We start from the raw sequence: 40,636 nt of genomic DNA, 5'->3' as shown, positions 1-40,636 counted from the left end.
CTTATATTAACCACTTCAAACTACATTCGTTATGTATATAGAAGAGTTATACTCGAAGGCTAGTGAAAATAAATTAATGATACTACCTCTTATTTTACATGAAGTTTTCTAGTCATTCACTCTTTTCCTATTTCCAATCCAAAAAGAAAAAGCATCCTTTTTCAAGGATGCTTTTTCAATCACATATAATTAAGACTCAAATTGATAAAGTGGTGTACTTAAATAACGTTCACCGTTACTTGGGATAATAACAAGTACCTTTTTCCCTTTACCTAACTTTTTCGCAACTTCTGTCGCTGCATAAATAACTGCTCCTGAAGAGATACCAACTAAAATACCTTCCTCTTTAGCCACTCTTCTTGCGTATTCGAACGCTTGCTCTGTTTTCACTTGAATGATTTCATCATATACTTCTACATCCAATGTTTCTGGAACAAATCCAGCCCCAATTCCTTGGATTTTATGTGGACCCGGTTTTCCACCAGATAACACTGGTGAATCCGCAGGTTCTACTGCATAAATTTTAATATCTTTATATGCTTCCTTCAGCACTTCACCAGCACCAGTAATCGTTCCACCCGTACCAATACCTGCAATAAACGCATCTAATTGGTCGCCCATTTGTTCAACAATTTCTGGACCTGTTGTTAAACGGTGAATTTCTGGATTCGATTGGTTTTTGAACTGTTGTGGTATAAAGTAACCATTCTCTTTTGCTAATTCAGTCGCTTTACGAATTGCTCCACCCATTCCTTCAGGCCCTGGAGTCAATACTAATTCAGCGCCATAAGCACGTAATAAATTGCGACGCTCAACGCTCATTGTTTCTGGCATTACTAAAATTGCCTTATATCCTTTAGCAGCTGCTACCATCGCTAAACCAATTCCTGTGTTACCACTTGTCGGCTCAATGATTGTATCGCCTTCTTTTAATAATCCTTTTTTCTCAGCATCTTCAATCATAGCTAATGCGATACGATCTTTAACGCTGCTCCCCGGATTCATAAATTCTAATTTTAAGTATATATCTGCGCTGTCTGATTCTACGATGCGGTTCAACTTAACGATCGGCGTTTTCCCGATTAATTCTGAAACTGATTGTGCCACTCGCATTCCTGTCACTCCTAACACCGAGTATTTTTATTGGTTTTGTCTATATTTAGATTTTGTCAGAAAATTCCCTGTTTGTCAATGTATTTAGAGGGTAAATTCCCTTATTACAAATTCTCAATTAAATTTGTAATATCTTCTTTAGAGAACTTGTATCGCTCATTACAGAAGTGACAATGAACTTCTGTTTCTTCTTCTTCTTCACGAACTTGCTCTAACTCCGTTTTACCTAAACTAATTAACACACTCTCGATACGTTCGCGTGAGCATGTGCAATTAAATTGAACATCCATCGTTTCTAATACTTTTACCTTATCTTCTCCAAGGACTGCATACAGTAACTCTTCTGGAGAAAGCCCTTGTTCGATCAATGTTGATACAGGAGGAATCTTCTGCAAACGCTCTTCAATGAATGAAATTGTCTCTTCCTGTGCACCCGGCATAATTTGAAGGATAAATCCACCTGCCGCTAATATGCTATCGTCTCCATTTACAAGGACACCAACACCTACAGAAGAAGGCGTCTGCTCAGAAACTGCAAAATAATACGTGAAGTCTTCTCCTAATTCTCCTGAAACAATTGGAGATTGACCAATAAACGGCTCACGCATACCAATATCTTTAATTACCGTTACAAATCCTTCAGTACCTACCGCTTGATATACACGTAATTTCCCTTGTTCTGTTCCTTCAAAGTCAACATGTGGATTCGTTACATAACCACGTACATCTCCATTTGCATGAGCATCTACTAAGATAGGACCAATCGGACCATTTCCTTCTACCTTAATTGTTAGCTTTTGGTCACCTTTTAACATTGCCCCCATCATTGTACCTGCAGTTAAAGAACGACCAAGTGCCGCTGAAGCTGTTCTCCATGTATCATGACGTCTTTGCGCCTCGCTTACCGTGTTTGTAGTACGTACACTATACGCACGCACTTCCCCATCAAATGCTAACGCTTTTACTAAATAATCTTTCATACTTATTTATTCACCTTTCTCATGCTGTAAATTTGCATTACGCTCGTATAACATATACAAACCTTTTAATGTTAAGAATGGATCTACAACATCAATTACATTCGATTCTTCTGAAATTAATTTCGCTAATCCACCTGTTGCAATAACTTTTGGTTCTTGTTTAGCTTCCTCTTTCATGCGCTTAACAATACCTTCCACTTGTCCAACATAACCATAAAGAATACCGGATTGCATCGCACTTACCGTATTCTTCCCAACTACACTGCTTGGTTTTGTAATTTCAATACGAGGAAGTTTTGCCGCTCTACTATATAAAGCCTCTGCTGAAATCATAATTCCTGGTGTAATAACTCCACCCATATAATGCTTTTCTTCGTTAATATAACAATATGTAGTAGCCGTACCAAAATCGACAATAATAAGCGGACTTCCATATAAGTGGATTCCTGCTACTGCATTTACGATTCGATCCGCACCTACTTCACGTGGATTTTCATATTTAATATTTAGCCCCGTTTTTATTCCAGGACCTACTACAAGCGGCTTAATTTTAAAATACTTTTCACACATGCGCTCTAAAGCAAACATAATTGGTGGTACGACTGAAGACACGATAATACCTTTCACATCTTCAAACGAAAGACCCTCATGCTCAAGCAACTGTTTTACAAGCATTCCATATTCATCTTCTGTCTTATGACGATCTGTTTCCATGCGCCAATGTTGACGAAGTTCCCCCTCTTCAAACACGCCCAGTACAGCATTTGTGTTCCCTACATCCAATACAAAAATCATATTCTCACCACTTATCTTATTTAATCTATATTTGTGCAGTATGTATAAAACTTATAAAAACATCATATCACACATACTTATATAATCAGCTTTTCTATCCTCATCATTTTACAAAAAGATTACTCCCTATTTCAATTTTTAGTACCAGATTTATTTAAATTCTTTTTCTACTTAGTTCCCTTCTACAAATAAAAAAGGAGTGACTATCGTCACTCCTTCATCTCTTCTTACTTATCTTCTGATTCTTCATCGTCCTTCTTCATGTTGATGTTTACTTTCACATCAGCTGAAGATGTTGGACGTTCTGGCAATCTGCCATAGTCACATAAATGATTGATTTGCTCTGCATCTAACGTTTCTACTTCAAGTAACGTTTTCGCAATAAGATCTAGTTTATCACGATTGTCAGTAAGAATTTGTTTTGCACGAGCATAACATTCTTTCATAATCGTTTGCATTTCCATATCGATTTCGTGTGCAATCGCATCACTATAGTTTTGTTCTGAATGGAAGTCTCTTCCTAAGAACACTTGACCACCTTGTGAGCTACCAAATTGCATTGGTCCAAGCTTATCACTCATACCAAATTCCGTTACCATACGTCTTGCAATACCAGTCGCACGTTGGAAGTCATTATGAGCACCTGTACTTACTTCACCAAATACAATCTCTTCAGCTACTCGACCACCAAGTAAACCAGTGATTTTATCAAGTAACTCTGGTTTTGTCATGAAGTAACGATCTTCTTTTGGAAGCATTACTGCATATCCACCAGCTTGACCACGAGGGACAATTGTTACTTTATGAACGACATCAGCTTCATCAAGGACAACACCAATTACAGTGTGGCCCGCTTCATGGAAAGCAACGATATTACGTTCTTTTTCAGAGATAACACGACTTTTCTTAGCCGGACCTGCAATAACACGATCCGTCGCTTCATCAATGTCACTCATATCAATTTTCTTCTTATCTTGACGCGCAGCTACTAAAGCAGCTTCGTTTAATAAGTTTTCAAGATCGGCACCAGAGAATCCTGGTGTACGAGTTGCAATTGCTCTTAAGTTGATATTCTCATCAAGCGGTTTATTACGAGCATGCACTTTCAGTACAGCTTCACGGCCATTTACATCTGGACGATCTACTGTAATTTGACGGTCAAAACGACCTGGACGTAATAATGCTGGGTCAAGAATATCAGGACGGTTTGTCGCAGCGATGATAATAATACCTTCGTTGGCACCGAATCCATCCATTTCAACAAGCAATTGGTTTAACGTTTGTTCACGCTCATCATGGCCACCACCAAGACCAGCGCCACGTTGACGTCCTACCGCATCAATTTCATCAATGAAAATGATGCAAGGAGCATTTTTCTTTGCGTTTTCGAATAAATCACGTACACGTGATGCACCGACACCGACGAACATCTCTACGAAATCAGAACCACTGATAGAGAAGAACGGAACGCCTGCCTCACCCGCAACGGCACGTGCTAGTAAAGTTTTACCTGTACCTGGAGGTCCCACTAATAGAACACCCTTCGGAATACGGGCACCAACTTCAGCAAACTTACGAGGATCTTTCAAGAATTCAACTACCTCAACAAGCTCTTGTTTCTCTTCATCTGCTCCAGCAACATCTCTGAAACGAACTTTTTTCTTTTCGTCATTATATAACTTCGCCTTACTTTTCCCGAAGTTCATAACACGGCTACCGCCGCCCTGAGCTTGGTTTAATAAGAAGAAGAATAAAATGAAGATAATGACAAACGGGATGATAGAAGTAAAGAAGGTTACCCAAGCACTTGTTTCTTCTGCTGGTTGATACTTAACTTCAGCACCTTGCGCTTTATCATTAATTTTCTTTTGTAATTCCTCAGTATTTGGTGCATAAGTAACAAATTGTTCTCCCTGGCTAGAGTTATTAAATTGTCCTTTTACTTCAAACACACCATTTTTCGGTTGAAGCTGCACATTACGCACTTCACCTTTTTCTAGTTTAGTAATGAATTTATCGTAGCTAACTGATGTCGTTTTTTGTGTCGAACCATTAAAATAGCTCACGATTCCAATTACTACTAGGAATATCAGTAAATAAAAGATGGTATTACGGAAGATACGATTCATTCCTAACCTCCTCTCACGGCATAAACACTATAGTAAATCGTAACATAGAAAAACTTTCCTATACAATTGTGACGCCTGTATTTAATTAATTTGAGTAAACGCTTGGTTTTAATACTCCTACATAAGGAAGATTACGGTACTGCTCTTTATAATCTAATCCATATCCTACAACAAATTCATGCGGTACAGTAAACCCAACATAATCCGCTTTCAAATCTACCTTACGGCCTGTTGGTTTATCTAATAACGTAACGATTTTTACAGACTTCGCTTTACGATATTTAAATAGGTCTACTAAGTAACTTAGCGTAAGACCGCTATCAATAATATCTTCAACGATTAAAATATCGCGACCTTCTACAGAAGTATCAAGGTCTTTTAAAATTTTCACTTCGCCTGTTGAAACAGTTGAGTGACCGTAACTAGATACAGCCATAAAATCCATTTCAAGATATGTATCTGTTCTCTTTAATAAATCTGCCATGAATGGCATTGCACCCTTTAGTACACCAATCGCAAGAGGTACTGTGTTTTTATAATCCTCTGCAATAATTGCGCCTAATTCGAGCACCTTTTCTTGTATTTGCTCTTCAGAAATTAATACTTTTTCGATATCTTGATTCATCATTTCATTATCCTCCCGGAAGACTCCTTGCTTTTGTAGTGAATAATCATATATTTATCCTTCTTTGCTGTCTCTTTTGAGATAGCAAATGCAGATCGCTTCAACAAGGGTAACCAAATAACATTCCCACTTGCATCACAAACGACCGGCCATTCTTCTCTTTTTTCTCTTGGTACTTTTGCTTCGATAAAAATAGCTTTTATCTTTTTAGTGCCATTCATACCTTGTATTGACATGCGATCTCCATTTTCTCTAGACCGAATACGAAGTGGATATGATATATCATTATACTTAGCAACAAATACTGTTTCATTCATGTCACTTGGTATATCTTCGCTCACCTCTGTTACAAGTTTATCCCCGTTCGATAGCGTAATTGTCCCAGGAACTGATAAATCTTGTAAGAAAGGAGAAACAATTTCTTGTTTAAATCCAAAGCTACACTCCTCATATGCGCGAACAATTTTCAAATCACCTGGGAAATCAAGTGAACCCGAAGGTTGTGTCCGCTTAAAAAACTCAATCACTTTGTCAATATGTATAGAGGAAAGAGAAGATGGAATCTTATATTCATAAAGATAGTTTAATATTAGTTGAATCCCTCTTCTTTGTAAAGGCATAGACATGGATTCAAAGGCAGGAATTGATAAGCTAATTTGTTTATCACTTTTTTTTGTAATTACTTTATTCATTTTCTCAAAAGCTAATTCCTGCAAATACGCCTCATCCTCTTGCATCTGCATGCTAAATTTTTGGAATTTCTCATGCACTTGTGGGTTTTCTTCTTTCAAATGAGGAAGAACATATTTACGTAATCGATTCCTTGTATATACTTCCTTTTTATTACTTGGATCTATACGAGGAATTATTTTCAGCTTATTACAGTAATCAACAATTTCTTCCTTTGTTACTCCAAGTAACGGCCTAATTAAATATCCATTATGAAAAGGACGCTTCACTGCAATTCCTGCATATCCTTTCGGAGTACTCCCTCGTACAAGACGCATTAAAATCGTCTCTACTTGGTCATCACCATGATGTCCAAGGGCTACATATCTCGCATCATATTTCTTCATTATTCTTTCCAAAAATGCATATCTGCATTCTCTAGCAGCAACCTGTGCATTCATCCCGTATTGCTGTTGATATTGCGACACATTAATTCTTATCGTTTCGCAAATAACTCCCAGTCCTTTACAAAGGTCCTGCACAAACTGTAGGTCCTCATGAGATTCATCACCTCTAAACATGTGATCCACATGCGCCACTACAATTTCAAACTGTTTTGCCGCTCTTTTTTCTAACAAATAATATAGAAGAGCCAAAGAGTCAGGACCACCAGAAACCCCTACAACAATTGTTGAGCGTTCCTTTAATACATCATGCTGCTTTACAAAGTCATCTACCTTTTCAACAAATGTATCTTTCAACTTCGTAATCACCTTTCATTAAACAAGAACAGCAACGTTAGTTACCTTGTTTATAATGGTACAACTTTTACAAACATTGTGCAAAAAAAAGATATACAAAAATTACATTTTTATCTTACATCATCCGTATATATTCACAAAAATAATAACATTATCTTTTAAAGCAAAAAAACCTAGGTATTCACCTAGGTTTTTAGAAAGAAACATTACACTTCAAGTTTCACTTTATTGCGCTTGCATTCCTACAATTGGAATGGTAGCCCACTTCGGCATATTTTTCTTCACTTTCGCTACTACAATAGTCATATCATCATTTATATAACCATCGCCAGATCGAATCACCTCTTCCATAATGATATCAGCAATTTCTTGCGGATCTTCAGTTTGTAACTCTTTAATTTTCCGCTTCATCCATAACTCGTGATTCTCCACATGCTGCGCGCCCTCAAAAATCCCATCACTCATCATAATAAGAATATCACCTGTTTTTAATTGCTCACCCACTACATCAACTTCAACATCCTCGATAATTCCCATTGGTAAATTACTTGCTTCAATTTTCAAAATATTATTTGCGCGTTTAACAAAACTCGGCGTCGATCCAATCTTTAAAAACTTCGCACTCGCATCCCGTAAATCTACCATAGCTAAATCTAACGTCGTAAACATCTCTTCTGTTGTTCTTAAAGAAAGAATAGAGTTAATAGACTTAATCGCTATTTCTTCATCAATACCTGATTGAAGTATTTTTTGTAATAATTTCACCGTTTCTTTACTCTCCATATGAGCTCTTTGCCCATTTCCCATACCATCACTAATTGCAAGGGCATATTTCCCAACACTTAAATCCATCATCGCATAAGAATCACCCGAAACAAACCCACCGCCTTTCGCGGCTGTGGCCAAGCCGGTATCAAGGGAATACGTTTTTGCTGAACCAAATGATATTAAACTGTGCCCATTCGGATAAGAAGATTTTTCTTCATGTTTCACAACTATGTTTTCCTTCAGGATATCAGAAAGCATTGGTGCAACTAATTTTTCACACTCTCCATGTTCATTAGATGCAACTGGAATCAACATTTCAATATCAATACTTCCTCTATCTAAACAATAAATATCAACATGCTCTATTTCTACACCAAAATCACGAAACGCTTGCAGAATCTGTTCTTCCTGTACTTGATGATTTTCCCTTTCTCTTTGTATCTCCTTAGCAAAATCCTCCATAACTTTTGATACACCTAACAATTGCTCCGCTACTATTCTACGATTTTCTTTCATTTGTTTTCGTAATTTTTGTCCCTCATAGAAGTGATCTAATTCACCCGCTACTAAATCCGTCACTTTCTTGCCTCTTACGCAATGCTTGTCCCATTCACGAACTAACTTCCGATTATGCTGCAGAGTTCCTTCTTCCGTTTCACTCATTATTTGTTTCATATAATCATACGTTTTATCGAAATTAACTACCCAGCATTGGTCCTTTTTAAAGCATGTTTGACATGTTTTTGCAGTAATTGTACTTAAGAACAAATCTGCCTCCGTCTCTTTATCTTCCTCCTCCACATATCCATATACAGAAAAGCTATTAGATAAAGCAGCAAATACATTGGCAAATTGATTGATTTTATTCGCTGTAACATCACGCATTCTTCTTAAATACTGTTGTTGATCTTGCGAATGCTCCTGTGTGCCTGGCATAAATTTAGCAATACGATCCATAACAAGTTTCGGTGTTAATAAAAAGAAAGCAATCGCCACACCAGATTCAATTAAAGTTGTCACAATGTTTGTTTGCTTGTCTACATATAGCGTAATCAAGCTTGTCCCAATTAATAAACCTAAACTAACACCTAAGCGTTTCCCTTCTTTTAACAAACCACCAAGCAATCCAGAAAAGGCAAGCAGACTAAGTTGGGACAAACTAGAGACATTTGCTAAGCTTAATATTAACCCAGTGACGACCCCTACTGTAGATCCTGTAGCCGCTCCTGCGATAAACGCAAACACAAGCACTAAATACCTAGTAAAAATATGTTGAATAGAAGCGTCATATATGAACCAATCTGTTGTACCAGTTAAAACAGATGCTAGTAATATAATTAAACAAACAATTTCTTCTGTCTCTAACGCTTGTTGTTTCCCTTTTCTTTCTACTAAAAGCGGGACACTTTGTAAAAATATCATAGTTAATACGAAGCTAAGCCCTGCCTCAATCGTACTAACGAGTAAATCGTACATGGTAACAGTTTGTTGTGCAAAATATACGACAACTAAATGTGCAGTTAATGCGGAGATAAATACTTGGAATGGTACAAGTCCAACAGTTTTACGTGTAAACCGACTAAAGAAGATATTATAAATGAAGAAAGTAAAAATAGATGCAAAGGTAAAGAATAAATTATCTATCGAAACTGAAAGTGCGCCCCCCATTAGGGCCAAGAATGCGAGCGGCATTTTATCCCGCTTCATAACATAAACAGCAGCAAAAAACGGTAGTGCAAACGGTAAAATGTTTGTTAATATATATGCTCGTCCCAAAAGAAAACCAATAACAACAATAATGAATCCCCATCTAAAGAAAACTTGCTCAAACTTCATTCGCAACTTACTCGTCCACTTTACTCCTCCAAGCTGACCTTCATTCATTGCCAATGCACTTGTATTCATAGTATTCCTTCCTGCTTTAGGCATATTTTTAACACCACCTGCATAGTTTAGTTACTGTCATTATAAAAGATGATTATTGGGATTTTTGTCAAAACAACAGTTTTCACTTTTATAATCGTTCGACTTTTTATTCGAAATAACTCTACATATATACACAGTATGTATTTTATTTTTAATATTTTAATCGAACATTCAGAAAATATAGGGTGATTTTGTAGAAGTGTTGTATGTCTTAATTTATTTAACAAAAAAAGATCATGCGCATTTGCATGATCTTTTTAGATGACCCGTACGGGATTCGAACCCGTGTTACCGCCGTGAAAGGGCGGTGTCTTAACCACTTGACCAACGGGCCGTTAAATTAAATATAGCGGCGGAGGGGATCGAACCCCCGACCTCACGGGTATGAACCGTACGCTCTAGCCAGCTGAGCTACACCGCCATGTCGTCTTATTTAACGGACAATTAGTATCTTACCTCAGATATAATTTAAAGTCAACACATCTTGAAAACTTTTTTAAAAATATATTTTCACATATAAAAAAGCACCCTGAGCAATCGCCCTGGGCACCTCTCTATATTCTAAGAATTAAACGTTCTTATTATCCGCGACGTGCGCCACGGCCACCACGTTTAGATTCAGTGTTACGCTTTAAAGAAGTTAAACGATCTTCGCTATCCTTTAAGAAACGTGCCATCTTTTGCTCGAATGTTTCTTTTGGAGCACGGTCGTTACCGCCACCACGGTTATCTCTGTTGAAAGAACGATTACGTTGTGGACGTCCAGAACGTTGTTGATCACCACCGCGTTGGTATTCACCACGTGGACGATCTCCTTCTGTTTTTTCACGCTCTTTCGCTTTTTTAATAGATAGACCAATCTTACCATCTTTTTCAACGTTAATAACTTTTACTTCTACTTGGTCGCCCACTTTTAAGTGATCGTTAATATCTTTCACATAATTATCAGCAACTTCACTAATATGAACAAGACCCGTTAAGCCTTCTGGCAGCTCCACAAAAGCCCCAAAATTTGTAATACCTGTTACTTTACCCTGTAACTTGCTGCCTACCTCGATTGACATAAAAAAAATGCTCCTCCTTAGTGGTTAAAAAGTCAAATTTTACTTTATTATATATAATCCTAAAATATAGTGTCAATAAGACATACTCTACTTAGAAACAGGAAAAATTATCTCCCCTTTTCCAGAGAAGAAATAATCCCTTCTAGCAATCTTTAATACGTACTCTTCATCATTTAACTTTTGAACTTCGTCTTTTAGACTCTTTTCTTTGTTCGTTAATGAATCCAGTTCTTTTTTCATGTCCTTAACTTTTGCTTCTTTTGCTTTAATGGAACTGTTTTGTTGATAAAACGTTACACTAATACTCGCAATAATTGTAAAAGCAAAGACAAGAAAAACCGCTAAACGGCGATAAAGTCGCTTCCTGTTCTCATCCGTTTGTATTATATGCTCTTTAACAGGATTTGGACTCTGTTTTTCGATTGTTCTTTGTCTCAGTTCCCTCATTTCCGAGGTCCCCCTAACTTCTTTTTTATACGCTCCCATAATTGGAAGATATGTCCCTTCAATTTTGCTATATATTGCAGGAACCCTACATGCTTCATTATAAAAAGTTTAACACGATTAGGGAGAAGTTTCCATATGAGCGAAGCAATAAATCGAACAGGCCAGAAAAAAACTTTCCATATGAAAAGTAATATCCAAATCACCATTTTCCATAACACATGTCCAATTGAAAGCAGTATACGAAATAAGAATAATATAAATGCAATAAATAGCTGCGCTATAATAATAACAGGTTTTATCATGAGTAGCTGTATAATTTGAACAAAAAAGTGTGTTGTTTGCACAAAAATATAGATGAGAAAATTTAACAGTCTCATGTATATTGCTTTCAACATGCTTTGATATGCCGCAAAACCACATAATAATGCTAAAAATACATATATACGTAGTTCAGCTTCATTTACAAGAAGTAATACGTAAAAAACGAATAATGCTTGGACAATCCAAAATAGTATATCATGTATAAATACAATCCAACGCTTACGTTCTTGACGTTTTAAAAATCGTTGGTATGTATCTAAAGACGCTCCAATCCAAGCACCCATTCCGATCATTGAGAGCATCGTATACAACTGAATTGTTAGACTCATTTAAACAACTTACTAAAGAAGCCTTTAGTTTTCTCCCCTTGATTCTCATCAATATACAGCATTTCATGAACTTTCCCTTTAATCGATACAACACCTTTTTCTACATCTAAATTTTTCATTTGCAAATTTTGACCGCGAATTGTTAAAAAGCCCATTACAGTCTCAAGTAAAAACTCTTCGCTATCAAAACTCTCTACCTGCTTTACACCGGTAATATCAATTACACGTCTGCCACGCATAATAATATCATGCTCTACAGAAACATTTTGTTGATTAGAAGACATAGGTGAGTAACCATTATTCACGTAAATCCCCCCATACATTTATACTAGCTAATAGTAATGTATGAAGGGATAATCAATTTTAGAACAAGCCTTCTTCGGCCTTTACTTTTTCTTCACGAACTAAGCTATACATATTTGCTGCATCTTCTTTTTTAGTCGTTTCTTTCAATTCATTTATTTTTACAGTTACTATTTTTTGACCAAAACGAATTGTTAATTCATCAGCTACTTTTACATCTGAACTTGCTTTTGCCACTTGACCATTAATGGATATTCTTCCTTGATCAGCTACTTCTTTCGCCAATGTTCTTCTTTTAATTAAACGTGATACTTTTAAAAACTTATCTAGACGCATATTAAATCCCCCTATTAACGCTCTGTTTGTTTTGCCTCTTCCCAGAAAATATCTAACTGCTCTAATGATAAATCTTGCATCTCTTTCTTCATTTCAGCTACCTTTGCTTCCATGTATAAAAAACGACTGACGAATTTCTCATTTGTTGAACGTAACGCTTCTTCTGGATCTATTTTATAATGACGAGCTATATTAACAAACGCAAATAGTAAATCGCCAAATTCACTTAACATCTTCGCCTCATCCATGTTTGTAACTTCTTGTTGGAACTCTTGCCATTCTTCTAAGGCTTTCTCTATCATCGGCTGTACATCAACCCAATCGAAACCAACCTTACCAGCTTTTTTCTGGATTTCATAAGCGCGTAGTAACTGCGGCAAACTTTTTGGAACCCCATTTAAAACAGATTCTTTTACAAACCCTTTTTCTTGTTTTTTAATTTCTTCCCAATTGGCAATTACTTCATCGGCATTATTTACATCCGTATTCCCAAATACATGCGGATGACGACGAACCATTTTCTCAGATAAAGTTCGAATAATATCATCTATAGAGAACCAACCTTCGTCCTCTCCGATTTGGGCATGAAGCATAACTTGTAATAATACATCACCCAGTTCTTCTACTAAGTGATCATCATCCTCTTCATCAATTGCTTCTAGCACTTCATAAGCTTCCTCAATTAAATACTTCTTTAAAGATTGATGTGTTTGCTTTTTATCCCATGGGCAACCATTCGGTCCACGAAGGTCTGCAATAATTTCTCTAAGCACATCAAACTGTTGATACAAGGACGCACGTTCCTGAACTGGCGGTACGTACACACTCGTTAAATTATTCAACTCCGTTTCATGATCTAACATGTACAACGGCACCTTTTTCACTTGCTCAAATGAAGTCCCTGCAGCTGTTACGATATACACTTCATAATCATCTGGCAGCATCTCCATTAATGTTAATTTCACATCTGATGCAACGAATGCGTCATATACCTGGCAAAAGATTAAGTGTTGACGTAATTCTAATTGTCCTCTTTCAAATGATGTAGCGTCAATTAATTGGAATCCTTCAATCGGATCAATCTTAAGACTTGCAAACATAGGATCAAGGAAACTTTGCCCACCTTCAATTCGCACTTCAATATTCGCTACTTCACTTTTTTCCAATAGTAGCTGAACCGTTCTTTCCGCTACAAGTGGATGCCCTGGAACAGCATAGATGATTTCTGCACCTTCAGCTTGTTTTAGCAATGTATTCGCAATTGTTTCATATACAATTTCAAATGTATCATGTGCTTCATATACATTGTCAAAAGCAGTATATCGTATACCTTCTTTCTCTAACTCTTCTATAACGGGATGTTCCTTCGTTCTAACAAACATGTGATCTGCTTCTTTTATTTTTCTATATACACCCATCGTTAACTGATCTAATTCACCAGCACCTAATCCTAAAATAGTAATGATTCCACTCACAACCTGTCACCTCTATCCACTCTTCTTCAATGAACCTTCTTTTTTCTCTTTTTTCATAACAGTTCCTATTTCTGTTTTTGTAAATACACGTAATTTTAAAATGAAAAACATATATGCCAATCCGCCGATGGCTACACCTAACAACGCCTCAAGTGTTGCAACACCTCTATGACTTGTATCCATTACTAATCCAGACATTTGCAATACACGCATAAACATTATTAGTACAAATCCCATACCGATACCACTAATAACTATACCTAACATATTCCGTTTGTCGATAAGCGATTCGGATACAGCTCGCATAAGTAATACACTATTTAGTATAGAAATTACAATTAACGCAACTAGCGTCGCAATTGCAGCTCCCTTCACACTAAAATATGGCATTAATATATAATTTAAAGCTAACTTTAAACAACCGCCAAATATAACGAATATTGCTGGTTTTAATGTTTGTCCTAACCCTTGCAAAATAGAAGCAGTTGTAATCGACAATGAACTAAATAAAATAGATAAAGATAAAATAGATAAAATATCTGACCCATCACTATTTTCAAACAACATAATATTCGTAGGTTGGATAATACAAGTTAATCCAATGGCTGCTGCAAATCCGATAACAAATGTTATTTTCATCGCTAACCTTACCTTTTCTCGAATAAAGGTAAGATCCCCTCTTTCCTTCGCTGCTGTAATAATTGGAATAAGCGACAACGAGAAGGAAGTTGTCACGACAGTACCCAATTGCATAAGCGGGATACTTCTGTCATAAACACCTTTTAACACCTTTGCACTTTCAACCGGCTCTCCCGCTCCAATAAGTAGAGAATAGAAAGAAATAGAATCAGCCATTTGTATAAAAATAAGTACTAAGTTACTAACACAAATCGCTAACCCCTGCCAAAACAGGATTTTTATAATCTTCTTTTTCCCTTTAATCCTCTTTACACTTTTGAAGAATATAGAACGAAAGTCATGACGCATATAAAGTATAAGTACGATAATCCCAATCAATCCACCTGCGATTGAACCGAGCATAGCACCTGCACCAACTGTATATAAATCAAATTCGTGAGCAATTAGGAATAGAGATAAAAATACAATAATAGAAACACGAATCGTTTGTTCTATCACTTGCGAAACAGCTGTTGGCATCATATTATTGAATCCCTGGAAATATCCTCTTGCTACAGATAAAAACGGCATCAATATGAATGAAAAGGAAATAACGCGTAATAGCTTATCTAAGTGTATATCGCCCATAGCTATCGCAATTGCTTCGGCACCAAAGAACAATGTAAAAAATCCTATGAAACCAATCCCTAATAAAAACCAAAAAGATACACAAATAATTTCCTCTGCTTCTTGTTTTTTCCCTCGCTCTAATCGTTCCGCAACCATTTTTGAAATTATAATAGGGAACCCATAAGTAGCTAAAATTAAACAAAATCCATAAAATGGATAAATTTGTTGGTAAATATAAAAACCAACGTCACCCGCTATATTTTGATATGGAATACGGTAAAAGGCGCTTAATACCTTTGTAACAAAACTTGCGATTGTTAATATAATAGCCCCACGCCAAAAGGCTTGATACTTCTTCGATTCCATGCAAGAAAACTCCTTTTTCTATTCTCACCCCTCGTATTATATCATAAAGAAAAGGACAAGCTTCCTTACCTACACAAGTAAGAATACGTTCGTGCAACGTTAGAAATATTCAATGAAAAAAGGTAGCAAAGCGCTACCTTCATTCAATATACATATATCTCCAAATAATTGATTTCTCAAGAAGAAATATCATAATTAGGAAAGATTGCTACTTCTAAAATCATACACCTTTACTGTTCCATTTGTTTCGCTAAGAAACTGGCAGCAGTATTGACCGCCTTGTGCTCTATTTCGCTTATAATCGCTTCTTTTGAAAAAATAATGACAGCCCCAATTGGGTCTCCATTTGCAACAATCGGCCCAACTGTATAAGAATGAACCTTTTCTGTTACACCATCAATAATGGAAATATCACTTTCGTCCGTCATAATAACAGACTTTCTTTCTTCCATCGTTTTTTCAATTAGATCGCCAACGCTTTTATTTAAGTATTCTTTTTTTGATACACCTGATACTGCGATAATAGAATCTCGATCACATACAAGCACATTATGTCCTAAGCTATCATATAAAGCATCTGCATATTCTTTTGCAAAATCACCTAGCTCGCTAATTGGAGAATATTTCTTTAAAATTACTTCTCCATCGCGATCTACAAATATTTCTAGTGGGTCCCCTTCTCGAATACGTAAAGTTCTACGAATTTCCTTCGGGATTACTACCCTACCTAAATCATCAATTCGACGTACGATTCCAGTTGCTTTCATTCTAATGCTGCCTCACTTTCTACTGATGATGAAAGTGGTGAATTTACCTGTTCATGTAAAAATCACCAACTGTTAGACATAGTATTTTACACATTAGTTCTTCTATGCACGTCGAATTGCATTTTTTTATCTAATATTAGGCATTTATGACTTCTTTTTTTACATCTGGCAAGCCTTTTAATAAATTTTCAGCAATTGTTAACCACTTCGATGTCTCTAAGCCATTTGTTTTCATGACGATTTTCAATTGTGATCCTTCCATTCCTAGACCGATCATTCGTCCAAAACTATTTCCGAGCATGAATAATTTTCCGCCATCAATGTTTTGACTCGCTTGTTCTGAGAACAGAATTGTTACTTCAAATTTATTTTGCTTAATTAATTCAATTTGTTCTTTCATTGCTAATACTTTAATATTTGCGATTTGCAATAAGTAACCAACTTCTTGCGGGTAATCACCAAATCTATCTATCATCTCTTCCTGCAACTCTTCAATATCCTCAATTGCAGAAACACCTCTAAACTGTTTATACATCATAATTTTTTGTTTACTATCAGAAATATAAGCATCCGGTAAATATGCATCTACTTCTAAATCAATTTCAACATTAACTGTATTTTCAACTCCGTCTGTTCCTCTACGCTGTTCAATTGCATCTTTTAACATTTGAGAATATAAATCAAATCCGACAGAATCAATAAATCCATGTTGTTCGGCTCCTAACAAGTTACCAGCACCACGAATTGATAAATCTCGCATCGCAATTTTGAAACCAGATCCAAGCTCTGTGAACTCCTTAATGGCTTGCAGGCGCTTCTCCGCAACTTCCGATAACACTTTATCCCGTTTGTATGCAAAGTAAGCATATGCAACACGATTAGAACGTCCAACACGCCCACGAAGCTGATACAACTGCGATAATCCCATACGATCTGCATCAAATACAATTAATGTATTTACATTTGGAATATCTACACCCGTCTCAATAATCGTTGTACTTACAAGAACATCATGCTGTCCTTCTAAAAACGATAGCATAACAGACTCTAATTCACTCTCGTTCATTTTCCCATGTGCATAAGTTACACGCGCATCTGGAACTAACATCGAAATTTCATCTGCTTTTCGTTCGATATCCTCTACACGATTATATAGGAAGTAAACTTGACCACCTCTTGCAAGCTCCCGTTCTATCGCTTCTCGCATTAATGCTGGATTATACTCTACTACATATGTTTGAACCGGGAAACGATTTTCCGGCGGCGTCTCAATAACAGATAAATCACGCACACCAAGCATAGACATATGGAGCGTACGCGGAATCGGAGTTGCCGTTAATGTTAATACGTCAACATTTGCTTTTAATTGTTTAATTTTTTCTTTATGCGTTACGCCAAATCTTTGTTCTTCATCAATAATGAGAAGACCTAAATCTTTATAAGTAACATCTTTAGATAAAATACGATGCGTTCCGATTACAATATCTACCGTGCCATCTTTTAAACCTTTAATGGTTTCATTTTGCTGCTTTCTCGTACGGAATCTACTTAATAACCCTATATTGATTGGATAATCTTGAAAACGCTCTCGAATTGTTTCATAGTGTTGTTGTGCAAGGATCGTTGTCGGCACTAAAATTGCAACTTGTTTTTCATCCATAATTGCTTTAAACGCCGCACGAATAGCTACTTCCGTCTTTCCATATCCTACATCACCACAAAGAAGCCTATCCATTGGACGTCCGCGTTCCATATCCTTTTTAATCTCTTCAATAGAACGCAATTGATCCTCTGTCTCTTGATACGGGAAAGACGACTCAAATTCTTGCTGTTCTGCTGTATCTGGTGTATATGCATAACCCTTTGAAGCTTCGCGCTCAGCATATAGTTTAATTAGGTCATCCGCAATGTCTTGTACAGATTTTTCAACTTTCGTTTTGACCTTCTTCCAATCATTTCCACCCAGTTTATAAACTTTCGGATCCTTACCTTCAGATCCTACATATTTTTGCACTTGGTCAATTTGTTCAATTGGAACGTATAACTTATCATTACCTTGATATTTAATGTTTAGATAATCTTTATGAACACCGTTAATCTCTAATGTCTCAATACCTAAGAATTTACCTATACCATGATTTACATGAACTACATAATCCCCAACTTTTAATTCCGAATAACTTTTAATACGTTCAGCATTCGATAACTTTTGCTTACGTTGTGATTTTTTAACTTTCTTATGAAAAAGCTCTTTTTCAGTAATGACAACAAGCTTTTGCATCGGCATTTCAAATCCTGCATGCAAATCACCTACAGCAATTTGTAACCTTCCAGGCAACAATATATCTGTGCCCTCTACAATATCTGCCTCAATATCATAATCACTTAAAATATGTTGTAGTTTTTTCACACGTTCATCATCTGTACCTAGCACAACAGTCGTAAAATGCCCTTCGTTCCATCTATCAATTTCAGTTTTCAACAACTGCATCTGCCCATGGAAATCTTGCATTGTTTTACATGTCACATTCACAATGTTTTGTGGATGTGTATGTGCTATATGACGTAAGAATAACGTTAAATATACAAAGCTTCTTTTTTTATGATGAAGAAATTCTTCAAACGAATGAGAGAAAGTTAAATCTTGAATAATTGTTCCCTCACCAAGAAGGGATATATACCATTCCGCCTCTTCTGTTTCAAGATGTGATGCTGTTTCTTGAATACGTGAAATCTCATCTAAAATCACAACACCATCTTCTGGTAAATAATCTATCAGACTAGCAGGTTCGTTATAGAAAATAGATAAATATTTAAACATCTGTTCTATACTTTGCCCGTTTTTTAACATCTCAATTTCATGACTTACCGTCTCAAGCACTGTAGTCTTCAACTTATCATCGGAAAGTTTTTGCATCGTCTTAGTCAGGCCTTCTTCAAGATGCTTAATTCCCGATTTCAATTCTTCCTGCGAAAATAAAAACTCTGTTGCTGGACCAAATCTAACACTTTCTTTTTTATCTTGAGAGCGCTGTTCATCCACATCAAATAATCGAATAGAATCAACTTCTGTATCGAAAAATTCAATACGAAATGGTAGCTCTTCAGTTAGTGGATAAATATCTAATATTCCCCCGCGTAAACTAAATTCTCCAGGAGCTTCTACCATAGACTTACGCTCATAGCCGATATGATGTAAAGTATGCAAGAATGTATCTAAATCAATCTCTTGCCCTAGATTGATTTCGATTTGCCTTTGCTTCCACAACTCTTTCATTGGTAAAAATCTGCGTAGTCCTGCAACTGGTGCTACAATAATCCCATGTTCTCCTGCAGCTAAGCGATTTAACACTTCAATACGTTGCGCCTTCAATTCTGGGCTTGCAACACCAAGTTCTGATGCTATCAATTCATTTACTGGATATAGCCATACATCCTTTTCACCAAGTAACGCCACTAAATCTTCATGTACTTTTTGTGCTTGATATAAATTATGCGTCACAATAAGTTGTGATTTTTTTGTTTTTTTATATAAGGCCGCCATTAATAACGAACGAGAAGAGGTTGCCATACCTGATACAAGTTGCTCTTTTAAACCATCTTCTAATCCATTAATGACCGATTGGATCTCTTCATTTTTATAAAATTGCTCTAATAAACCTATCATTTTCAAAACCCCTCTCAACATAAAGAGCAAGCCACTATATTTTATGCAAATATTTCGGAAAAAGAAAACAGAAAAATGCTTTGGACATGCCAAAGCGACAACATTTTATTGCAGAAATTTTTCATATTCATAATACTCAGGATAAGATGCGAGCGTTTCTTGACACAATTCACAAATCGTTTTTATATATATATTTCCATTCTCATGAAAATGAATCATTTCTACTACTTCTTGCTCTGTTAGTTGAAATAAAACGTCGCTATATACTTTTTCTGCGGTAACGGAGCCTACATTACTCCCGCAATGTCTGCAATAATAATACCCTTCCATACTAGCCTCCTAAAAATCCAATTACTGCTAGTATGGGTAAAAATAAAATAAAATATTCCCAATCGTACTCTTAACTATTGAAAGTATTCATAATTTGAAGAAAAGGTTTATTTAACCATTCTTCACATGCATCTGCTGCTTTTTCAATAGAATGATTTACATCAGGAATCTCTTCTGATGTAAAACGTCCTAATACGTAATCTACTACCTTCATTCCATTTTTCGGACGATCGATTCCCATGCGGATACGTTGAAACTCTTGTGTTCCTAAATGTGAAATTGTTGATTTCACACCATTATGTCCACCCGCACTGCCTTTCATACGAAGGCGTAATTTACCTACAGGGATGTCTAAATCATCGTACAGAACAACGAAGTCCTCTACATCAATTTTATAGTAATCCATTAACGGACGAATACTTTCCCCAGATAAATTCATATATGTAAGTGGCTTTAATAAGATTACTTTTTCTCCATTAACAAATCCTGCACCAAATACTCCTTTAAACTTTTGTTCGTTCAAAGAAATATTCCAACGCTTTGCAAGTTCATCAATCGCCATAAATCCAATATTATGCCTTGTTAATTCATATTCTCTACCTGGGTTCCCAAGTCCTACTATCAATTTCATTCTTGTACCACTACTTTCTTTTTTCGATACGAAAAGACGTAACCAATCTTGGTTACGTCTCATTCTATCCAATTAATTGAATAATACACTTACAGATTCTTCTTCGTATACACGAATGATTGCTTCTCCGATTAGCGGAGCAACTGAAAGTTCATGTACTTTGTCGATTTTCTTCTCTTCTGGTAATACGATAGAGTTCGTTACAACTAACTCTTTAATATTTGAGTTTTGGATACGCTCAATTGCTGGACCAGATAATACTGGGTGTGTACAGCAAGCATATACTTCAGAAGCACCGTTCTCAACAAGAGCGTTTGCTGCTAATGTAATTGTACCAGCTGTATCAATGATGTCATCAATTAAAATTGCTGTTTTACCTTCAATATTACCGATAATGTTCATTACCTCAGATACGTTCGGACGAGGACGACGCTTATCAATAATAGCGATTGGTGCTTTTAGGCGATCTGCCATTTTTCTAGCACGAGTTACTCCACCGTGGTCAGGTGACACGATTACGATATCTTTAAGACCTTTTGTTTCAAAGTAATCTGAAAGAATCGGTACACCCATTAGGTGGTCGATTGGGATATCAAAGAACCCTTGAATTTGTGGAGCATGTAAATCTAGAGTGATTACACGAGTTGCACCTGCTGTTTCAAGCAAGTTTGCTACAAGTTTCGATGTAATTGGTTCACGAGAACGCGCTTTACGGTCTTGACGCGCATAACCATAGTAAGGAATAACAATATTAATTGTTTTTGCAGATGCACGCTTTAATGCATCGATCATAATAAGTAATTCCATGATATGTTCGTTTACTGGGAAGCTTGTAGATTGAATAATGAATACATCGCAACCACGGATACTTTCTTCAATGTTAATTTGAACTTCTCCATCACTAAAACGATCAACAGAACATTTTCCTAGTCCTACTCCAATATGCTTTGCAATTTGCTCAGCAAGTTCCTTATTAGAGTTTAAAGAGAATACTTTCAAATTAGAATTTAGATATTGAGTCGACATCTAGATTAACCCTCCACATTATGATTTTTTCTTATTCAGCAATTGATCAACATAGTCTTCTTTGTTAACTTGACGTGCACGTGCTACAGACAATGCTTTTGATGGAACATTCTCTGTAATTGTAGAGCCTGCTGCCACATAAGCACCGTCTTCAACTGTTACAGGAGCAACAAGGTTTGAATTACATCCAATAAATACCCCGTTACCAATCACAGTTTTGAATTTATTCTTACCGTCATAGTTCACCGTAATTGAACCACAACCAAGATTCACGTCTTCTCCAACTTGTGCATCCCCGATATAACTTAAGTGTGAAGCTTTACTTCTATTACCAAAAACAGTTTTTTTGATTTCCACGAAGTTTCCAACGCGTACTTCATCTCCAATAACTGAATCTGGGCGAATATGTGCAAATGGGCCAACCGATACTTCTGTACCAAGCTTACTATCATGTACAGTAGATTGACGAATTGTCGTACGATCTCCAATTTCACTATCGCGAATTACTGTATGCGGTCCAATCTCACAATCAGAACCAATTACAGTGTTCCCCTCAATAATTGTTCCTGGATGAAGAACTGTATCACTACCGATAATTGCATCAGCAGAAATATACGTGTTACTTGGATCAATAATAGTAACACCATTTACCATGTTCTTTCGGTTGATACGGTTTTTCATAATAATTTCCGCTTGCGATAGAGCGACTCTGTCGTTAACACCTAACGTTTCATCGAAGTGCTCTGTTTGATAAGCTGATACAATATGACCTTCATTTTTTAAAATTTCAATAACATCTGGCAGGTAATATTCACCTTGTACGTTATCATTTGAAACTTTAGAAAGTGAAGCGAATAAAGCTTTATTATCAAAACAATACGTACCTGTATTGATTTCTTTAATAGCTAATTCTTTCTCATTTGCATCCTTATGCTCAACAATCTTTTCAACATGACCATTCTCATTACGAACGATACGACCATATCCAGCAGGTTCTTCTATGTAAGCTGTTAATACCGTTGCCATTGCCCCTGCTTCTTTATGTTGCTGAAGTAATGCTTCCATCGTTTCAGCAGTTATTAGCGGTGTATCACCACAAATAACTAAAGTTGTTCCTTCTTCGTTTGCAAGTACACTTGCAGCTTGATCTACAGCATGCGCTGTACCAAGTTGTTCTGCTTGTAATGCAAACTCACTTACGTTTCCTAGCTGTTCTTGTACCATTTCAGCACCATGTCCTACGACTGTTACAAGTTTCTGCAATCCTAATTGAGATACTTGATCGACAACATGTTGTACCATAGGTTTTCCACATACAGGATGAAGCACCTTGTATAGCTTAGACTTCATACGTGTGCCTTTACCTGCCGCTAGAATCACTGCAAATCTGTTTGACATATAGACCCTCCATCGCAACCTATTTATCCATTAACGATATTATCCTAAATCATCATATATTTCAAGAAACACATTTTAACTATTAAATTTTACCATAATTCTTATAAGATGTTTTACTCTTTAGTATCTTTTTTAAGAAATAAGCTATACTATTTAAAATGATTTTGAAAAAATTAGAAGTTCCCCTCTTTATTTTATTTAATTCGGAATTTTCTAAACGAGATATATGTATAAACACAAAAAAACAAACCCCTGTAAATGCTTACAGGAGTTTGTTGCAAAATTATAGGGCTTCCTTTAAAAAGCCCTTTTCATTCGAATTTTACGAAGCGCCCGCTTCTTCAAACTCAACCTCTTCTAACTCGCCTAAACGATGATACTCTGTTAAAACCGCATCTTGAATTTTAGAGCGTGTACCAGAATTAATTGGATGTGCAATGTCACGGAATTCTCCATCTGGAGTACGTTTACTTGGCATTGCTACAAATAATCCATTATTACCATCAATTACACGAATATCATGAACAACAAATTCATGGTCTAGAGTAATAGAGGCAATTGCTCTCATGCGGCCTTCTGTGTTTACGCGGCGTAATCTTACGTCAGTCACTTCCATCTTGTGTTCACCACCCTTTTCTAAATAAGCGATATATTTGTATAAATTCCACAAAATTTCTATTTTCCCTTTAATTTTTTAAAAATTTTTAAGATAAAAATTTTTAGTGTAATTGAATATAGAGATTAGTGGAGGTTATCGCTTACAAAGAATTACTTAACTAGGGCAATTACTTCAATTTCAACTGAAACATCTTTCGGTAATTTTGCTACTTGTACGCAAGAACGAGCTGGCTTATGAGCAGAGAAATAAGATCCATATACTTCATTAACAGCATTAAAATCATCCATGTCTTTTAAGAATACTGTTGTTTTTACTACCGTATCAAATGAAGCACCTGCTTCTTCTAATACTGCTTGTAAATTTTGAAATACTTGCTCTGTTTGTACTGTTACGTCTCCTGCTACAAGCTCTCCACTTGCAGTCAACGGAATTTGTCCTGAACTGTAAAACATATTATTTACAATAATCCCTTGTGAATATGGTCCAATCGCTTGTGGTGCATTGTTTGTTTGAACAACTTTCATACTTTTCACCCTTTTATTATTTATTTTTACTCTTTAAAAATAGTGCACGAAAAGCAGTTTGTCCATCTATTTTATAACTTATAAATAGAATAAAAAAAGATAAAGCTATTTGCTTTACCTTTTTACTCAGCCTCTACAAGCCCTTCATCAAATGGTGCCAGTGAATAATTTCCCTTTTCCACTTGAATCGCTTTTTCTTTCACATCAACTTCCGATAGACGAATTAATGATACAAAATTATTAATTAGTCTTTCTTCAATATCCGTAGACTCTACTAATACACCAATACCAACAACATTAGCTTTAAACTCTTCTAACATACTCATCATACCTTGAATGGTTCCGCCAGCTTTCATGAAGTCATCAATAATTAAAACATTGGATCCTTCTGGAAGGCTACGCTTCGCTAACGTCATTGTTTGAATTCGCTTAGAAGAACCTGATACATAGTTAATACTAACAGTGGGGCCTTCTGTTACCTTATTATCTTTTCTTGCAATCACTACCGGTACATCTAAGTAGTTCGCCACTGCATATGCAAGTGGGATCCCCTTCGTTGCCACCGTCATAACTGCATCAATTGGTTGCCTAGCAAAAACAGAAGCAAACAAACGACCTGCGCCATTAATATGACGAGGATTACTTAAAAGATCTGTCATATATAAGTAACCACCAGGCAAAATACGATCTGGATTTTCAAATAAGCTACACAGCTCACCAATAATTAGATCTGCCTCTTCTTCACTTATATATGGTATATATTTCACTCCTCCTGCTGCTCCTGGTATCGTTTGCAATGTGCCGACCCCTTGTTGTTCAAACGTTTGCTTAATAATAACTAAATCTTCACTAATAGAAGACTTAGCTGATTGATACCTTTCAGCAAAAAAAGTGAGAGAAACTAGCTGACGAGGGTTTTGTAACAAGTAATAAGTCATATCAACCAATCTTGTACTTCGTCTAATTTTCATACTCTCACCTCAAATCACGAATATTCTAAACAAATCATAACGTATTATACGTCTTTATTCAAGCGTTTCTCGCTCTCCTAATAAACGTACTGCGTATACTTGTTCACAAAATCCTTTTAATCCGTTATATATACGATGCATTCGCGAATCATGGTGCACAAGACCGAATACAGTTGGACCACTACCACTCATTAATACGGCATCTGCTCCAAATCGCTTCATCTGTGCCTTAATACGTGCAACTTCAGGATGCATCGCAAACGTTACATCTTCTAAAACGTTACCGACAGTATCACAAATCCCTTTGTAGTCTCCAGCATTTATGACATCCACCATTTTATCTACATTTGGATGTGTAACTCGATTTAACTTTAAATTTCCATACACATCAGCAGTAGATACACCAATATGGGGTTTTGCTAAAATAACCCAACAAGAAGGTGGAGTTTTTATGTGCTCAATCTGCTCCCCTCTTCCAGTGGCAATTGCTGTCCCACCATATACGCAAAATGATACGTCTGACCCAATTTCTGCGCCAAGCTCTGCTAACTGATCAATTGTAAGCCCTAAATTCCATAATTTATTAAGGCCACGTAATGTCGCTGCTGCATCACTACTTCCACCCGCTAATCCAGCTGCTACTGGAATCGTTTTTTCAATAGTAATAGATACACCTTTTTTCACATTAAACTTCTCTTTTAATAATTTCGCTGCTTGATAAGCCAGATTTCTTTGGTCGTCTGGGACATACCGATTATGGGATAAAATTTCAATACGGTCTTCTGCTAATTCCATTAGTTCTAAACGATCCGCTAAATCAATTGTTGTCATAATCATTTTCACTTCATGATATCCGTCTTGTCTTTTTCCCAGTACATCTAACGACAGATTAATCTTTGCTGGTGCTTTCACTAGTAGCTTCAATCTATTCACCCACTCTATGTACTCAATCTTTTATCGTTTATTTTACCATAAATTTATAGTAAGACGATGACACTTCCCTAATTATAACGAAAAGCATTCAGAATGAAACTACTTATGTAAAATGATGGCACCTTTTATAGTACAAAAAGCCGAGGAATCACTCCTCGGCTACCGTAGCATAGAAAGTATCTTACAACTACTGGTTTTGTTTCATTAATTGCTGTTCTGCAATTTCTATAGCACGTTTCACCATGTTACCAGCATCTTTCGCACGAATTCCGCCCCATCCTTCTTTCTGAACAACATCATAAAAGCCCAACTCTTTTGCAAGCTCTTCTTTAAATTGATTCGACATGACACCTCTTCGTCTACTCAATGCAGAGTCCCTCCTTATTTTGCTACGGTATCATTAGTATGCAAAATAATATAGCTTTTCATTTGTGGGAATATATGTAACGATACATGAATTATAAAATCACTTCATTATGAGGTTCACCATAAAATGTTAACTCTACTGTCTCTGTTAAAACATCCGCATAACTATACGATACACGTTGTAACGCATCTTCTTGTTGATCCAGTTGTACAACAAAAACAGAACGGTACGTTTCTGCAAGTACACCCGATTGTTCTACAGTTTTTCTTCTCCCACTGTTCGCCTTTAACATCAGTCTCTGTCCAAGATGGTGATCTAATTCGCTTTTAATTTCATCTAAACGTTTTGACATATACTTCGTTACACCTCGCTGTAATTTAGATTGAACACTTAAAACACGATATATCTATCCCAATTATTAACCGCAACTCACAGACAATATCATTATAAAAGCATCATGCGTTCGAATAGATAGAAGAAATACTATATTGTAAAAGTATCATTATGTAGTCTGTGCGTTCTTGTCTCTTTTTATCCAAACTGATTTAAATCCTCTCCAAATAAAAAAGCAAGATACATATGTACCTTGCTTATTCTTCATAATGTTGAAAAGGTAATCCAGTTCGTAAAATCCCCCTCGTCTCAATCCCGCCAAGCCCCTTTTCACCAGTAATCGTATTACGTACAACATCCCATACATTAACCCTTTCCATAAATGACGTAAAACTAATTTTACCAACCACATATACAGGATCTAGTGCGTGAATATTAATTCTAGATGGGGAACTAGCAAAATTAGCGCCTGCTCGAATTAATGCTTCAAAGTGTGATTGACATGCCCCAGCAAAAATAACGAGTTGATCCAATGATGGATATTTTTTTCTCACTTCTCGAACAGCCTGTACAAAATGCCTTGAATGCCTATAGGCTGCTAAATCTCCCTTTACGCCTTTTGATTTTGTATACGCATCGTGCCCTGTAATAACTAAAATGTCCGGACGAAAATGATCTATTAAATCTACTACCTTTTCATGCATCTCTGTTTCTTTACAATGAATACCTTGTACAGGAACACCAATTTTATTATATAAATCTAGGCACTTGCGCAAATATAACGGGTCTCCATCTATATGCAAGACACGCCCTGGCATTTGAAAATAATTCACTTCACTTGTATATCCACCAGTTGAAGTGTGTTCATGCCTTTGTTTCATTAATACGTAATCTTGTTGAAACAAACGATACGTCCGCTCCATTGTTTCTTTCTCACGCTTCGCTCTCTTTTTATGTTCTCGTTGATCTATACTAATTAAATCTTCAAGTGGCGCATCTGCCACTAATCTAATTTCCTCTCCAAACAATATAGCTATCTCGCCTTTTATTTCTATAATACGAAAAAGGATATCCCTATTATGAGAATATCGTTCCACTAATTCTCCAACATGTAAAGCCATTCTCCTACCTCCAAACTCGTTAGGCCATCTTACCTGTTTTTAAAGTATGAATTTAGGAGGAGAAAGGTGACAAAAGGGACAGTTCAAATTGAACTGTCCCTTTTGTACCCTTATGATAACTTATGCAGAACTAATGCATTACTTAATGTCGCAAACTCTTCGATAGATAGTGTTTCGCCTCTTCGTTTTGGATCAATTCCTACTTCTGTTAAAATCCGATCCAACAGCTCTTTATCTTTCGGGAAACCATTTAAATTATTTGATAAATTATTCATTAAAGTTTTACGACGCTGTGCAAAACTTGCTCGTACTACTTCAAAGAAGAATGTCTCATCTGTTACTTCTACCACTGGTTTAGGACGCTTTAGGAGGCGAATAATTGCAGAATCAACATTCGGTTGTGGCACAAACACTGTACGCGGTACAGTCATAACTGTTTCTACCTCTGTATAATACTGAATAGCAATGGATAAAGAGCCATACTCTTTCGTTCCAGGCTTAGCCGCTAAACGATCCCCAACTTCTTTTTGCATCATAACAACGAAACCACGAACCGGTAATTTCTCTTCCAGCAATTTAAATAAAATTGGCGTCGTAATATAGTATGGTAAGTTAGCTACTACCATTACATCTTGCCCTTCTTCAAATTGCTCACTAAACACCTCATGTACATCTGCCTTTAGTACATCTTTATTGATAACAGTAACGTTGCCATATGGAGCTAACGTCTCATCTAAAATCGGTAATAACCTTTGATCAATTTCAAAAGCCACTACTTTTTTAGCACGCTTCGCTAATTGTTCTGTTAATGCACCGATACCTGGTCCAATTTCAATTGCACCACTTTCTGAACCAATTTCAGCGTGATCAACGATACGATTTAATACATTCGTATCAATTAAAAAATTTTGTCCTAAACTTTTTTTGAATGAAAATCCATACTTTTCAACAATATCTTTCGTACGATTTGGCGTTGCGATATCCTTCATTTTCTTTCCTCCTGTATGACTTGCTTATAAGCTTCTGCAAATGATTCTTTTGAAACTTGAAACATTTGTAAACGTTTATGTAACTGTTTTGCGTTTGTATAACCAATCTTTAATAGCTTACCCATTCTTTCTCTGCGACTCTTTGCCATTTCTCCGCCCACTAAACCTGCATCGACTAAATCGCTCCAACTGATTTCACTTGTGTAAGCTTCCATTTCTTCATGTATATTCTCTAAAGCACGGCGAATTGATTCATCAGAAGCATGTTCAATCCCGACACCTTTTTTCCTCTTAGCAAGTGCTTCTTCCTTCGGTAAAAAAGCATGTTTACATCCAGGCACCTTATCAGAAATAATTTTTCGAATACGCTCTCCAGGATAATCCGGATCTGTGAAAATAATAACGCCTCGTTTTTGCAGCGCTAATTTAACTTGTTCAATAACATGATCACCGATTGCTGAACCGTTCGTTTCAATTGTATCCGCATCAACAGCACGCTTAATCGCGACTGTATCATCTTTACCTTCTACAACGATAATCTCTTTAATTTTCATGCTTGCCTCCACACTCGTTTCGTCTCTACTTAGTAAAACAAAAAAATGACGACTTTTCCATTATTATTTTCCCCATTGTTACATTTTAAAAAATAGAATGTCCAAAACTTTGTTCTCTCTCCTTATTGTAACACTTACTCATTCACCCTCGTTTTCTCTACCACTTCTACTATTCTGTTTCTCAAAAAATAAAAAGAATGGGCTCCCCCATTCTTTTTATTCGACACCAAATAAAGCTTTTGCATTCTTAGTTGTTACTTCCGCTACCTCTTCATAAGAAATTCCTTTTAAGTTCGCAATTTCTTCTGCTACGAGTTTTACATAACTTGGTTCATTTCGTTTCCCGCGAAATGGATGCGGTGTTAAATACGGACAATCCGTCTCTATTAATAATTTCTCTAATGGAATCTCCGTAGCAACTTCTTTCGGTTTCTTAGCGTTTTTAAATGTAACTGGTCCACCTAACGAAATTAAAAAGTTCATATCAACACATCGCTCTGCTACCTCTACGCTACCGCTAAAGCAATGCATAATACCCCCTACTTCAGCTGCATTCTCTTCTTCTAGAATATCAACAATATCTTGAGTTGCATCGCGGTTATGTATAATAATCGGTAATTTTACTTTTTTCGCTAATGCAATTTGTTTACGGAATACTTCTTTCTGTATTTCTTTTGGAGACTTATCCCAGTGATAATCTAAGCCCATTTCTCCAAGTGCAACGACTTTAGGATGAGAAGCAAGTTCTTCTAACCAAGCTAAATGCTCTTCTGTCATGTCGATTGCATCAACTGGATGCCATCCAACCGCGGCATAAATAAAATCATAGGCTTCAGCTAATTCAATCGCCTTTTTTATCGTTACTTCATCAAAACCAACAACAACTGTATAAGTAACCCCCGCTTCTTTCATTCGGGCAATAACTTCTTGTAAGTCTTCTTCAAATTGCTCTGCATTCAAATGTGAATGTGTATCAAACAACATAATACATAACTCCTTTTATATTGAAATCAAATTTATTCTACGTAAATAAGCTCTTTTATAACTTAACGATAACAATACTACAATCTTAATGCAAAAATTGAGAGTGTAAAAAGAAAAAAGACGCTTCACACATGTTACACGTGAAACATCTCTTTTCTTGTCTTAATTACTTAATTTTTGTACCATTTGGTAGATTTTGGTCAATCGATGCTAATGACAATACGCCATTCTCTTCACCCGCTAAAATCATACCTTGCGATAATTCACCGCGTAATTTTACAGGTTTTAAATTTGTTACACAAATAACCTTTTTACCTTTTAGGTCTTCTGGCGAATAGAATTTTGCAATTCCAGAAACAACTTGACGCTTTTCTGTACCTAAGTCTAGTTGAATTTTTAACAACTTGTCTGCTTTTTTCACAGGTTCCGCAGATAGAACTTCAGCTACACGCAATTCTACTTTAAAGAAATCATCAATTGTAATTTCTTCTGCCTTCGGTTCTTCTTCTTTTTTCTCTTCTACTTTAGGAGCAGAGGCTTTCATTTGTTCTTTAATGTACGCCACTTCCACGTCCATTTCTAAACGAGGGAAAATTGGTTGTCCTTTTTCTACTTTTGTTCCAGCTGGAATACAGCCGATTGTAGATAGGCTTCCCCAAGATATATGTGCTTCATCAGTAAGGCCAAGCTGAGCAAACATTTTGCTTGGTGCTACTGTTAAGAATGGCATAAGCATAATACCCGTTTGACGAAGTACTTCTGCTAAGTGAGCCATTACAGAGGCTAACTTTTCGCGATCATTCTCATCTTTCGCTAATACCCACGGTTGTGTTTCGTCAATATATTTATTCGTACGGCTAACCAATTGCCAAATTGAGCTTAGAGCTACAGAGAATTCCATATTCTCCATTGCTTCTTCCACTTTTTTCAATGTATCTTTCGCAAATGTTACTAACGTTTCATCAAATTCCGTTACATTTTCTTTAAATGCAGGGATTTCTCCGTTAAAGTACTTATCAATCATAGCTACTGTACGATTTAATAAGTTACCTAAGTCATTTGCTAAATCGAAATTAATACGCTCCACAAATCCTTCTGGTGTGAATACGCCATCAGATCCAAATGGAACTTCACGAAGTAAGTAATAACGTAATGCATCTAATCCGTAACGATCAATTAATGTAACTGGATCTACTACATTTCCTTTTGACTTACTCATCTTTCCATCCTTCATTAAAATCCAACCGTGAGCAAAGACTTTTTTCGGAAGAGGTAAATCTAATGCCATTAAAATGATTGGCCAATAAATCGTATGGAAACGAACGATTTCTTTTCCAACTAAATGCACATCTGCTGGCCAGAACTTCTTATACATCTCTTCATTTTCTGTTCCATAACCTAATGCTGTAATGTAGTTAGATAATGCGTCAACCCATACGTAAATAACGTGTTTCGGATTACCTGGAACACGAACTCCCCAGTCAAATGAAGTACGGGAAACTGCTAAATCTTCCAATCCTGGTTTAATAAAGTTATTAATCATTTCATTCTTACGAGACTCTGGCTGAATAAAATGTGGATTCTCTTCATAGAACTTTAATAGTCTGTCAACATATTTACCCATTCTAAAGAAATATGATTCTTCACGAACAAGTTCTACATCATGACCACTGTCCGGACTTTTTCCCCCAACTACTTTGTCACCTTCCATAATTGGATCTACTAATTGATGCTCTGTATAGAATGTCTCATCTTGTACAGAATACCAACCTTCATATTCATCAAGATAAATATCACCTTGATCTACTAGTTGCTTGAAGATTTTTTCGACAACATCTTTATGACGATCTTCCGTTGTACGGATAAAGTCATCATAGGAGATATCCATCTTCTCCCAAAGTTCTTTAATTCCTGCAACGATGTTATCCACATATGCTTGTGGTGTAACATTTAATTCTTCTGCTTTCTTTTGGATCTTCTGTCCATGCTCATCAGTTCCTGTTAAATAATGAACATTATATCCTTGCATACGCTTATATCGTGCCATCGCATCTCCTGCTACTGTTGTATAAGCATGTCCAATGTGTAATTTTCCACTTGGATAATAAATTGGGGTAGTAATATAAAAGGATTTGTTTTCCTTTGTCATTGTTTTGGACCTCCCGGATAACCTCATATGTATTTATAAATAGTATATCAAAAACTTATATATAAAGTGAAACTTTAATCTGTGAGGGTCTTGTTCATTCCCACGGATTATCAACCCACACCAATCGGACTTTTACGAGCAATCCGACTTCCACTTAACTTCTTTGGCCCAGCCGAATTTAAAATTTAGAATCTTACTACTCGTTAATGCAGGATAAAAACAAGTTCATATTTTTATATTTATCATCTATTACTCATATTTCAAGAAAATATACAGTCATTACCTATAATTTCTTGATTTTTCCGAAAATAAAGTGAAATAATAGTAGAAATTACTCAAACTCTATTATATATAAGAAGTAAGAAATCTATAAATCTTTTTAAAAAATATAGAATTAAAGAATTGACGGAAATGTAAATGATTGGTATCATATGTCCATAGGGTATTTTGTCGAAAAATGACGAATCTAAAAATAGACTCGAAACTTATAAACTATTTCTTTAGGAGGAAAAGAATTATGAAATCTACTGGTATCGTTCGTAAAGTTGATGAATTAGGTCGTGTAGTAATTCCGATCGAATTACGCCGTACTTTAGGTATTGCAGAAAAGGATGCTCTTGAAATCTATGTTGATGACGAGAAAATCATCTTAAAAAAATATAAGCCAAACATGACTTGCCAAGTAACTGGTGAAGTATCTGATGGTAACCTATCTTTAGCTGAAGGTAAAATTATCTTAAGCAAAGAAGGCGCTGAGCAAATCTTAAACGAGCTTCAAGATTATATCGAAACAGCAAAATAAGCTTCTCAATTATGAGAAGCTTATTTTTTATCGACATGATAGATTTGATATACATCGCGTTTCGACAAATCTCGATCTTTAGCGACTGTTTTTATCGCCTCTTTTGAATTCATACCTTTTTCGTTTATATAATGTTCAATATGATTATATACTGAAATAGATTCCCACCATTGTTCTTCTGGAGCAGGTTCTTCCGTTGAACCAGCTACTAAAATACAAAACTCACCACGAACTTCATTTTGTTTCGTCCACTCAATTGCTTCTTCAACTGTTCCTCGAATAAATTCCTCGAATTTTTTCGTTAACTCTCGGCATAATACGATTTCTCTATTTCCCAATACTTCTTGCATCGAGATTAAAGTATCATCCAGGCGGTGAGGCGCTTCATAAAACATCATTGTAGTTTGTATGTAACGAAGCTTCTCTAACTCCATTTTTCTTTCTTTTTTATTTCTTTGTAAAAACCCATAGAAATAAAACTGTTTTGTTTCAAGTCCTGATGCAATTAATGCTGTAAGGGCTGCATTTGCCCCAGGAAGCGGGATTACATGATATTGCTCAGCTACTGCCTCGACAACAATATCATAGCCTGGATCGGAAATACACGGCATACCAGCGTCACTAACAAGTGCTATAGTCTTTCCTTCATCTAACTTCTCTAATATTTTCTTTCCACTTACTTCTTTATTATGCTCGTGGTAACTCATAACAGGCGTTTCAATTTCAAAATAATTACAAAGTTTTTTCGTTTGTCTCGTATCTTCAGCAGCAATTAAATCCGCTTCTTTTAAAATTCGGATTGCACGAAATGTCATATCTTCTAAATTTCCAATAGGAGTTGGTACTAAATATAAAACTCCCTTTTCACTTTGTTGAAAGCTTTTTTGTTGCCACATAGCGTTCTCCTTTTTGCATATATTCTTCTTTTTGTTTTCTATTTAATTGCTTAAAATAATACTCTGCTTGCATAGCTGTACGCTTATCTTCATGAAATTCTACGTACTTTAAAGCAACAGGAAGTCTAGCACGCGTATACTTAGCCCCTTTTCCGCTATTATGGGTCTCAATCCGCTTCTCTATATGATTTGTATATCCAGCATAGTAACTTCCATCAGAGCACTCCACTACATAAAAACAATGCTTATTCTTCTCCATATAAAATAGAACGAATCTCCTTTGTATATTCATTATTTTCTTCATATACAAAAAGAGGTGGCAATATTTTCAAATCTGCGTTTCCGTCCTTAATTCCTTCAATTAACAATGTATTCGCTTCTTTCCCTGCCTTAGGATAAACAAATCGTACACGCTTCGGTTCAATTTTGTATTTACGCATTAATGTAACAATATCTAATAAACGACCTGGACGATGTACAAATGCTACTTTCCCGCCTTGCTTTACTAGCTGACTACTTGCAGATACAACATCCTCTAGTGTACACATAATTTCATGACGAGCTATCGCTAAATGTTCATTCATATTTTTTTCAGAAGTTGCAGGTGTTTGGAAATAAGGCGGATTACATGTGACAACATCATATTGATGACGCCCAAGTTTCTCCGGCATATCTTTCAAATCCCCGTGTATTAAGTGAATTCTTTCTTCCAACTTATTGTATTGGACACTTCTTATTCCCATATCATATAAGCGTTCTTGAATTTCTACACCAGTAATATTCCCTTTCGTCCTTGTACTTAATAGAAAGGGCACAACTGCATTACCTGTACACAAATCAAGTAAATTACCTTTTTGAATTGGCACCCAAGCAAAGTCTGCAAGTAAAACAGCATCTAACGAGAAATTAAATACTGATGGGCTTTGTATAATCTTCAAATCTTGTGCTAATAAGTAATCTAAACGTTCATCTTCATATAAATTCATATGTTGCTCCTTTTCTTACACTTAACCTACCCTATTTCATCTTCTACTAATAAAAAACATATTCGATTCTACTCTCATGTATAAAAAATTACCTTTCCAATTATTATTGGAAAGGTAATTTCACTTTTTATTTAAAAATGACAGGCAGAATAAACAATCTCCCTCTTTACGTACACTTCCATAATGCAGATTACAAATATGAAAACCTTCTTGATATAGTCTTGCTAAATTATCGTAGCCTTCACCAATATCTGTCTTCGGCTTCACTTCTTTACGTTTTTGAGCTTTTTGTTTTTCTTTAATCTGTACTTCTTCAAAGCGGTGTCGCAAATTTTCATTTTCCATTTTTATATGTTGGTTTTCTTCCAGTAACTCTGCAAGATGTTGTTTTAATTCTCCCAACTGTTTGTATAAATGTCCAATTTGCTCTTCCATACTAGAAACCGATGCAAAAATATCTTTTTTCTCCACAAGCACCCACCTCATTAATCTGTGGTTTGACTCGAAACGACCCCTTTATTCACTAACTCATCTAACGTATATTCTACTATCCGTTCCTTGTCTACTAGTTCCACTTGAATTAATCTTTCTAAAATATTTAATCCGATAACACGGCCAGTACCATGCGGGGTTTGTATACGTTGATCTAAATCAGGAAGTTGTTCCTTTGCTGCCTCATATTCATCGTTCTCATATTTTAAGCAACACATTAAGCGACCACATAAACCAGAGATTTTTGCAGGATTTAATGATAAATTTTGATCCTTTGCCATCTTAATGGATACAGGTTCAAAATCCCCTAAAAAAGTAGAACAACAAAGCATACGACCACATGGACCAATACCACCAAGCATTTTCGCTTCATCACGAACACCGATTTGTCTTAGTTCAATTCTTGTCCTAAAAATTGCTGCTAAGTCCTTCACTAGTTCGCGAAAATCAATCCGACCATCCGCAGTAAAGTAGAAAATAATTTTATTGCGATCGAACGTATACTCTACATCTACAAGTTTCATATCAAGATTATGTTCTACTACCTTTTGCTGACAAACTTGATATGCTTCTTTTGCAGCATGTTTGTTCTCTTCAACAATGGTACGATCGTTTTCATTTGCAATGCGAATAACCTTTTTTAGTGGTAATACAACGTCGTTTTCATCAACTTGCTTTTTGGTAATAACTACTTTTCCGTATTCAATACCTCTTACCGTTTCTACAATTACAAACTCATTTTCAGAGATATCGAACTGATTCGGATCAAAGTAATACACCTTTCCGGCCTTCTTAAAGCGAACACCTACTACATCATACAAAACGGTCATCCCTCCTGCAACCGCAACACTAACTGTTCGAACACAAGCTGCGCATTTACATTAGCGTTGATTCTATTTTTTGCCTCTAATATATTAAAGAGAGCTGATACAATGCGCTTCTGAGCGTAGGAGAAAGATTCAAACATCTCTTTCTGCTCATGAAAAACAAGACGATCTTCTTCTCCAAGTTGAACATATAATAAATCCTTATAAATAAGGAGTAACATATCTAAACCTTGCTGTAATTGCTCTTTCTCTCTAAAGTGTTTTCCCCATTTTTCTTGTACAAAAAAAATAGAGGCTTTATCTTTTTCGAGCGCTTCACATAATTTTATCACTAAAGCTCGTGCTTGTGCAAACCATTCATCACTACATAAAGCTAAAGCTTCATCAAAACTATTCGTAAGTTGTGCAGCAAGTGTTGATAAAGATGCCGTAATACCTTCATCCTGTAATCTTCTAATTAAAGATTCCGTAGGTAACGGTCTAAATGTAACAACTTGACAGCGAGATAAAATCGTATTTAAAATTTGATGACTTTGTTCAGTAAGTAGAATAGCTGTTGTATCACTACTTGGTTCTTCTAAAAATTTCAACAGTGTATTCGCTGCGTTTGCCGTCATACGGTCTGCGTGCTCAATAACATATACTTTTTTATTTGCTTCTAATCCTGTTTTGGAAAACTCTTCTTGTAAATCATGAATTTGCTGCTTCTTAATAGATAATCCGTCTGGTTTTACAATATGTAAGTTTGGGTGGTTACCTGAATCAATTCGCTTACAATTTGTACATACATGACAAGGTTCTACCCCATTCCGCTGAGAACAGAGGAAACTCTTTGCCATTTGAATTGCTGTCGCAAACTTTCCCGTCCCTTTCCCTCCCTCTAACAAGTAAGCGTGGGATATACGCTCTTTTGCGATGCTATTCATCAACATTTTTACACCGATGGGTTGTATAGCAGAAAGCTGCTCCCACGTCTTCATCATAATGCATACCTCACTTATTTCATTCTTTCCTTCTATTATAACAATTTATCTTCTATAACCTGAATAACTTCTTCTATAAGTTTTTCCATTGGTTGATCAGCATTTACCAATACAATACGATCCGAGAAACGTTCTACAACTTGTAAATACCCTTCACGCACACGTTTATGGAAAGAGATATCTTCCATATCTAACCGATTCACTTCACGTCCTGCATCTTTTGCAATTCGAGCTAAGCCAACCTCTGGCTCAATATCTAAGTAAATTGTTAAACTAGGCATACAGTCCTCTGTTGCGAAACGATTTATTTCAAATACTTTATCCATACCTAATCCTCTTGCATATCCTTGATATGCTAAAGAGCTATCTATAAAACGATCACATAATACAAGGTAATCCTCATTAAGTGCCGGCATAACTTTTTCTACTAAATGCTGTCTACGTGCAGCAGCATATAACAACGCCTCTGTACGTGCTTCCATCATCGTATATTCTTGTTTATGCAAAATCGTTCTAATATCCTCAGAAATTGCAATACCACCTGGTTCTCTCGTCGCCATTACCTTTTGTTCCTTTTGTTCAAAGTATGGCAATAAACCTTGAATTAGCGTTGTTTTACCCGAACCTTCTGGACCTTCAATTGTTACAAATAATCCCTTCATTCTAAAACCTACTTTCTATATCATACACTTTCATATATTTCGTGCTGCCTTGAAAACGAGCGCCAGCTTTCTCTAAATGCATAATTTGCTCTTTATGTTCTGAAGTAATTCTTTCCCCATACATAATCAATGGAATACCAGGTGGATACGGAATTACCATTTCTGCTGCTACCATCCCAACTGCTTCTTCTACAGATACTACTTTTGTTTCGTATTCTTCCAATTGTTTATATGTATACGGTAAAGGAGAAATTTCCCCTTTATAAGTATAACGAATAGATTCCGTCTTGTCTTTCACCTCATAATATTGCAATGCCACTCGGATCATCTCTATAGCCTTCATATATGTCTTATTTACTTGCAAAGGCAAAATAAATAAGACATTATATGGATCTGCCATTTCTGTATATATACCAACCTTTTCAAATAAAGACTGTAATTCGTATCCTGATAATTGACAACGCGTCTGTACGGTAACTTTTAGCTCGTCTTGTAATGGATATTGTAAAATAGCTATTTGTGGAATAGCACTCAATTCTTCTTTAAATTCCCGTAAAAACTCGACAATTTCATCATGTCCCTTTTCTTTTATACGCGCTATCGTAAAGCGTGCAATATCAAGAGAAGTCATAATTGGATACGATGGACTACTAGATTGTAGCATACTTAAATAAGTAGAAACTTTTTCTTCTTTCACTAAGCGACTATTTATATGTAAATAGGATCCCATCGTCATTGCGGGTAATGTTTTATGCGCAGAATGAACTACAATGTCTGCACCATATGCTAACGCTGACTTTGGAAATGCCCCGCCTAAACAAAAATGAGCTCCATGTGCTTCATCTACTAACACAGGAATTTTATGTGCATGTGCATAAGCGATGCTTGCCTCTAAATCCATACCCATACCATAATAATTAGGATGCGTTAAAATGAGTGCTTTCGCATTCGGATATTTTTCAATTGCTTCCTTAATAATCTCATCATGAATTCCCACTGGTACGTTATAAGCCTCATCAATCCATGGATCTAAAAAAATAGGATTTGCTCCCGCTAACTTTAAACCATTAATAATGGATTTATGACAATTTCTTTGTACAAGAACAATATCATGTTCCCCACAACAAGACAAAATCATTGCTAGATTCCCGACTGTTGAGCCATTAATTAAAAAATAACTTTTGTTCACTCCATATACATCAGCTAATAATTGTTGTGCCTCATCTATACATTCAAACGGACTATGTAAATCATCTAATCCTGACAACTCAGTTACATCGATAGATAGTATATCTTTAAACTCTCCTACCGCCTCCTGAGGGAAGTTTAAACCATTTTTATGACCTGGGACATGAAAGGATAACGGCCTTCTTTCTTTAAACTCTATTAATGCTTCATATAAAGGTATGCGATTTTGATTCATCTATATCTCTTCCTTATTATTTCATTCTTTATCTATTATACAGAACAAAAAAAATAATAGGCATATGCCTATTTAAAAATATGATACTTCTAATTTCCGAAGCTGTTTTAAATAATATATATACTTCGGATCATTTGTTTCCGTATTCACCATGTCCTTTTCACATTCATAACATATTAAATTATTATAAACATATATCCCTTCTTTTCTTTCTGTCTCACAAACAATACAAACTTCGTTTTGTGATTTCATATCTTTCCCTCCCTATTTAAATGGACATATTTTATACTTCTATTCCTTAACAATTTACAGAAAAATATACATCAATCTCTTATATAATATGATTCATCCTTGGGCAACGTGTTTGTATTACCATTACTTCTTTTTGCATACTGTTTGAAAACACAAAAAAACACAAGTCTTTTGACTTGTGTTTTTAGTTGCTTGGCGACGTCCTACTCTCACAGGGACAAGGTCCCAACTACCATCGGCGCTAGAGAGCTTAACTTCCGTGTTCGGTATGGGAACGGGTGTGACCTCTCTGCCA

Annotated in this window: 41 protein-coding genes, 2 tRNA genes and 1 rRNA gene; 1 reads left to right on the top strand and 43 read right to left on the bottom strand. The window is 36.0% G+C overall.

What is annotated here, in order from left to right:
- Positions 1-189: 189 nt before the first annotated feature.
- From cysK to metG, 33 genes are all read right to left on the bottom strand, one after another.
- The gene (gene cysK / locus ACTFR9_RS27145) at positions 190-1,113 is read right to left on the bottom strand and encodes a cysteine synthase A (protein WP_061536306.1); all 924 of its coding nucleotides are present in this window, start codon (positions 1,111-1,113) and stop codon (positions 190-192) included.
- Between the two features lie 104 nt (positions 1,114-1,217).
- Complete coding sequence (gene hslO / locus ACTFR9_RS27140) at positions 1,218-2,093, bottom strand: redox-regulated molecular chaperone HslO (protein WP_000656366.1); 876 nt, start codon at positions 2,091-2,093, stop codon at positions 1,218-1,220.
- 6 nt (positions 2,094-2,099) lie between these two features.
- Positions 2,100-2,888, bottom strand: a complete 789-nt coding sequence (locus tag ACTFR9_RS27135; RefSeq protein WP_000578367.1) for a type III pantothenate kinase — start codon at positions 2,886-2,888, stop codon at positions 2,100-2,102.
- A 227-nt stretch (positions 2,889-3,115) separates the two neighbouring features.
- The gene (gene ftsH, locus ACTFR9_RS27130) at positions 3,116-5,017 is read right to left on the bottom strand and encodes an ATP-dependent zinc metalloprotease FtsH (RefSeq protein WP_001079659.1); all 1,902 of its coding nucleotides are present in this window, start codon (positions 5,015-5,017) and stop codon (positions 3,116-3,118) included.
- A gap of 85 nt (positions 5,018-5,102) precedes the next feature.
- Positions 5,103-5,645 (bottom strand): hypoxanthine phosphoribosyltransferase, encoded by a 543-nt coding sequence (gene hpt / locus ACTFR9_RS27125; protein ID WP_000981838.1) that lies wholly within the window; start codon positions 5,643-5,645, stop codon positions 5,103-5,105.
- On the bottom strand, positions 5,642-7,072 hold the full coding sequence (gene tilS / locus ACTFR9_RS27120) for a tRNA lysidine(34) synthetase TilS (protein WP_000655447.1): 1,431 nt from the start codon (positions 7,070-7,072) through the stop codon (positions 5,642-5,644). Before tilS ends, hpt begins: the two co-directional genes overlap by 4 nt.
- Positions 7,073-7,297: 225 nt before the next feature.
- Entirely contained in the window at positions 7,298-9,769 is a 2,472-nt protein-coding gene (spoIIE, locus tag ACTFR9_RS27115; protein ID WP_001123528.1) for a stage II sporulation protein E, read from the bottom strand.
- Positions 9,770-10,028: 259 nt separating this feature from the next.
- Positions 10,029-10,100, bottom strand: a tRNA-Glu gene (locus ACTFR9_RS27110).
- Between the two features lie 13 nt (positions 10,101-10,113).
- Positions 10,114-10,187, bottom strand: a tRNA-Met gene (locus ACTFR9_RS27105).
- A gap of 160 nt (positions 10,188-10,347) precedes the next feature.
- Entirely contained in the window at positions 10,348-10,830 is a 483-nt protein-coding gene (locus tag ACTFR9_RS27100) for a S1 domain-containing RNA-binding protein (RefSeq protein WP_000021452.1), read from the bottom strand.
- An 87-nt stretch (positions 10,831-10,917) separates the two neighbouring features.
- Complete coding sequence (gene divIC / locus ACTFR9_RS27095; protein WP_001208736.1) at positions 10,918-11,277, bottom strand: cell division protein DivIC; 360 nt, start codon at positions 11,275-11,277, stop codon at positions 10,918-10,920.
- The gene (yabQ, locus tag ACTFR9_RS27090; protein ID WP_000059762.1) at positions 11,274-11,927 is read right to left on the bottom strand and encodes a spore cortex biosynthesis protein YabQ; all 654 of its coding nucleotides are present in this window, start codon (positions 11,925-11,927) and stop codon (positions 11,274-11,276) included. The genes divIC and yabQ overlap by 4 nt, the downstream gene beginning before the upstream one ends.
- Positions 11,924-12,232, bottom strand: a complete 309-nt coding sequence (yabP, locus tag ACTFR9_RS27085; RefSeq protein ID WP_001059101.1) for a sporulation protein YabP — start codon at positions 12,230-12,232, stop codon at positions 11,924-11,926. Before yabP ends, yabQ begins: the two co-directional genes overlap by 4 nt.
- Before the next feature lie 58 nt (positions 12,233-12,290).
- Complete coding sequence (locus ACTFR9_RS27080; RefSeq protein ID WP_001234876.1) at positions 12,291-12,566, bottom strand: RNA-binding S4 domain-containing protein; 276 nt, start codon at positions 12,564-12,566, stop codon at positions 12,291-12,293.
- 14 nt (positions 12,567-12,580) lie between these two features.
- Complete coding sequence (gene mazG / locus ACTFR9_RS27075; protein ID WP_071743058.1) at positions 12,581-14,041, bottom strand: nucleoside triphosphate pyrophosphohydrolase; 1,461 nt, start codon at positions 14,039-14,041, stop codon at positions 12,581-12,583.
- 12 nt (positions 14,042-14,053) lie between these two features.
- Positions 14,054-15,655, bottom strand: a complete 1,602-nt coding sequence (locus ACTFR9_RS27070; protein ID WP_229136863.1) for a putative polysaccharide biosynthesis protein — start codon at positions 15,653-15,655, stop codon at positions 14,054-14,056.
- Between the two features lie 230 nt (positions 15,656-15,885).
- The gene (gene spoVT, locus ACTFR9_RS27065; protein ID WP_000648302.1) at positions 15,886-16,422 is read right to left on the bottom strand and encodes a stage V sporulation protein T; all 537 of its coding nucleotides are present in this window, start codon (positions 16,420-16,422) and stop codon (positions 15,886-15,888) included.
- Between the two features lie 136 nt (positions 16,423-16,558).
- The gene (mfd, locus tag ACTFR9_RS27060; RefSeq protein ID WP_000579713.1) at positions 16,559-20,089 is read right to left on the bottom strand and encodes a transcription-repair coupling factor; all 3,531 of its coding nucleotides are present in this window, start codon (positions 20,087-20,089) and stop codon (positions 16,559-16,561) included.
- Positions 20,090-20,194: 105 nt separating this feature from the next.
- Complete coding sequence (locus ACTFR9_RS27055; RefSeq protein WP_000399440.1) at positions 20,195-20,419, bottom strand: anti-sigma-F factor Fin; 225 nt, start codon at positions 20,417-20,419, stop codon at positions 20,195-20,197.
- Positions 20,420-20,489: 70 nt separating this feature from the next.
- A complete protein-coding gene (gene pth, locus ACTFR9_RS27050; RefSeq protein ID WP_001979768.1) occupies positions 20,490-21,050 on the bottom strand; it encodes an aminoacyl-tRNA hydrolase in 561 nt (186 codons plus the stop codon).
- A 72-nt stretch (positions 21,051-21,122) separates the two neighbouring features.
- Entirely contained in the window at positions 21,123-22,076 is a 954-nt protein-coding gene (locus ACTFR9_RS27045) for a ribose-phosphate diphosphokinase (protein WP_000107420.1), read from the bottom strand.
- A gap of 18 nt (positions 22,077-22,094) precedes the next feature.
- Positions 22,095-23,474 carry a bifunctional UDP-N-acetylglucosamine diphosphorylase/glucosamine-1-phosphate N-acetyltransferase GlmU gene (gene glmU, locus ACTFR9_RS27040; RefSeq protein WP_000071036.1) on the bottom strand — a complete coding sequence of 460 codons (1,380 nt, stop codon included), beginning with the start codon at positions 23,472-23,474 and terminating at the stop codon, positions 22,095-22,097.
- Positions 23,475-23,796: 322 nt separating this feature from the next.
- Complete coding sequence (spoVG, locus tag ACTFR9_RS27035) at positions 23,797-24,090, bottom strand: septation regulator SpoVG (RefSeq protein ID WP_000454041.1); 294 nt, start codon at positions 24,088-24,090, stop codon at positions 23,797-23,799.
- A gap of 152 nt (positions 24,091-24,242) precedes the next feature.
- Positions 24,243-24,617: a RidA family protein gene (locus ACTFR9_RS27030; protein ID WP_000869808.1), complete on the bottom strand. Its 375-nt coding sequence runs from the start codon at positions 24,615-24,617 to the stop codon at positions 24,243-24,245.
- Positions 24,618-24,739: 122 nt separating this feature from the next.
- Positions 24,740-25,588, bottom strand: a complete 849-nt coding sequence (gene purR / locus ACTFR9_RS27025; RefSeq protein ID WP_000702473.1) for a pur operon repressor — start codon at positions 25,586-25,588, stop codon at positions 24,740-24,742.
- A gap of 54 nt (positions 25,589-25,642) precedes the next feature.
- Positions 25,643-26,512, bottom strand: a complete 870-nt coding sequence (gene ispE / locus ACTFR9_RS27020) for a 4-(cytidine 5'-diphospho)-2-C-methyl-D-erythritol kinase (RefSeq protein ID WP_000772094.1) — start codon at positions 26,510-26,512, stop codon at positions 25,643-25,645.
- Between the two features lie 196 nt (positions 26,513-26,708).
- Entirely contained in the window at positions 26,709-26,888 is a 180-nt protein-coding gene (sspF, locus tag ACTFR9_RS27015; RefSeq protein WP_001985066.1) for an acid-soluble spore protein SspF, read from the bottom strand.
- Positions 26,889-26,979: 91 nt separating this feature from the next.
- Positions 26,980-27,240, bottom strand: coding sequence for a biofilm formation stimulator Veg (gene veg, locus ACTFR9_RS27010; RefSeq protein ID WP_000044349.1), 261 nt, complete (start codon positions 27,238-27,240; stop codon positions 26,980-26,982).
- Between the two features lie 238 nt (positions 27,241-27,478).
- A complete protein-coding gene (yabG, locus tag ACTFR9_RS27005; protein ID WP_001173738.1) occupies positions 27,479-28,342 on the bottom strand; it encodes a sporulation peptidase YabG in 864 nt (287 codons plus the stop codon).
- A gap of 110 nt (positions 28,343-28,452) precedes the next feature.
- A complete protein-coding gene (gene rsmA, locus ACTFR9_RS27000; RefSeq protein WP_000651552.1) occupies positions 28,453-29,331 on the bottom strand; it encodes a 16S rRNA (adenine(1518)-N(6)/adenine(1519)-N(6))-dimethyltransferase RsmA in 879 nt (292 codons plus the stop codon).
- Positions 29,328-29,885, bottom strand: a complete 558-nt coding sequence (gene rnmV, locus ACTFR9_RS26995; RefSeq protein WP_000692826.1) for a ribonuclease M5 — start codon at positions 29,883-29,885, stop codon at positions 29,328-29,330. Before rnmV ends, rsmA begins: the two co-directional genes overlap by 4 nt.
- Positions 29,886-30,101: 216 nt before the next feature.
- A complete protein-coding gene (locus ACTFR9_RS26990; RefSeq protein WP_000895831.1) occupies positions 30,102-30,869 on the bottom strand; it encodes a TatD family hydrolase in 768 nt (255 codons plus the stop codon).
- Positions 30,870-31,035: 166 nt separating this feature from the next.
- Positions 31,036-33,018 (bottom strand): methionine--tRNA ligase, encoded by a 1,983-nt coding sequence (gene metG / locus ACTFR9_RS26985; RefSeq protein WP_000159679.1) that lies wholly within the window; start codon positions 33,016-33,018, stop codon positions 31,036-31,038.
- A gap of 517 nt (positions 33,019-33,535) precedes the next feature.
- Here metG and ACTFR9_RS26980 point away from each other — a divergent pair.
- Positions 33,536-33,820 (top strand): AbrB/MazE/SpoVT family DNA-binding domain-containing protein, encoded by a 285-nt coding sequence (locus ACTFR9_RS26980; RefSeq protein WP_000843036.1) that lies wholly within the window; start codon positions 33,536-33,538, stop codon positions 33,818-33,820.
- A 20-nt stretch (positions 33,821-33,840) separates the two neighbouring features.
- Here ACTFR9_RS26980 and rsmI read toward each other — a convergent pair whose 3' ends face one another.
- The 10 genes from rsmI to rrf form a co-directional block, all read right to left on the bottom strand.
- Positions 33,841-34,716: a 16S rRNA (cytidine(1402)-2'-O)-methyltransferase gene (rsmI, locus tag ACTFR9_RS26975; protein WP_000267828.1), complete on the bottom strand. Its 876-nt coding sequence runs from the start codon at positions 34,714-34,716 to the stop codon at positions 33,841-33,843.
- On the bottom strand, positions 34,685-34,975 hold the full coding sequence (locus tag ACTFR9_RS26970; RefSeq protein WP_000414340.1) for a GIY-YIG nuclease family protein: 291 nt from the start codon (positions 34,973-34,975) through the stop codon (positions 34,685-34,687). The genes rsmI and ACTFR9_RS26970 overlap by 32 nt, the downstream gene beginning before the upstream one ends.
- Complete coding sequence (locus ACTFR9_RS26965) at positions 34,962-35,702, bottom strand: tRNA1(Val) (adenine(37)-N6)-methyltransferase (RefSeq protein WP_001055349.1); 741 nt, start codon at positions 35,700-35,702, stop codon at positions 34,962-34,964. Before ACTFR9_RS26965 ends, ACTFR9_RS26970 begins: the two co-directional genes overlap by 14 nt.
- Before the next feature lie 120 nt (positions 35,703-35,822).
- Positions 35,823-36,173: a DNA replication initiation control protein YabA gene (yabA, locus tag ACTFR9_RS26960; protein WP_000412054.1), complete on the bottom strand. Its 351-nt coding sequence runs from the start codon at positions 36,171-36,173 to the stop codon at positions 35,823-35,825.
- Positions 36,174-36,187: 14 nt separating this feature from the next.
- Positions 36,188-37,015 carry a PSP1 domain-containing protein gene (locus tag ACTFR9_RS26955; protein ID WP_000272429.1) on the bottom strand — a complete coding sequence of 276 codons (828 nt, stop codon included), beginning with the start codon at positions 37,013-37,015 and terminating at the stop codon, positions 36,188-36,190.
- 5 nt (positions 37,016-37,020) lie between these two features.
- Positions 37,021-38,004: a DNA polymerase III subunit delta' gene (holB, locus tag ACTFR9_RS26950; protein WP_000978582.1), complete on the bottom strand. Its 984-nt coding sequence runs from the start codon at positions 38,002-38,004 to the stop codon at positions 37,021-37,023.
- 35 nt (positions 38,005-38,039) lie between these two features.
- Positions 38,040-38,666, bottom strand: coding sequence for a dTMP kinase (gene tmk, locus ACTFR9_RS26945; RefSeq protein WP_000677229.1), 627 nt, complete (start codon positions 38,664-38,666; stop codon positions 38,040-38,042).
- A gap of 1 nt (position 38,667) precedes the next feature.
- Complete coding sequence (locus tag ACTFR9_RS26940) at positions 38,668-40,089, bottom strand: aminotransferase class I/II-fold pyridoxal phosphate-dependent enzyme (RefSeq protein WP_001075268.1); 1,422 nt, start codon at positions 40,087-40,089, stop codon at positions 38,668-38,670.
- Between the two features lie 72 nt (positions 40,090-40,161).
- A complete protein-coding gene (locus ACTFR9_RS26935; protein WP_000842028.1) occupies positions 40,162-40,341 on the bottom strand; it encodes a sigma factor G inhibitor Gin in 180 nt (59 codons plus the stop codon).
- 190 nt (positions 40,342-40,531) lie between these two features.
- Positions 40,532-40,636, bottom strand: a 5S ribosomal RNA gene (gene rrf / locus ACTFR9_RS26930); the annotation flags it as partial.

The sequence above is a fragment of the Bacillus cereus group sp. MYBK222-1 genome, from assembly GCF_051916425.1.
Taxonomy (GTDB): Bacteria; Bacillota; Bacilli; order Bacillales; family Bacillaceae_G; genus Bacillus_A; species Bacillus_A paranthracis.
This window is presented reverse-complemented; position numbering and strand designations above follow the sequence as displayed.

Excerpts from the sequence above, each read along its gene's own strand:
- cysK (WP_061536306.1), bottom strand. The coding sequence starts at position 1,113 with ATGCGAGTGGCACAATCAGTTTCAGAATTAATCGGGAAAACGCCGATC.
- hslO (WP_000656366.1), bottom strand. The coding sequence starts at position 2,093 with ATGAAAGATTATTTAGTAAAAGCGTTAGCATTTGATGGGGAAGTGCGT.
- ACTFR9_RS27135 (WP_000578367.1), bottom strand. The coding sequence starts at position 2,888 with ATGATTTTTGTATTGGATGTAGGGAACACAAATGCTGTACTGGGCGTG.
- ftsH (WP_001079659.1), bottom strand. The coding sequence starts at position 5,017 with ATGAATCGTATCTTCCGTAATACCATCTTTTATTTACTGATATTCCTA.
- hpt (WP_000981838.1), bottom strand. The coding sequence starts at position 5,645 with ATGATGAATCAAGATATCGAAAAAGTATTAATTTCTGAAGAGCAAATA.
- spoIIE (WP_001123528.1), bottom strand. The coding sequence starts at position 9,769 with ATGCCTAAAGCAGGAAGGAATACTATGAATACAAGTGCATTGGCAATG.
- ACTFR9_RS27100 (WP_000021452.1), bottom strand. The coding sequence starts at position 10,830 with ATGTCAATCGAGGTAGGCAGCAAGTTACAGGGTAAAGTAACAGGTATT.
- divIC (WP_001208736.1), bottom strand. The coding sequence starts at position 11,277 with ATGAGGGAACTGAGACAAAGAACAATCGAAAAACAGAGTCCAAATCCT.
- yabQ (WP_000059762.1), bottom strand. The coding sequence starts at position 11,927 with ATGAGTCTAACAATTCAGTTGTATACGATGCTCTCAATGATCGGAATG.
- ACTFR9_RS27080 (WP_001234876.1), bottom strand. The coding sequence starts at position 12,566 with ATGCGTCTAGATAAGTTTTTAAAAGTATCACGTTTAATTAAAAGAAGA.
- ACTFR9_RS27070 (WP_229136863.1), bottom strand. The coding sequence starts at position 15,655 with ATGGAATCGAAGAAGTATCAAGCCTTTTGGCGTGGGGCTATTATATTA.
- spoVT (WP_000648302.1), bottom strand. The coding sequence starts at position 16,422 with ATGAAAGCAACTGGAATCGTACGTCGAATTGATGATTTAGGTAGGGTA.
- mfd (WP_000579713.1), bottom strand. The coding sequence starts at position 20,089 with ATGATAGGTTTATTAGAGCAATTTTATAAAAATGAAGAGATCCAATCG.
- ACTFR9_RS27055 (WP_000399440.1), bottom strand. The coding sequence starts at position 20,419 with ATGGAAGGGTATTATTATTGCAGACATTGCGGGAGTAATGTAGGCTCC.
- pth (WP_001979768.1), bottom strand. The coding sequence starts at position 21,050 with ATGAAATTGATAGTAGGACTTGGGAACCCAGGTAGAGAATATGAATTA.
- ACTFR9_RS27045 (WP_000107420.1), bottom strand. The coding sequence starts at position 22,076 with ATGTCGACTCAATATCTAAATTCTAATTTGAAAGTATTCTCTTTAAAC.
- glmU (WP_000071036.1), bottom strand. The coding sequence starts at position 23,474 with ATGTCAAACAGATTTGCAGTGATTCTAGCGGCAGGTAAAGGCACACGT.
- spoVG (WP_000454041.1), bottom strand. The coding sequence starts at position 24,090 with ATGGAAGTGACTGACGTAAGATTACGCCGCGTAAACACAGAAGGCCGC.
- ACTFR9_RS27030 (WP_000869808.1), bottom strand. The coding sequence starts at position 24,617 with ATGAAAGTTGTTCAAACAAACAATGCACCACAAGCGATTGGACCATAT.
- purR (WP_000702473.1), bottom strand. The coding sequence starts at position 25,588 with ATGAAAATTAGACGAAGTACAAGATTGGTTGATATGACTTATTACTTG.
- veg (WP_000044349.1), bottom strand. The coding sequence starts at position 27,240 with ATGTCAAAACGTTTAGATGAAATTAAAAGCGAATTAGATCACCATCTT.
- yabG (WP_001173738.1), bottom strand. The coding sequence starts at position 28,342 with ATGGCTTTACATGTTGGAGAATTAGTGGAACGATATTCTCATAATAGG.
- rsmA (WP_000651552.1), bottom strand. The coding sequence starts at position 29,331 with ATGAAGGATATCGCAACGCCAAATCGTACGAAAGATATTGTTGAAAAG.
- rnmV (WP_000692826.1), bottom strand. The coding sequence starts at position 29,885 with ATGAAAATTAAAGAGATTATCGTTGTAGAAGGTAAAGATGATACAGTC.
- ACTFR9_RS26990 (WP_000895831.1), bottom strand. The coding sequence starts at position 30,869 with ATGTTGTTTGATACACATTCACATTTGAATGCAGAGCAATTTGAAGAA.
- metG (WP_000159679.1), bottom strand. The coding sequence starts at position 33,018 with ATGACAAAGGAAAACAAATCCTTTTATATTACTACCCCAATTTATTAT.
- ACTFR9_RS26980 (WP_000843036.1), top strand. The coding sequence starts at position 33,536 with ATGAAATCTACTGGTATCGTTCGTAAAGTTGATGAATTAGGTCGTGTA.
- rsmI (WP_000267828.1), bottom strand. The coding sequence starts at position 34,716 with ATGTGGCAACAAAAAAGCTTTCAACAAAGTGAAAAGGGAGTTTTATAT.
- ACTFR9_RS26970 (WP_000414340.1), bottom strand. The coding sequence starts at position 34,975 with ATGGAGAAGAATAAGCATTGTTTTTATGTAGTGGAGTGCTCTGATGGA.
- ACTFR9_RS26965 (WP_001055349.1), bottom strand. The coding sequence starts at position 35,702 with ATGAATTTATATGAAGATGAACGTTTAGATTACTTATTAGCACAAGAT.
- holB (WP_000978582.1), bottom strand. The coding sequence starts at position 38,004 with ATGATGAAGACGTGGGAGCAGCTTTCTGCTATACAACCCATCGGTGTA.
- tmk (WP_000677229.1), bottom strand. The coding sequence starts at position 38,666 with ATGAAGGGATTATTTGTAACAATTGAAGGTCCAGAAGGTTCGGGTAAA.
- ACTFR9_RS26940 (WP_001075268.1), bottom strand. The coding sequence starts at position 40,089 with ATGAATCAAAATCGCATACCTTTATATGAAGCATTAATAGAGTTTAAA.
- ACTFR9_RS26935 (WP_000842028.1), bottom strand. The coding sequence starts at position 40,341 with ATGAAATCACAAAACGAAGTTTGTATTGTTTGTGAGACAGAAAGAAAA.